Here is a 57,671-nt window from a genome sequence, read left to right as displayed (position 1 = left end):
CCCGCAGGGTGTGGCGTGGGGCGACGGCCAGACGGCGTATGTCGCCATCGGTATTGCCGCGAAATCCGACGAACATCTCGCCTTGCTGCGTCAGCTGACTCATGTACTCAGCGATGACAGCATTGCCGAGCAGCTGAAAACTGCATCGGCAGAAGATCTGCGTGCGCTGCTGATGGGTGAAAAGCAGGCGGCGGAATTCAAATTCGATACTTCCTTGATTGCAGTCGATGTTGCTGCCAGTGACCTGATGACGTTGCAGGCACTGAACGCCGGTCGTTTACAGGCGGCAGGTGCCGTGGATGCGGGTTTCGTTGCCAGCGTGGTATCAAATGCGCCGTTGAGTCTCGGCCAGGGCATCTGGTTGAGCGATAGCGCCATCGGCAACCTGAACAGCGCCGTGGCCGTCAGCCGTGCAGCAACACCGTTTGACCACGCCGGTGAAAACGTGGCGCTGTTGGTGACCGTGGCAGCCAGCGACGACCGTCCGCTGGAAGTGCTGGGCTACCTCAGCAGCTTACTGCATGCCAATAAAGCTGAACGTCTGCTGAAAGCCGATGCTGCCGGGATTCTGGCGTTGCTGACCAGCGAAGTGGACGAACAAGCCGATATGCTGACCGCTGAATACACCATCCGTAACGAACACGGTTTGCATGCCCGTCCGGGCACCGCGTTGGTCAGCGTGATCAAACAATTTAACAGCGACATCACCGTCACCAACCTTGACGGCAGCGGTAAACCCGCCAATGGTCGCAGCCTGATGAAAGTGGTTGCGCTGGGTGTGAAGAAAGGTCATCGCCTGCGCTTTACCGCCAGCGGTGAAGATGCACAGCAGGCACTGAATGCCATTGAAGAGGCCATTAATAGCGGCCTGGGCGAGGGGGTAGCATGAGTCGTCGCGTAGCCACCATCACACTTAACCCGGCTTATGATCTGGTCGGCTATACGCCGGAGATCGAGCGCGGGGAAGTTAACCTGGTCAAAACCACCGGCCTGCATGCCGCAGGTAAAGGCATCAATGTCGCGAAAGTGCTGAAAGACTTAGGCATCGATGTCACCGTGGGTGGTTTTCTTGGTAAAGAGAACCAGGACGGCTTTCAGCAGCTGTTCAGCGAGCTGGGTATCGCCAACCGTTTTCAGGTGGTGCAGGGCCGTACCCGTATCAACGTCAAGCTGACGGAAAAAGACGGTGAAGTGACCGATCTGAACTTTTCCGGTTTTGACGTCACCGCCCAGGACTGGGAGCGCTTCACCGCCGACTCTCTGACCTGGCTTGGTCAGTTCGACATGGTGTGCGTCAGCGGCAGCCTGCCAGCAGGTGTGGCGCCGGAAGCCTTTACCCAGTGGATGAGCGATCTGCGCACTCAATGTCCGTGCATCATTTTCGACAGCAGCCGTGAAGCGCTGGTGGCAGGTCTGAAAGCCGCGCCGTGGTTGGTAAAACCCAATCGCCGCGAACTGGAGATTTGGGCGGGGCGTAAGCTGCCGACGCTGAAAGATGTGATTGACGCCGCGCATGAGCTGCGCGAGCAGGGCATAGCCCATGTAGTGATTTCACTCGGAGCAGAAGGGGCGCTGTGGGTGAATGCTTCAGGCGAATGGATTGCCAAACCGCCTGCGTGTGAAGTGGTCAGCACCGTAGGTGCCGGGGATTCAATGGTTGGTGGACTGATTTATGGCCTGCTGATGCGCGAATCCAGTGAACACACCCTGCGTCTTGCAACGGCAGTGGCGGCTATGGCCGTCAGCCAGAGCAACGTTGGGGTTACCGATCGTACCCAGTTGGCCGCGATGATGGCGCGTGTTGACTTACAACCCGTTAACTAACAGCAGGAGAGGTATAATGAAAACGCTGCTGATTAAAGATTCTTCCCTGGGCCTCGCCTCAGGTCATTTAGCGATGGAAAGTTTGCGTGCGGTTGCGGCGCAGGCTGGTCTTACCCTTACAGAAAATGCTGCTGACGCCGACCTGGTCCTGGTGGCGGGTCACAACGCCCCGAGCGATGCACAGCTGGCAGGCAAATCACTGGCGCTGGTGGATGTTCAGCAGTTGCTGCGCGATCCGCTGGCGACAATCAGCCAGGCGAAAGCCAACGCCCAACCGGTGCAAAGTGCGGTTGCCGCCCCGGCTGCGGTACAGAGCAGCGGGCCGAAACGCATCGTTGCTGTCACCGCTTGCCCGACTGGCGTAGCGCATACCTTTATGGCTGCCGAAGCCATTGAAGCTGAAGCTAAAAAACGTGGCTGGTGGGTGAAAGTGGAAACCCGCGGTTCCGTGGGTGCGGGTAACGCTATCACCCCAGAAGAAGTGGCCGCTGCCGATCTGGTGGTGGTTGCGGCCGATATCGATGTGGATCTGGCGAAATTCGCCGGGAAGCCGATGTACCGTACCTCAACCAGCCTGGCGCTGAAGAAAACCGCGCAGGAACTGGATAAAGCCCAGACCGAAGCCAAAACTTACCAGCCAGGCGGTGCGCGTGCGTCTGGCGGCCAGGAAGATAAGCAGGAAAAAACCGGTGCCTATCGCCACCTGTTGACCGGCGTGTCGTACATGCTGCCGATGGTGGTGGCCGGTGGTCTGAGCATTGCGCTCTCCTTCGCCTTCGGTATCACCGCGTTTAAAGAGCCGGGCACCCTCGCCGCTGCGCTGATGCAGATTGGTGGCGGCAGCGCCTTTGCCCTGATGGTGCCGGTGCTGGCAGGCTTTATCGCCTTCTCCATTGCTGACCGTCCGGGTCTGACGCCAGGTTTGATTGGCGGGATGATCGCGACCAGCATTAACGCTGGTTTCCTCGGGGGTATCATCGCCGGTTTCATTGCCGGTTATGCCGCGAAGATGCTGAGCAGCAAAGTGAAATTGCCGCAAAGTATGGAAGCGCTAAAACCGATTCTGATTATTCCGCTGGTTGCCAGTCTGATCACCGGCCTGCTGATGATTTACGTGGTAGGCAAACCGGTAGCGGGCATCATGAGCGGCCTGACTCACTGGCTGGCGAACATGGGTACGGCGAACGCTGTCCTGCTGGGCGCTATCCTCGGTGGCATGATGTGTACCGATATGGGTGGTCCGGTGAACAAAGTGGCCTACGCATTTGGTGTGGGACTGCTGAGCTCGCAGACTTACGCACCGATGGCCGCGATTATGGCCGCCGGTATGGTGCCGCCGCTGGCGATGGGTCTGGCGACTATCGTTGCGCGTCGTAAATTCAACAAAGGTCAGCAGGAAGGTGGCAAAGCTGCGCTGGTACTGGGCCTGTGCTTTATCTCTGAAGGTGCGATTCCGTTCGCAGCGCGTGATCCGATGCGTGTCCTGCCATGCTGTATCGTTGGTGGGGCGGTGACCGGTGCGATTTCGATGGCAATTGGCGCGAAGCTGATGGCACCACACGGTGGTCTGTTCGTGCTGCTGATTCCAGGGGCGATTACGCCGGTACTGGGTTACCTGCTGTCCATCGTGATTGGTACAGCGGTGGCGGGCCTTGGCTACGCTATCCTGAAACGCCCGGAAGAAGAGCTGGCAACCAAAGCCGCCTGATTTAATGCCAACACCAGGAAAAGCAAAGGGGCGAACCGTAAGGTCGCCCCTTTTTTTATCCCTGCTGTTCCGACTTCAGCCAGGCAATTTCGTCTTTCCAGATGTCCGGGTTGATAGTCTCCAGAATCATCGGGATACCATCAAAGCGTGCATCTTTCATCAGCCAGCTAAACACGGTTTTGCCGATATTGCCTTCGCCAAGGCTGTGATGACGGTCAACCCGGCTGCCGAGGGTGCTCTTGGCATCATTCAAATGCATCCCGCGCAGATACTGAAAACCAACAATGCGTTCAAACTCAGCAAAGGTCGCGACACAGGCCTCTTCCGTACGCAGGTCATAACCCCCGGCAAAGGCATGGCAGGTATCAATGCACACGCCAACGCGTGATTTATCCTCGACGTGTTCAATGATGGTCGCGAGATGTTCAAAGCGGAAACCGAGGTTGCTGCCCTGACCGGCGGTGTTTTCGATCACGGCTGTAACGTTGTGCGTCTGCTCCAGCGCGATATTGATCGACTCCGCGATACGTTTCAGACAGGCCTCTTCTTCAATTTGTTGCAGATGGCTACCCGGATGGAAGTTCAACAACGTCAGGCCAAGTTGTTCAGCGCGTTGCATTTCATCAATAAAGGCATCACGGGACTTTTCCAGGGCGTCCATCACCGGGTGGCCAAGGTTAATCAGATAGCTGTCGTGCGGCAAAATCTGGCCTGGCGTGAATTTATACGTCTCGCAGGCGCTTTTGAACGCATCAATCACCTCGCCGGAGAGGGGGGCGGCGCGCCACTGGCGCTGATTTTTGGTGAACAGCGCGAAAGCTGTGGCTTCCAGTTCGTGGGCACGGATCACTGCCTGGTCTACGCCGCCTGATGCACTGACATGTGCGCCGATATATTTCATGCCGCTCTCCTGAATGGGCTGGGTTTTGCAAAACGCCCATCATAGCGGATGTACCTGGGCCATGAAATGTTGCACCAGCACATTCAGTGCGCCGCCACCGATAATCAGCCAGATAAACACCATCGATCCCAGCAACAGAGGTTTAACGCCAGCCTGCTTCAGCGCACTAAAGCGGGTGGTCAAGCCAAGCGCGGCCATCGCCATCGCCAGCATCAGGTTTGTCAGTTGGTTGATGCCACCCACAACGCTGGCAGGCAACAGATGCAATGAGTTAAACAACGCCACGCCAATAAACAGCAGGGCAAACCACGGGAAGGCCACCGGTTGAGAACGCGCACTGCTGTGGCTGCGCTGACGGCGTAACCAACTGCCCAGCACCAGCAGAAAAGGGGCCAGCATCATCACGCGCAGCATCTTGGCGATCACCGCGTTGTTTTCCGCATCCGCGCCGATAGCATGACCGGCAGCGACTACCTGAGCCACTTCATGCAGCGTCGAACCGGTGTAGATGCCAAAATGCGCTTCGCTGACCGGCGGTATCAGCGTCCAGATCACCGGATATAACAGGATGCCAAGGGTGCCAAACAGCACCACGGTGGCGACCGCGACGGCCACTTTTGACGGCTCGGCTTTGATGATTGGTTCGCTGGCGAGTACTGCCGCTGCCCCACAGATGCTGCTGCCCGCACCAATCAGCCACACGGTTTCGCGATCCATTTTCAGCAGGCGAATGCCGAGAAAACAGGTCAACATGAAAGTCGAGCTGAGTACCAGCACATCAATCAACACGCCACTCAGGCCAACATCACCAATTTGCTGTAGGGTAATGCGAAAGCCATACAGAATAATGCCGAGGCGCAACAGACGCTGTTTCGCCAGCAGCACGCCGCTATCACATTGGCTGGCCAGACGGGGATAGAGGCTGTTCCCGAGCAGGATGCCCAAAATAATCGCCAGCGTTAATGCACCAAACCCTGCGCCAGCCAGCCAGGGCTGCTGAGCCAGTAACGCGGCACAGCCCGCAATCGCGGCAGTCAGCAGCAAGCCGGGTAGCCAGTGATGAAAGGGAAACGGGGTTTTGCTTACGCTTATGTCAGCCATACACTTCTCCTTAGTAGGTCTTTAGCGTGCGCCTGGCTGGCTTAAAAGTGAAATTGATAATATATTTATAATTAACCATTATAAGTGGTAAGCAATGTGAGGAGGACGCGTGCACATTACGCTGCGTCAGATCGAGGTTTTTACTGAAGTACTGAAAAGTGGCTCAACGACGCAGGCGTCGCAGGTTTTGGCGCTGTCGCAGTCGGCGGTAAGCGCCGCGCTGGCGGATTTGGAAAGCCAGCTTGCCGTGCAACTGTTTGACCGGGTCGGCAAACGTCTGGTGTTAAACGAGCATGGCCGTTTGCTTTATCCGCGCGCCGTTGGGTTACTGGAGCAGGCTGGCGAAATCGAGCAGCTGTTTAAAGAGGACAACGGGGCGATCCGTCTGTTCGCCAGCAGCACCATCGGCAACTACCTGTTGCCGGGCATGATTGCGGCGTATCGGCGCGATTTTCCCACGTTGCCGCTGGAACTGAGCGTGGGTAACAGCCAGGATGCCATCAATGCGGTGGCCGATTTCCGTGTGGATATTGGTCTGATTGAAGGGCCATGCCATATGCCGGAATTGATTAGCGAACCCTGGCTGGAAGATGAGTTGGTGGTGTTTGCCGCGCCAGATGCTGCCATCCTGCAACAACCGATCACCCTGGCAAGTCTGGCGGCTGCCCCTTGGATCCTGCGTGAGCGCGGTTCCGGTACGCGTGAAATCGTCGATTATCTGCTGCTGTCGCATTTGCCGCAGTTCCAACTGGGTATGGAATTGGGTAATTCCGAGGCGATCAAACACGCGGTACGCCACGGGATGGGCATCAGTTGCCTGTCACGGCGGGTGATTGCTGATCTGCTGGAAGCCGGCACGTTGGTTGAGGTAGCGGTGCCGCTGCCGCGTCTGACACGCACCCTGTATCGCATCCATCATCGGCAGAAACATCTGTCAAAAGCACTCAACCGTTTCCTGACGTATTGCCGCGAGTAAACGCAACTGGCTAATAATTTTGTAACGATTATGAACGTAACTAATAACCCGACGTGAATGCTATACAGAGCAGGCTTAGCTGCTACAATCGCGCCTTATTTTTATTCAGCATAGCGTTTACACATGCATAATGACTCAAAAACAACACAACAACCTGGGCTGCGCCGTGAATTAAAAGCGCGCCATCTCACTATGATCGCCATTGGCGGATCGATCGGCACCGGTCTATTTGTCGCCTCGGGTGCCACCATTTCTCAGGCTGGTCCGGGCGGTGCGCTGCTCTCCTATGCGCTGATCGGGCTGATGGTTTACTTCCTGATGACCAGCCTCGGCGAACTGGCCGCCTTTATGCCAGTGTCCGGCTCCTTTGCCACCTACGGTGCCAAATACGTGGAAGAGGGCTTCGGCTTCGCGCTGGGCTGGAACTACTGGTACAACTGGGCAGTGACCATCGCGGTCGATCTCGTCGCTTCTCAGCTGGTAATGAACTACTGGTTCCCGGATACCCCTGGCTGGATCTGGAGCGCGCTGTTCCTCGGCCTGATGTTCCTGCTCAACTACATCTCGGTTAAAGGTTTTGGTGAAGCGGAATATTGGTTCTCGCTGATTAAAGTCACCACCGTGATTATCTTTATTGTGGTCGGCGTGTTGATGATCGTCGGCATTATGCGCGGCGCGGAAAATGCGGGCTGGCATAACTGGACGGTAGGGGATGCGCCGTTTGCCGGTGGTTTTGCCGCGATGATTGGCGTGGCAATGATTGTCGGTTTCTCCTTCCAGGGTACCGAGCTGATTGGTATCGCTGCGGGTGAGTCTGAAGATCCGGCGAAGAATATTCCGCGTGCGGTACGTCAGGTGTTCTGGCGTATCCTGCTGTTTTACGTGTTCGCCATTCTGATCATCAGCCTGATTCTGCCGTATACCGATCCTAAGCTGCTGCATAACGACATCACCGATATCAGCATCAGCCCGTTCACCCTGGTGTTCCAGAATGCCGGTTTGCTGTCTGCGGCGGCAGTGATGAATGCGGTGATCCTGACGGCGGTGTTGTCAGCGGGGAACTCTGGCATGTATGCCTCGACCCGTATGCTGTTCAATCTGGCGCGTGAAGGTAAAGCCCCGCGTATTTTTGGCAAACTGTCGAAAGGCGGTGTGCCGCGTAACGCGCTGTATGCCACCACCGTGGTTGCCGGGCTGTGCTTCCTGACCTCGAAATTTGGTAACCAGGAAGTTTATCTGTGGTTGCTGAACACCTCGGGTATGACCGGCTTTATCGCCTGGTTGGGCATTGCCATCAGCCACTATCGTTTCCGTCGCGGCTATGTGGCGCAGGGCAGGGATCTGGCGGATTTACCCTATCGCTCAGGCTTCTTCCCGCTTGGACCGATCTTCGCGTTTGTGCTGTGTCTGATTATTACACTGGGCCAGAACTATCAGGCGTTCCTGGCAGACCGTATTGACTGGTACGGCGTGGCGGCAACCTATATCGGTATTCCGCTGTTCCTGGTGATTTGGTTGGGTTACAAGCTGGTGCGTGGCACCCGTTTTGTGAAATACAGCGAAATGGATTTCCCGACGTTTAAAGAGTAATCGGCGCAAGCTGAGATAGACCGTAACTATTGAATACCAGTCAGCTAAACCTGACTGGTATTTTTTTCATTCAGGCTTGTGATTTTGCTCAATGAGATGCTCAGGAAACAGCCTGCCAGAAAGGTGATTGCTATGGCTGATGACATCATCAAAAAGACGGTCATGGTTGAGCCATTGGAAAGAAACAATAGCAATCCAATAAAAGGCAAAATCATTTGATTTAACAAGACGATGACAGATGATGTGCTGGCAAAAATGTTAGCAGGTATTATCTCAATCCTGATTATCCGACAAATGTTACCTGAGAAGACTTTTCCTATTATTGATATGCCATAGCAACTAACAAAAACCCATAGGGAGTTCTGGAAAATAATAAGTGTAATAGAAGAAAAAACAATTAAAACTACCGAAAAGGATAGCTGGATACTTCTATTAGTGTGTTTCTTTGTGATTCCATAGATGAAGGTGCCTGCTACACCACATAGTCCGGCAACTATATCGATTAAGCCAAAATATTTCACAGGCAATCCCATAACCTGATCTATTAATCCCGAACCAGCAGATTCAACCAGGCCGTCGAACATATTGTTTCCAATAGCGATTAATACTGAAAAGACAAGAAGCGGTGCCGAAAAGATGAATAAAAAGGTTTTCTTCATCGTAGGCGAACCTTCATTTTTGAGGTCGTTATACGAATTATTTACTTTGCGGCCATGTCTGCTGTAAAAGAAAATAGCATTTCCTAAATAAAGGATGCAGGGTAAAAATAATAAGTAATGGTATCCGTAGTCAATCAGGAAAATGCCAATTAGTGGACCGATTACCATGCCCAGGAAATCCATTCTTGACATAAGGTTGGCATGATGTTCTTTATCCTGGCTGATTAGAGAAATTATCTTCTCATAAGAAATTAATGTTTGTGAATTACCGATCGAGATCAAACTACCTGTGATTCCAAATGATATTGCAATCAGTAAGTCTGATGAGAATTCGTGTATTGCAAGGAATAAACACCCTGTAATTTTTATACTGTCTGATAGAATAGACAAGAGTCTGACCCCTAAACGGTCAATATAACGACCAATCAAAGGGACTAAAAAAATTCGGGGTAACCACCATAGCGCATAGCTCAGGCCAGCATATTCAATACTGCTCGTAAGTTGATAGACTACAACTGGAGTTAAGAAAACCATTAAGCCATCTGCAAGCAATACTGAAAACAGCATGTAAAAATACGTGATACCCATTATTAAATTCAGACCTTCTCTTTCAATAGCACTTTGACGTATTTTCCGTTGTTTTTATCGAAAATAACGACCGATTTTGGTGTCCGATGCGTTGGTGCATCTCTGGTAATTTCTCTCTGTTTTGAAACAAGAAACTGGTAATGCTCTGTCCCAGCTTTTATTCGATTTGTTTTGTAACTCAGGTAATTTTTATTACCAATCGGCCAGTCGATGACATCGTGATCGGGGACGTATTTTTATTTTTTCATTCAGTGTAGTAACTTCATTTTTCATTTTGATGCCCTCATCAAGGCAGCCACTCGGCTGCCTTCTGATGTTAAATATTCACGACTTCTATGTCGTAACCCAGGCCCTCAGCGCTTTTCAATAGCGCACTCAGATTGGTAGTATCTAATTGTGCATATTTATCATCTGCGGGAGCGTTTTTAATGCCTGCAAGGTATGCGAGTTTGTCAAATGCAGCTGAGGCTACAGATTTGGTTTGAAGGATCATATCTGTGAAACTATTACCCTCCAGATCTTTATTAATTTCTTTAGGTGGGTTTTGGTAAAGGCTAGAAATGTTATCAATATTTTTCATAATAAACCTCATTATTTAAAGTTCCGATTAATTAGGTATATACAAACAAAATCATGATTTTCAGGAAATATAATAAAATATTTCGAAATTGTTATAGCATCGATTTTTTATGGCTGACAATGATGTGATTTATAATGAATTAAGATGTCGATATCTGCTCATTTTCGCATGGATAAAATAAAAACAGCCAGTTAGCATACCGTTTATCAGATTGCTTCTCAGACGCTCTCTATCAAAAATGAGGTTTTTATCATAAATAAATCTGATGAATTTACTAACTATAGGAGCCTGAGCTGATGCGCTGGCAGTTTTGTGTCCTGTAAGTGGCTTTATTCAACCAATGATTTGTAAGCGATATGCAACATATGCCTTCATCTGTAAAACACATAAGATTGATAATTATTATCACCTGCTCTATTGTGGCAGCCGTTATGATTGCAACGGGGAACAGGTAGATCAATGCGTACCACGGAAGCCGCGCTGGTGGCGGAAAACAGCAACGATATCGATACCATGACGCGCTATCACCAGGTGCTGCGTCAGAGGATGTTGCTGATTGGCGTTCTGGTGCTGGCGATTCTGGCATCATTAATTCTCGATTTCACTCTTGGCCCGGCCGGTCTTTCATTAGATACCCTGTGGCAAACCCTGACGCACCCCGATAGCGTCGATGCGGGTACACGGGTGATTGTCTGGGATATCCGCCTGCCTTATGCGCTGATGGCGATTGTGGTCGGATTCTCGCTCGGGCTTGCCGGTGCGGAGATGCAAACCATCCTTAATAACCCGCTGGCCAGCCCTTTCACCCTTGGTGTCTCTTCTGCGGCGGCTTTTGGTGCGGCGCTGGCGATTATTCTCGGCATTGGTATTCCCGGCGTACCGGACCAGTGGTTTATCTCGGCTAACGCCTTTATCTTCGCGCTGTTTGCCGCGTTGATGCTGGACGGCATTACACGCTGGACGCGAGTCTCTACCTCAGGCGTGGTGCTGTTTGGTATCGCGCTGGTGTTTACCTTTAATGCGCTGGTGTCGATGATGCAGTTTATCGCCAGCGAAGATACGCTTCAGGGATTGGTGTTCTGGACCATGGGTAGTCTGGCGCGCGCATCCTGGGAGAAACTCGGCGTGCTAACCGCTGCGTTTGCCATTCTGCTGCCTTTCTCGATGCTTAGTAGCTGGAAGCTGACCGCGCTGCGTCTTGGTGAAGATCGTGCCATCAGCTTCGGTATTGACGTGCGCCGTCTGCGCCTCGCCACCCTGCTGCGTATCAGCATCCTTTCCGCGTTGGCAGTGGCGTTTGTTGGGCCGATTGGCTTTATTGGCCTGGTGGCGCCGCATATCGCCCGTATGATGTTCGGTGAAGACCACCGTTATTATCTGCCTGCCAGTGCGCTGATCGGTGCGCTGGTGCTGTCGCTGGCTTCTGTGGCATCGAAAAACCTGATCCCCGGCGTCATCATTCCGGTCGGTATCGTGACCTCACTGGTTGGCGTGCCGTTCTTCCTGAGTATTATTTTGCGTCATCGGGGGAATGTGTGATGGAGCAAGGATTACGTCTCAGCCACTTTTACGCGGGCTACCCCAAACGCAAAGTCATTGAAGACCTCAATGTGCCACAACTGCCTCGCGGTAAAATCACCGTGCTGCTGGGGCCCAATGGCTGTGGTAAGTCGACGCTGTTACGTGCGCTGGCGGGGTTAAGCAAGGGGGAGGGCGAGTTGTGGTTGAATGGTGAAGAGTTGATGACTCAGCCGTTTGCCCGTCGTGCCCAGCGTGTGGTTTATTTGCCACAGACCCTACCCGCCGGGGTGCATCTGCATGTGCTGGAATCGATCATTGTCGCGCAGCGCGCTTCCGGTGGTCTGCACAGCGCAGCCAGCGAAGCAGAAATTTTGCATCTGCTGGATCAGTTGGGCATTGCACATCTGGCCATGCGCTATCTGGACCAACTCTCGGGTGGGCAGAAACAGTTAGTCGGTTTGGCACAATCCTTAATTCGTCGCCCGGAGCTGTTGCTGCTCGATGAGCCGCTCAGTGCGTTGGACCTTAACTATCAGTTCCACGTTATGGATCTGGTACGCCGTGAAACGCAATTGCGCAATATCGTCACGGTGGTGGTGGTACATGATATCAACATTGCGTTGCGCCACGCCGATCATGCGTTGATGTTGAAAAACGGGACGCTGCTGGCTGACGGCGAGCCGGTTCAGGTGATCACGCCGGAGACGCTGGCTCAGGTTTATGGGGTGCGCGGCCGCATTGAATGCTGCTCGCGTGGTATGCCGCAGGTGATGATTGATGGGCTGGTAGCCGAATCTATCATTTAAGGAGTTCGTAGCGGCACGATTTATCGCGCGTTTTTTTCGAGCTGCGTGCTCAAGACTCGCGCGTTAAATCGCGCCGCTACGTGTAGGTTTTGTCAGTTACACCAGTAAATGCTTCGCGTGAAAACGCAGATGGTCTTCAACAAAGCTGGCGATAAAGAAGTAGCTGTGGTCGTAGCCCGGCTGGATACGTAACTCCAGCGGGAAACCCTGTTCACGCGCCACTTCTTCCAGACGTTCCGGACGCAGTTGATCCGCCAGGAACTGATCGTTGTCACCCTGATCGATCAGGATTGGCAGGCGATTTTCCACCTCACTCATCAACAGGCAGCTATCGTACTCACGCCAGGCGGCACGATCCTCGCCCAGATAGGCGCTGAACGCCTTCTGTCCCCACGGCACTTCCGTCGGATTTACGATGGGTGCAAAAGCAGACACCGAAGAGAAACGTCCGCCCAGGCGCAGCGCCAGCAGCAATGCGCCGTGGCCGCCCATCGAATGCCCCATAATCGACTGTCGTTCGCTCAACTTGAAGTTATCGGCGACCAGTGCCGGTAACTCCTTGCTGAGATAATCGAACATGCGGTAATGCGCGGCCCACGGTTGCTGGGTGGCGTTGAGATAGAACCCCGCGCCCTGGCCCAGATCGTAAGCACTGTCATTCGCCACATCGTCACCGCGTGGGCTGGTATCCGGCATAATCAGCACCAGACCCAACTGCGCCGCCACGCGCTGCGCACCCGCTTTGGTGGTGAAGTTCTCGTCGGTACAGGTCAGTCCGGCGAGGAACCACACCACCGGCGGCGGTGTGTCGTCATGTGGCGGCGGCAAAAAAATGCTGAAGATCATCGGGCAGTTCAGCACCGCTGAATGATGCCGCCAGCGCTGTTGCCAGCCACCAAACATGCGATGTTCTTCCAGCAATTCCAGAGTGGATGCCATAACGCCTCCTGCTTATTTGTTGAAATGCACCACCGAGCGGATGGATTTTCCTTCATGCATCAACTCAAAGGCGTCGTTAATCTCTTCCAGCGGCATGGTGTGGGTGATGAAATCGTTGAGCGCGAATTTCCCGTCGAGGTAATCCTGCACGATACCCGGCAGCTGGGTACGACCTTTCACGCCGCCAAATGCGGAACCACGCCATACGCGACCGGTCACCAGCTGGAACGGACGGGTGGAGATCTCTTCCCCGGCACCGGCCACACCGATGATCACGGACTCGCCCCAACCCTTGTGGCAGCATTCCAGCGCGGAGCGCATCACGTTGACGTTACCGATACATTCGAATGAGAAATCCACGCCGCCATCCGTCAACTCGACGATGACATCCTGAATCGGCTTGTCATAATCTTTCGGGTTAATCAGATCGGTGGCGCCCAGTTTGCGTGCCAGATCGAATTTACTGGTGTTGAGATCGATACCGATAATGCGGCCAGCTTTCGCCATTTTCGCGCCGATAATCGCCGACAGACCGATACCGCCCAGGCCGAAGATCGCCACGGTATCGCCTTCTTTCACCTTGGCGGTGTTCATCACCGCACCCATACCGGTGGTGACGCCACAGCCCAGCAGGCACACTTCTTCCAGCGGCGCTTCTTTGCTGATTTTCGCCAGCGAAATTTCCGGCACGACGGTGTACTCAGAGAAGGTCGAGGTACCCATATAATGGAAAATCGGCTGACCGTCTTTAAAGAAACGGGTGGTGCCATCTGGCATCAAGCCTTTGCCCTGGGTGGCGCGAATCGCCTGGCACAGGTTGGTTTTGCCCGACAGGCAGAACTTACATTTGCCACACTCCGGGGTGTACAGCGGGATCACATGATCGCCGACGGCCACGCTGGTCACACCCTCACCAACCGCTTCCACGATGCCGCCGCCTTCATGGCCAAGGATCGCCGGGAACACGCCTTCCGGATCTTTACCCGACAGGGTATAAGCATCGGTATGGCACACACCGGTTGCCACGATGCGCACCAGCACTTCGCCTTTCTGTGGTGGCATCAGATCCACTTCTTCGATTTTCAGCGGTTCACCAGCTGCCCAGGCAACGGCGGCACGGGTTTTAATCATGTTCATGCAATTCCTCTTCCTGTAGATGCGGGCCAAACAGCCCGTTGGTCGTGATAAGGGTTAAAATTACTCAGCAGCATGCAAAGGATGCATTAACTCATCATTGAGCGGCCGGTCGTCAAATTGTTCAATAATCAAATACTTCAACGCTTCCACGTTGGGAGTGAAGGCATCACGCCGCCACATCAGCCAGGTGGCGGTGTCGCGATACTCCGGTGGCAACGCGTGTTCCTGTACCCGAACTTTACCCGGCATCTGGTTCAGCACCGAGGCCGGGATCATCGCGACGCCGGCCCCTCCCGCCACACAGGCCATCATGGCGTGGTAGGACTGGATTTCCATCACGCTGTCCGGTGCGGTTTGGCTGTCGCGATACCAGGACTCAAGTTTGACGCGATACGAGCAGCTGTTGCGGAAGGCAAACAGCGTGTCGCCCTGGGTATCCCGCGCGTTTTTAATCGGTTTATGTTCAAGGCTGGTGATCAGCACCATCTCTTCCCGAAAAGCGATACAACCGTTTAAGTCATCGTGGGTGACCGGGCCATCCACCAGCGCTGCCGCCAGTGTGCCTTCGCGCACTTTATCGATGATCTCCCCGGAGGTGCCGGTGATCAGCGAAAGCGCCACCGCAGGAAAACGCTGATGATAAGCCGCCAGCAGGCCAGGCAGACGGGTTGCCGCGGTGCTTTCCATCGAGCCGAGGGCAAAATTGCCGCCGGGTTCGCCCGCGCGTGTCATACTCAGCGCCTCATCGCTCAACGCCAGAATACGCTGGGCGTAATTCAGAAAGTTATGGCCCATCGGCGACAAACGGATACGTTGTTTCTCGCGGATAAACAGATCCACTCCTAACTCTTCCTCCAGCTGACGCAGGCGGGTAGTGAGGTTGGAGGGGACTCGGTGCAGTTGTTCCGCCGCGCGAACCAGCGAGCCGGTTTCGGCTACAGAACAGAACATACGTAACTGGACTAAATCCATATTCTCTTCTCGTAAACAACTTAGTTAGTATTATTCACTTTTCGTGAGTTTAAACATCGCGCATGCTTGAGGCAAGTGATAAAACAAGATCAGGGGTTGGTTATGCCGTTTCGCGTCGCGCTCAGCGCATTCTTAAGTTTAGTGGTTGCTATGGGGATTGGGCGATTTGCTTTCACGCCGCAGGTGCCGTTGATGATTCAGGACCATCAGCTGACCTTAACCAGCGCCAGCCTGGTGGCGGCGCTCAACTACCTCGGTTATCTGTGCGGTTCTTTTGATGCCATGCGCGCACGTAAACGCGTTGAGTGGCGTTTACAGATGGGGGTCTGGGGCGCGGTGGTGCTGACGTTGATCTCCGCCTGCGTCAGTGGCCCGTGGTTGCATGGGCTGATCCGTTTCCTGATCGGTTGTGCCAGTGGTTGGGCGATGGTATTGGTGGCGGCGTGGAGTAATGAGCAGCTGCTGCACCACGGTCGTCCGGGCCTGTCGGCGGCGGTGTTTGCCGGGCCGGGTACCGGCATCTTCCTCAGCGGCATGCTGGCGGTACTGCTGCACGCCATCGGTGCCAGCGCGGCGCTGGCATGGGGCGCTTATGGCCTGTTGGCGCTGGTGTTGATTGCCGCCATCGCGCGATTTCTGCCGCGCAAGGGCCAGCTCCATCGTCCCGATCAGGCACCTGCACCGTTGGTGCTGAATGGCAACCTGAAGCGACTGGTGCTGAGCTACAGCCTGGCCGGATTCGGTTATATTCTGCCCGCCACCTTTCTGTCGCAAATGGCAGCTGCGCGTTTCCCGCACAGCGCGTTTGCGCAGTTTGTCTGGCCGGTATTCGGCGGTGCGGCGGTGTTGGGGATTGTGCTGGGCATCCTGACCCGACATTGGGGCAGCAGCCATCTTCGCCTGGCGCTGGTGTTATGGGCGCAGGCGTTGGGGGTGATTGCGGCCAGTGTTATGCCGGGGTTGAATGGCCTGATGCTCGGGGCTGCGTTAATTGGTGGCGGCTTCCTGTGCGTGGTGCAGCTGGCGTTGCAGTATGGCCGCGAACTGGCTCCGCAGCATACACGTTATCTGGCCGGGCTGTTGACCACCGGTTATGCCGTCGGGCAACTGGGTGGGCCATTATTATCGTGGATCTCCTCGCTGCTGTGGCATCAGCTGGAGCCGGCGTTGTGGGTAGCCGGAGCCGGTTTGTTGCTGGCCGGAGCTCTGGTGTTGCGTCGCGCGGCACCATGAAAAGCTTTCATCTCCAATCAGATTGATTGCTGGATTAAGGGCGCGGAGTGTTTCACAATACGCGCTCAGAATTTCCCCCGCAGGCAAAAATCTGCGGGCGCATCACCTGCCGGAGAAGAGTACGATGAGCACCTTAAGTCAGGAAGCCGCCCTGGTTCATGAAGCGCTGCTGGCGCGTGGCCTGGAAACGCCGTTACGCGCCCCGGTGCGCGAGATGGACGACGAAACCCGTAAGCGTCAGATCGCCGGTCATATGACCGAAATTATGCAGCTGCTGAATCTCGACCTGGAAGATGACAGCCTGATGGAAACACCGCATCGCATCGCCAAGATGTATGTTGATGAAATTTTCTCAGGTCTTGACTACGCCAACTTCCCGAAAATCACCGTTATCGAAAACAAGATGAAAGTGGATGAGATGGTGACGGTACGTGATATCACGCTGACCAGCACCTGCGAACATCACTTTGTGATTATCGATGGGAAAGCCACGGTCGCTTATATCCCAAAAGACAAGGTCATTGGCCTGTCGAAAATCAACCGCATCGTGCAGTTCTTTGCCCAGCGCCCCCAGGTGCAGGAGCGTCTGACCCAGCAGGTGCTGGTGGCGCTGCAAACGTTGCTGGGCACCAACAACGTGGCGGTGTCGATCGATGCGGTGCATTACTGCGTGAAAGCGCGCGGCGTCAAGGATGCCACCAGTGCGACCACCACCACCTCGTTAGGTGGTTTGTTCAAATCCAGCCAGAATACCCGTCAGGAGTTTCTGCGCGCAGTGCGTCACAACTAATTAATTTGGGCGGCGTTTGCCGCCCGTTTTCATTTTTCTCTCAGGACACCCGATGCAACGCTATCTCGCGCTGGATTTCATTCGTGGTTGCGCCATCCTCGGCATTTTACTGCTCAACATTGTCGGCTTTGGTTTACCTTCGGCGGCCTACCTCAACCCGGCCTGGCAGGGTGACATATCGTTGTCCGATGCCTGGACCTGGGCGATCATGGATGGCCTGGCCCAACTCAAATTCCTCACAATGTTTGCGTTATTGTTCGGGGCCGGTCTGCATATGCAGATCCCGCGCGGCAGCCGCTGGATAACATCGCGCTTATCGCTGCTGGTGCTGCTTGGTTTTATCCACGCGGTGTTTTTCTGGGAAGGGGATATCCTGCTGGATTATGGCCTGGTTGGGCTGATTATCTGGCGCATGCTGCGTGAAGTGCCCTCCGAACGAGCCTTGCTGCAAACTGGCGTGCTGCTGTATCTGGTGGGGTGTGGGGTGCTGGTGGTGTTTGGGGCGATTTCCACGCCGCAGCCCAGCCGTTCCTGGTTGCCGGGAGCGGCCGATCTGCAATATGAACGTTACTGGAAGCTGCTGGGCGGTTGGGAGACGGTGCAAAACCGGCTCGATCACCTTGCATCCAGCCTGATGGCGCTGGCATCACAATACGGCTGGCAACTGGCAGGATTGATGCTGATCGGTGCGGCACTGATGCGCAGCGGCTGGCTGAGCGGCCAGTTCAGCGTGCAGCATTATCGACGTGCGGCAGTGATGTTGCTGGGTGTGGGTTGGTTGATTGCCATCCCCGGCATCGTCGCCCAGTGGCACCTTGGTTGGGAATTCCTGTGGAGTGGCTTTTACTTACAGGTGCCGCGCGATGTGGCCAGCCCGTTTATCAGCCTCGGCTATGCCGCGCTTTGCCTGGGATTCTGGCCGCAAATCGCCCGCACGCGCATCAGCTTTGCCATTCAATGTGTCGGACGCATGGCGCTCAGTAACTACCTGCTTCAGACCTTAATCTGCACCACGCTGTTCTACCGTTTTGGCCTGTTTATGAAGTTTGACCGGCTGCACCTGCTGGCTTTCGTTCCGGCTATCTGGCTGGTTAATATCCTGTTTTCCGTATTGTGGTTGCGCGCGTTCCGCCAGGGGCCGATGGAGTGGCTATGGCGCAAACTGACCGCCCTTGCTGCCGGTAAATCAAGTAACGCGATCCCGTAAAGATAATGACGGCCATCACAAAGGTTGCAGAATTGTATGTAACCGTTTTCATCCGTGTGACGTAATTCACGCTGTGCCCACAAATGCCCTGACAGAATAGCGCCGTTACGCGCGCCAGGCGCATTTTCTCCTCTGTGGAACAGCTGCATGATAACGATTCGTGATGTCGCCCGTCAGGCCGGTGTGTCGGTAGCCACCGTCTCGCGAGTGCTCAATAACAGCAGTGCCGTTACGCCAGATACCCGCGACGCCGTGCTACAGGCGGTGGAAACCTTGGGATATCGCCCCAACGCCAATGCTCAGGCGCTGGCAACCCAGGTCAGCGATACCATTGGTGTCGTGGTGATGGACGTGTCTGACCCCTTTTTTGGTGCGTTGGTGAAATCGGTTGATACCGTCGCTCAGCGTATGCATAAACATGTGCTGATCAGCAATTCCTGGCATCAGGAAGAGAAAGAACGCCACGCGATTGAGGTATTGATCCGTCAGCGTTGCAACGCGCTGGTGGTGCACGCGAAAACGCTTTCAGACGCCGAGCTGGCGCAATTCCTCGAACAGGTTCCGGGTATGGTACTGATTAATCGTACTATTCCAGGCTATGAGGACCGTTGCGTCTGTCTGGATAATGTCACCGGTGCGCTGGTTGCCACGCGCATGTTGTTACAGCAGGGTCATCAACGCATTGGTTTTCTCAGCTCCAGCCATCCGATTGAGGACGTCGCGCAGCGCCGTGAGGGGTGGTTGCAGGCGCTGGCAGAGCAGGGAATACGCCCGCCAGAGAGTTGGATCGCCCAGGCTGAACCCGATATGCAAGGCGGTGAAGCGGCGATGGTGGAGTTACTGGGACGTAACCAACATTTAACCGCCGTCTTTTCCTATAACGACGGCATGGCCGCAGGCGCGCTCACCGCGCTGAAGGATAACGGCATTCAGGTGCCACAACATTTCTCCGTCATCGGTTTCGATGACATTCCTATCTCGCGTTATACCGATCCGCAACTGACCACGGTGCGCTATCCCATTGTTTCAATGGCAAAACTGGCTACCGAACTGGCGCTGAAAGGGGCGGCTGGCGAACTTGATCACAATGCCACGCATTGCTTTATGCCAACGCTGGTGCGTCGCCACTCCGTGGCCCAGCGGCAAAATGTGGAGTCCGTCACTAATTCAGGCGATGGGGCAGTGTAACCGTTTTCAATCTGTGATTGTATTCACAGTTAATTAACATGGCGCTCACTATGATGGCAGCGTCTTACCGGACTGAAACATTATGTAACGCCGGGTTTTCCTTCCCCGGTATGGTTTCAGCAGCCGATTGAAATGGTTCACAACATTCTTCAGGAAGCGGTTACGCACAGGGAAGTCAGGAAAACGATGGGGTTCGGCTTAAGCGTTATGCAACCACCCATCAGAGAGTTTCAACCGACTGCGTTGTCTGCCGCAGAGCAGCACGGCGCGATGAAATACCCTGCATAAAAAAACCGGAGATACCATGAATAAGAAGGTTTTCACGCTCACAGCACTGGTTGCCAGCATGATGTTTGGTGCAACTGCTCACGCCGCCGATACCCGTATTGGCGTGACCATTTACAAATATGACGACAACTTTATGTCCATGGTGCGTAAGGACATTGAGAGTGAAGCGAAGAAAGTGGGCGGCGTGCAGCTGCTGATGAATGACTCGCAGAATGACCAGTCAAAACAGAACGACCAGATTGACGTGCTGATGGCCAAAGGCGTGAAAGCTCTGGCGATCAACCTGGTAGACCCGGCGGCAGCGGCGGTGGTGATTGATAAAGCCAAAGCGAATGATGTGCCGGTGGTGTTCTTCAACAAAGAACCGAACGCGAAAGTGCTGGCCAGCTATGACAAAGCCTACTACGTGGGTACTGACTCCAAAGAGTCTGGCGTTATCCAGGGCAAACTGATTGAGAAACACTGGAAAGCGACTCCGGCGTGGGATCTGAACAAAGATGGCGAAATCCAGTTTGTGCTGCTGAAAGGCGAACCGGGCCACCCGGATGCGGAAGCCCGTACCAAATACGTTATTGATACTCTGAACAAAGACGGTATCAAAACCCAGCAGTTAGCGATGGATACCGCGATGTGGGACACCGCACAGGCGAAAGATAAGATGGACGCCTGGTTGTCTGGCCCTAACTCTAAGAAAATCGAAGTGGTAATCGCCAACAACGATGCGATGGCAATGGGTGCGGTTGAAGCACTGAAAGCACACAACATGACCTCTATCCCGGTGTTCGGTGTTGACGCCCTGCCGGAAGCCCTGGCGCTGATCAAATCTGGCGCGCTGGCTGGTACGGTGCTGAACGATGCGGAAAACCAGGCCAAAGCTACGCTGGATATGGCGAAAAACCTGGCTGACGGCAAGCCAGCGACTGAAGGTACCAACTTCAAGATGGTTGATAAGATCGTCCGCGTTCCTTATGTACCGGTAGATAAAGAAAATCTGTCCCAGTTTGTGAAGTAATCCGTCCTGGGCGCGGCGTTTCGCCGCGCCTTATTGCATCTGACCAACGCTTTTTTTAGCCAGGTAAATTATGGCCAGTGATAATCCGACCACACAGCGTGAATATCTGCTGGAGATGACGAATGTCTCAAAATCATTTCCAGGGGTTAAAGCCTTAGATAATGTGAATTTAAAAGTGCGCCCTCACTCAGTTCACGCATTAATGGGTGAAAACGGTGCCGGGAAATCCACATTATTAAAATGTCTGTTTGGGATTTATAAAAAGGATACGGGGAGCATCCTGTTTCAGGGTGAGGAAATTGATTACAAAAGCTCCAAAGAGGCGCTGGAAAATGGCGTGTCGATGGTGCATCAGGAATTAAACCTGGTTCTGCAACGCAGCGTAATGGATAACATGTGGCTGGGCCGCTATCCGCGCAAAGGCGTGTTTGTTGATCAGGATAAAATGTATCGCGATACCAAGGCGATCTTTGAAGAACTGGATATTGATATCGACCCACGCGATAAAGTGGCCAATCTTTCTGTTTCACAAATGCAGATGATTGAAATTGCCAAGGCTTTCTCCTATGACGCCAAAATCGTCATTATGGATGAGCCCACTTCATCGCTGACGGAAAAAGAAGTTAATCATCTTTTTACTATTATCCGTAAGTTAAAAGATCGTGGCTGCGGCATCGTATATATCTCGCATAAGATGGAAGAAATTTTCCAGTTATGCGATGAGATTACCATTCTGCGTGATGGACAATGGATTGCCACCCAGCCGCTGGAAGGGCTGGATATGGATAAGATCATCGCCATGATGGTGGGGCGTTCGCTTAACCAGCGCTTCCCGGACAAAATCAACGTGCCGGGTGAAGTGATTCTGGAAGTGCGTCATTTGACGTCGCTGCGCCAACCGTCGATCCGCGATATCTCGTTTGATCTGCATAAAGGTGAAATCCTGGGTATTGCCGGGCTGGTGGGGGCCAAACGTACCGATATCGTCGAAACGCTGTTTGGTATTCGCGAAAAATCGGGCGGCACCATCAAATTGCACGGTAAAGCGATTAATAATCACAGCGCCAACGAAGCCATTAACCACGGTTTTGCTCTGGTCACGGAAGAACGTCGTTCTACCGGTATTTATGCTTACCTCGATATTGGATTTAACTCGCTTATTTCTAATATCAGAAAGTATAAAAATAATATGGGGCTGTTGGACAATAAACGCATGAAAAGCGACACCCAATGGGTGATTGATGCGATGCGGGTGAAAACGCCCGGGCACCATACACAAATTGGATCGCTTTCTGGCGGTAACCAGCAAAAGGTAATTATTGGCCGCTGGTTGCTCACTCAGCCGGAAATTCTGATGCTGGATGAACCCACTCGTGGTATTGATGTGGGGGCAAAATTCGAAATTTACCAGTTGATTGCTGAGCTGGCGAAGAAAGAAAAGGGCATCATTATTATCTCTTCTGAAATGCCAGAACTGTTGGGCATTACCGATCGCATTCTGGTGATGAGTAATGGACAGGTAGCGGGCATTGTTGATACTAAAACGACCTCGCAGAATGAAATCCTGCGTTTAGCGTCATTACACCTTTAATGAAGCAAGGGCTTTAACATGAAAGCGACTACTAAAAAGAATGCGCTAACCTGGTTAAAAGAGGGCGGCATTTACGTTGTCCTGTTGGTACTGCTGGCTATTATTATTTTCCAGGATCCGACATTTTTAAGTTTAATGAACCTGAGTAATATTCTGACCCAGTCATCAGTGCGTATTATTATCGCACTCGGTGTCGCCGGGTTGATTGTCACCCAGGGTACTGACTTGTCGGCAGGTCGTCAGGTTGGCCTGGCGGCGGTGGTGGCAGCAACGCTGTTGCAGGCGATGGATAACGCTAACAAAGTGTTCCCGCATCTTGATACCGTGCCGATTCCGCTGGTGATCCTCACCGTGTGCGTGATTGGCGGTATCATCGGCCTGGTGAACGGTGTCATCATTGCTTACCTGAAAGTGACCCCGTTCATCACCACCCTTGGCACCATGATCATCGTTTACGGTATTAACTCGCTGTATTACGACTTTGTCGGTGCATCGCCGATTGCTGGTTTTGATGCGGGCTTCTCGAAGTTTGCTCAGGGCTTCTTCCGCTTTGGCGATTTCAAACTGTCATACATCACCTTCTACGCCATCATCGCTATCGTTTTCGTGTGGATTCTATGGAACAAAACGCGTTTCGGTAAAAACATCTTCGCTATCGGTGGGAACCCTGAAGCGGCGAAAGTCTCTGGCGTAAACGTCCCGTTGAACCTGATTCTGGTGTATGCGTTGTCGGGTGTGTTCTATGCCTTCGGTGGGATGCTGGAAGCGGGGCGTATCGGTAGTGCTACCAACAACCTCGGCTTTATGTATGAACTGGATGCGATCGCGGCCTGTGTGGTCGGCGGCGTCTCCTTCGCCGGTGGTGTTGGTACGGTAGCGGGTGTGGTGACCGGTGTGATCATCTTCACCGTTATTAACTACGGTCTGACCTATATCGGTGTTAACCCTTACTGGCAGTACATCATCAAGGGCGGCATCATCATCTTCGCCGTGGCGTTGGATTCACTGAAATACGCACGCAAGAAATAACCATACCGTTAACAACAAGGGCCGCTATAAGCGGCCCTTTTGTTATGCCCGTAGCGGCGCGATTTATCGCGCGGGTTATACGGCCACCGGCACGACATTGCGCGATAAATCGCACCGCTACGCAGCATCGGGTTATTTCTTCAGCTTCTGTTCCAGTTCCAGCAACTGTTCCGGTGTGACTGCCGGATAACTCTGTGCATCCTCCGGCACTTCATGCAGTGCCGGGATTGGCACCAGCGGCCCTAAAAATCGCGGTTCACGTTTCATCAGATAAAGATCCGCCAGCGCACCCAGGCGAGCACCTACCTCGCGGAAACGCACTGTCAGCATATTTTTTGGCGAAGGCACGGCAAAGCACTGCGCCTGAATCCCTAAATGTAGGGCGATAAACAATGCACGCTCGCAGTGGAAACGCTGGGTAATGATGATGAAATCGTTGGTGTCGAAAACTTTGCGGGTGCGCACTATCGAGTCCAGCGTACGAAATCCAGCATAATCGAGCACGATATCCGCCGGATCGACACCTGCTTTGATTAAATCGCGCCGCATGGTCATCGGCTCGTTGTAGCTTTGCAGCGCATTGTCACCACTCAGCAGCAGGTAATTCACTTTGCCACTGTTGTAGGCGTTGAGTGCGCCCTGAATGCGATACAGGTAATACTGGTTGATAACGCCGGTACGATAATACTTGGCAGTGCCTAACACCACGCCGACCTGCCGATGCGGCAGCGAGGCAACGTTTTCATAGATGTAAGGAGCCGTTTTCCAGCTAATCCAGCGATCGAGGCCAAGCGCGGTCGCCATCATCAGTAAGATGATGAAAAGCAGACCAATGAAAATGCGTTTAATCATGCACGCAGGCACTCGGTTGGCGGAAAAAGTAATGGTTAAAGGCTACTTTAGGCATCTGCGGGAAGCAAGTTAACGCTAGTTGGCTGGCGTTTTTTTAAGCACTGCCGGGCCTGTGTCACAGCCCGGCATGGGAACAGCATCAGATTGAAGTACGACGATAGTGACGGTACTGCGGCAGCCAGAAGTTATTATTGACGGCTTGTGACAGGACATCTTCTGAGGTCACCACCGCGACACCTGCCAGTTGCGCGGCTTTGCCCACTTCCATCGCAATCACTTTCGATACGCCCTGGATATCCTTGATCTCCGGCAGCACCGGACCTTCACCATCATTCACCAGCGGTGAACAATCAGCCAAAGCGCGGCTGGCGGTCATCAGCATCGAATCGGTGACGCGCGAAGCACCAGCGGCAATCACACCCAGACCGATACCGGGGAAGATATAGGAGTTGTTGCACTGGGCAATCGGATAAGTTTTACCTTTCCAGTTCACCGGTGCAAACGGACTGCCAGTTGCCACCAGTGCGGCTCCGTCGGTCCAGGCGATAATATCTGCCGGAGTTGCTTCAACGCGCGAGGTCGGATTGGACAACGGCATCACAATCGGGCGTTTGCAGTGTTTGTTCATCTCACGAATGATCTCTTCGGTGAACAGACCTGGTTGTCCGGAAACACCAATCAGGATATCCGGTTTGGCGTTGCGTACCACATCCAGCAGAGAGATCGAATCACTGGTGATATCCCAGCTCTTCAGATTGTCGCTCTTCTGCACCAGACGGCTCTGGAAATCGAGCAGATTTGGCAATTTGTCGGTCAGCAGACCAAAGCGATCCACCATCAGGACACGAGAGCGTGCTTCATCATCGCTCAGACCTTCCGACTTCATTTGCGCGATAATTTGTTCGGCGATACCACAGCCAGCAGAACCGGCACCCAGGAACACCACTTTTTGTTCGCACAGGCGGCTGCCTGCGGCACGGCTGGCGGCGATCAACGTACCCACGGTCACCGCGGCGGTGCCCTGAATATCATCGTTGAAGCAGCAGATTTCATCACGATAACGTTCCAGCAGCGGCATGGCGTTTTTCTGGGCGAAGTCTTCAAATTGCAGCAGCACTTTCGGCCAGCGGCGTTTAACGGCCTGGATAAAATCATTAACGAAGGCTTCGTACTCTTCGCCAGAAATACGCGGATGACGCCAGCCCATGTACAGCGGGTCATTCAACAATTGCTGGTTATTGGTACCCACATCCAGCACTACCGGCAGGGTATACGCCGGGCTGATGCCACCACAGGCGGTATACAGCGAAAGTTTACCAATCGGGATCCCCATGCCGCCGATGCCGAGGTCACCGAGGCCGAGAATACGTTCACCATCCGTGACCACAATCACCTTCACGTTCTGTTTGGTGGCGTTTTGCAGCATGTCTTCGATGCGGTCGCGATTGTTATAGGAAATAAACACACCGCGTGCGCGACGATAAATCTCGGAGAAGTGTTCACAGGCGGCACCGACCGTCGGGGTGTAGATGATCGGCATCATCTCTTCCAGATGATTGTCCAGCAGTCGGTAGAAGAGGGTTTCGTTGGTGTCCTGGATATTACGCAGATAGACGTGCTTGTCGTTATTGTTCTTAAAATCCTGGAATTGACGCCAGGCACGCTCTGCCTGTTCTTCAATGGTTTCAACCGCTTCGGGCAGCAGGCCATTAAGATTGAATTCATTACGTTCTTCGAGAGAGAAGGCGCTGCCTTTGTTCAACAGCGGAAATTCCAGCAGGATCGGACCCGCGTAAGGAATATACAGCGGACGTTTACTTTCGTACTCGAGTTCCATGCAATGTTTGCTCCGGTTGCAGTGTTTTCTGGCGTGTCGCCGGGAAAGGTAACGCCAGCCTTTCTTATTGTGAAGTGATTTCTGGCGCCCGATCCTATGAAATTTCCTGCGGATGTACAGCTTTTGTTAATAAAAGGTCACAAAAGCGGTAAAAGGATCACTTAACTGCGATGGCTGACAAGGTTTCTGTTGCAAACGCATGACAACCCAGCGCCGCAAGTGTCGCGCGCGTGGCATCTCGCTGGCTGAGGGTTGCGGTCTGACACTCCGCCAGTACCGCCTGCTGAATGCCATCCAGGGCTTCGTTATGCATATTCATCAGAATCAATGCTGCCTGTAGCGGTGGCAGGCTGGGATTAAACGCGGCATTTTCGGCGTAGCGTCCGGTAAAAATCTGCCCGCTGCGGCTGCGAAGCGCCACGCCGCTGTAGCTCTGACTGTAGGGTGCATGGCTTTGATTGGCGGCTTCGATGGCGGCCTGTTGCAGTGTATCGCCCTGCAAAGCAAAACCATGATCAACCGGGGTGAGCAAACGTTCGGCAATATTCAAATCTGCCGGGCCAAAGGCATCGGGCAGATAATCGCCAAGGGTGCGGATTGCCCGTCCCGGCAGGCTGACGCGAATTGCGGTGCCACTGTTCAGTTCATTCATAAACTGGCGGCAGTGTCCGCAAGGTGTGTAGTTGACGGTGATGGTTTCCAGCCGGGCTTCACCACGCAGCCAGGCATGGGTGATAGCGCTTTGCTCAGCATGTACTGTCTGCTGCAATGGGGCGTTGCGGAACTCCATATTGGCACCAAAATACCAGTTGCCACTGATGCCGCGCGCGATCGCGCCCACGTTAAAGTTCGACACCGGGGCAATCGCGCAGGATGCCGCCAATGGCAACAGCGCGAGAGCGAGGGCATCTGCATCCAGACCGGTAGCCTGCTGTAGCTGTGTCACTTCATTGGCATGCAGCACGCCATGAAAATCGGCCGCGTCCAGCAAGGGTTGCAACGCCTGTTGCAGACTGAGCGGCAGGGCAGAGAAAGCGGAAGTGAATCTTGGATGCATGATGGCCTCGTTACCTCGTCAGCGGCGGCACGCCGCCAGAAGGTTTATATGTGATCTATATCTCTCTGACAATGTAAGACGATTTGCGCGTTTCAACTTTGAGAGATCTCTCGCAAGTTTCATCCCAGCCAGTGCATCAGGACCGGGTAGAGAAACGGTGCCAGTAACGACGTAATAATGCCGCAAATCACCAACGCCAGAGAGCTGAATGCCCCTTCCTGATAATCAATTTCCGCCGCTCGCGCAGTACCCAACGCATGCGAAGCATTGCCAATGGCTAGTCCCCGCGATGCTTTGCTTTTTACCTGTAACAGATTCAGCAGCATATGACCGAACACGGCACCCAGCACCCCAGCAATCAGCACGCAGATGGCGCTGATGGCGGGAATACCATGCAGCGAGCCGGACACGGCCATCGCGATCGGCGTGGTGACGGATTTCGGCATAATGGTGGCGGCGATCTCCGGGGTCGCTCCCAGCCATAACGCAATGGCGGTGCCGGAAATCATGGCGGTCAGGCTGCCAATAAAACAGACGCTGATAATGGTTTTCCAGCGCGCGCGGATTTGATGCATCTGCTCATACAACGGCAGGGCCAGTGCAACCACGGCAGGTTGTAATAATTGATTCAGCAGCGCACTGCCCGCGAAGTAACGCGCATAAGGCATATGGGTGATCAACAAAATTGGAATCACAATCGCCATCGCCACCAGCAGCGGATTAATGATGGAGATATTGATTTTCGCGGCCAGCTTGCGTGCCAGGAAATAAGCGGCGAGGGTGAGGGGTAATGACCACCAGATGTCACTCATCGTTCGATTCCTTCATCACTTTTGGCCGTTGCATCCGTTCAGCGCTCAGGCTCACCACCACCAACACCAGAAAGGTACTGACCAGGCAGGAAACCACAATCGGACCGAATTGGGCGGTAAGGATGTCGGTATAGCCCATCACGCCAACACTGATCGGCACAAACAGCAACGCCATGTAGCGGATCATCAAATGGCAGCCAGGCTTGACCCAATCAACCGGCAGAATTTGCAGTGCCAGCAAGGCAAACAACAGCAACATACCGATGATGCTACCGGGAATAGTGATCGGGAGAAGGGCGGCAATGCCGATTCCGGCATAAAGAGCAGCGTAAATAATGACAAAGGCACGTAAATAGCGCCAGCAGACAGACAGCACGGTGGGCATGACAGGCTCCTGTTTTCTCAGGACTTCATCATACGCATTAAGCGCATAGCGTGCCAGAGATCACATTGCGAGACAGATTCCGGGTTTGGCGGCATTTCCAGACAGGCCCGGTAAAAAAGCATAGTCTGGCGGCGTTCATAAGGAGGTGAGAATGAAAAGAGCGATTCTGCTGCGACGTGAGCTTCGCAAGAATATGACTGAGGCGGAACTTCGGTTATGGCGTTTTTTGCGTGACCGGAATTTATGCGGGGTAAAATTCCGTCGGCAATACGCAATCGGACGTTACATTGTCGACTTTGCCTGTATCGAGCGTTTACTGGTTATCGAGCTTGATGGTGGTCAGCACGCTGAACAATCGACGTTGCACTACGATGAAGTCAGGACAGCCTATTTGCATCGTTGCGGATGGCGGGTGATTCGCTTCTGGAATAATCAGGTGTTTTGCGAATTAGATGCGGTGGTGGAGGAGATTTATCGGCAACTTAATTGGTCACCCTCACCCTAACCCTCTCCCGCAAGCGGGAGAGGGGACGGATCGAGCAAGAACACCCATCTGCCTCCTCCCGCAAGCAGGAGAGGGCCGCACACACATCTCCCTCTCCCGCAAGCAGGAAAGGGCCGCACACACATCTCCCTCTCCCGCTTGCGGGAGAGGGCCGGGGTGAGGGTAACAGCAGCGTATTATTTTACCGGCATCCCAGGTTGCGCGCCGCTATCCACCGACAACACAAACAGGTCTTTTCCACCCGGTCCGGCTGACAGCACCATGCCTTCCGAGATACCAAAACGCATCTTACGCGGTGCCAGGTTGGCAACGATGATGGTCATCTTGCCGACCAATACAGACGGATCCGGATAGGCAGCACGGATACCCGAGAAGATCTGACGTTTTTCGCCGCCGAGATCCAGCTCCAGACGCAGCAATTTATCCGAACCCTCCACCAGCTCAGCTTTCTCGATCAGCGCCACGCGCATATCGACTTTAGCGAAATCATCAATGGTGATGGCATCGCCAATCGGCGCGTCAGCTAAAGGTCCGGTAACAGCCGGTTTGTTGGCCGCGGCAGCATCTTCTTTTGATGCTTCAACCAGGGCGTCCACTTTAGCCATCTCAATGCGGCCATACAGCGCTTTGAACGGTGCCACGTTGTGATCCAACAGCGGTTGCTGAATGGCATCCCAGCTCAATTCGCTTTGCAGGAAGGCTTCTGCACGCGCGCTGAGCGACGGCAGTACCGGCTTCAGCCAGGTCATCAGTACGCGGAACAGGTTGATACCCATTGAACAGATGGCTTGCAGGTCAGCGTCACGGCCTTCCTGTTTCGCCACCACCCACGGTGCCTGCTCATCTACATAACGGTTGGCGAGATCCGCCAGCGCCATGATTTCACGGATTGCGCGGTTGTATTCACGGCTGGCCCAGGCTTCGCCGATCTTCTCTGAAGCATCGATAAAGGTCTGATACAACGCAGGGTCCGCCAGCTCAGCCGACAGTTTGCCGCCAAAGCGTTTGGTCAGGAAGCCCGCGTTACGTGACGCCAGGTTCACCACTTTGTTGACGATGTCTGCGTTGACGCGCTGGACGAAGTCTTCCAGATTCAGATCGATATCATCAATGCGTGAAGAGAGCTTCGCCGCGTAGTAGTAACGCAGGCTGTCGGCATCCAGGTGCTGCAACCAGGTGCTGGCCTTGATGAAGGTGCCGCGTGATTTCGACATCTTCGCGCCGTTTACCGTCACATAGCCGTGTACAAACAGGTTAGTCGGCTTACGGTATTGGCTGCCTTCCAGCATCGCTGGCCAGAACAGGCTGTGGAAATAAACGATATCTTTGCCGATAAAGTGATACAGCTCGGTAGTGGAATCTTGTTTCCAGAATTCGTCAAAATCGATATTGCCGCGTTTGTCGCACAGGTTCTTAAAGGAACCCATATAGCCGATAGGCGCATCAAGCCATACGTAGAAATATTTGCCCGGAGCATCAGGGATTTCGAAGCCGAAATACGGGGCATCACGCGAGATGTCCCACTGTTGCAGGCCAGACTCGAACCACTCCTGCATCTTGTTCGCCACTTGCTCCTGCAACGCGCCAGAACGGGTCCATGCCTGAAGCATTTCACTGAAAGACGGCAGGTCGAAGAAGAAGTGTTCGGAATCACGCATCACCGGTGTCGCACCAGAGACGACGGATTTTGGCTCGATCAATTCCGTCGGGCTGTAGGTCGCGCCACAGACTTCACAGTTGTCACCATACTGATCCGGCGATTTACATTTCGGGCAGGTACCTTTGACGAAACGGTCAGGCAGGAACATGCCTTTTTCCGGGTCGAACAGTTGAGAGATGGTGCGATTTTTAATAAAGCCGTTCTCTTTCAGACGGCGATAAATCAGCTCCGACAGCTGGCGGTTCTCATCGCCGTGCGTCGAGTGATAGTTGTCATAGCTGATGTCGAAGCCGGCGAAATCTGTCTCGTGTTCCTGCTTCATCTCAGCAATCATCTGCTCAGGCGCGATACCGAGCTGCTGGGCTTTCAGCATGATCGGTGTGCCGTGCGCATCATCAGCGCAGATGAAGTAAACCTGATTGCCACGCATTCGCTGGTAACGCACCCAAATGTCTGCCTGGATATGCTCGAGCATGTGGCCGAGATGGATTGAACCGTTCGCGTATGGCAGCGCGCACGTTACCAGAATTTTTTTAGCGACTTGAGTCATAGTTTGCGTAGCTTTCTGTAAATGAAAAATCGGGCTTAAGATGTTAACCGAAGCACTCTCTGGGGACAACCACGGTCACATTTAGCGCCTATCTGATATTATTGAAAACACATCGCTGAAATTCAGCGTCAGAATAAAGAGTAAGGAGCGGGGATGACTTCACTATCCCGGGAACAATATTCACCCGAGGCCCTACGTGCCGTGGTGATGGGCGTGCTGAGTGGCTTTGAACACCCGACACTGCAACACAATCTGACCACCCTGAAAGCGTTGCGCCATGTGGCGTTACTGGATGGCAAACTGCATCTTGAACTGGTGATGCCTTTCGCCTGGGCCAGTGCGTTTGAAGAGTTGAAAGCACAGACCAGTGGCGAGCTGCTGCGACTGACGCAGAGCGATGCCATTGACTGGCGGCTACGGCACGATATCGCCACGCTGAAGCGGGTGAAAAATCATCCCGGAGCCACCGGAGTGAAAAATATCATCGCCGTGAGTTCAGGCAAGGGCGGCGTCGGTAAATCGAGTACCGCGGTGAATATGGCGCTGGCATTGGCGGCGGAAGGCGCGCGCGTCGGCATCCTTGATGCGGATATTTACGGTCCGTCGATCCCGAATATGCTCGGCACCGAAAACCAACGACCGACCTCGCCAGATGGCACCCATATGGCACCGATTATGGCGCACGGGCTGGCGACTAACTCGATTGGTTATCTGGTGACGGATGACAACGCGATGGTGTGGCGTGGCCCTATGGCCAGCAAGGCACTGATGCAGTTGCTGAATGAAACCCTGTGGCCGGATCTTGATTATCTGGTGCTGGATATGCCGCCCGGCACTGGCGATATCCAGCTGACGCTGGCGCAGAATGTGCCCGTCACGGGTGCGCTGGTGGTCACTACGCCCCAGGACATTGCGTTAATTGATGCACGCAAAGGGATTGTGATGTTCGAGAAGGTCAACGTGCCGGTACTTGGCGTGGTGGAGAACATGAGCATTCATATTTGTAGCGAATGCGGTCATCATGAGCCGATCTTTGGCACTGGCGGGGCACAAAAGCTGGCGCAGGATTACAACACCCGTCTGCTGGCCCAATTGCCTTTGCATATTAATCTGCGTGAGGATCTGGATGATGGCGAGCCGACGGTGATCCGCCGTCCCGATAGCGAGTTTACCGCGTTGTATCGCCAACTGGCGGGCCGTGTCGCCGCGCAGCTTTACTGGCAGGGGGAAGTAATCCCTGGTGATATCGCCTTCCGCGCGGTTTAAGGGTTCAGGTTCCGCTGGTGCGTGTCGCCAGCGGATAGTGCATCAACAGATATTTCCCCTGATCGCTTTCACCTTGCGCCACCTTTTGCCAGCCATGTTGCAGATAAAAGCGTTGCGCCGGCACATTCAGCAGCAAACATTTTAACGCGCCGGTGCCGGTAAAACGTGCCTGCACGGCTTTCAGCAATGCACTGCCAACGCCCTGGCCCTGAAAAGCCGGGTCAACATACAGGCTGTGCAGGAAATTATCATTATCCAGCACCCCGGCAAACCCGGCGCGATGTCCGTCCATCTCGGCCACCAGCACCGTCTCACCGAGGATCACCCGGTCAAAATCTTCCAACTGCCAGTCATCCCCCTTGAGCCAGGTCCAGTTGCAACGGCGTGCGGCGAGGAACAACGTGCGCAGAAAAGGGCGATCAGCTTCCTGAAAAAATCGGATTTGCACAGATAAACTCCAGCAGGCGGTTAACTCAAAAGTAGCAGCGATGCGGCAAAAAGATAAACCACGTTAAATCAGGGTGATTTCTGTGTAGAATGCCGCGGCAGGCCGCACCCCTCGGGCCTTACCGCGTTTGATAGCTTTTGTTTATCCAATTGATAACGGCTGCATATTAGATGTTGGCCCGAAAATTATGTAACCTGCATCACATCTTTTAACGGAGGTCACCCGATGTCTATCATTAACACCAAAATTAAACCGTTCAAAAACGCAGCATTCAAAAACGGCGAATTTATCGACGTAACCGAGAAAGACGTTGAGGGTAAATGGAGTGTTTTCTTCTTCTACCCAGCTGACTTTACCTTCGTTTGCCCGACCGAACTGGGCGACGTGGCTGATCATCACGAAGAATTCCAGAAACTGGGCGTAGATATCTACTCTGTTTCTACCGACACCCACTTTACCCACAAAGCCTGGCACGGTTCTTCTGAAACCATCGCGAAAATCAAATACGCGATGATCGGTGACCCGACTGGTGCGCTGACCCGTAACTTCGAAATCATGCGTGAAGCAGAAGGTCTGGCAGATCGTGGTACCTTCATCGTTGACCCGGAAGGCATCATCCAGGCTATCGAAATCACCGCAGAAGGCATTGGCCGTGACGCATCTGACCTGCTGCGTAAAGTGAAAGCGGCTCAGTATGTTGCTTCTCACCCAGGTGAAGTTTGCCCGGCTAAATGGCAGGAAGGTGACGCAACTCTGGCTCCATCACTGGACCTGGTTGGCAAAATCTAAGCAACCTCCCAGCTCTTCGATTTTTCTCCAATCGGGTGCTACGGCACCCGATTTTTCGACCAGCAACAGGAACTTATTATGCTCGACACCAATTTAAAAACCCAACTCAAGGCTTACCTTGAGAAATTAACGAAACCGGTTGAGTTAATTGCCACACTGGATGATGGCGCCAAATCCTCAGAGATTCGGACCCTGCTGGCAGATATCGCGAGCCTGTCTGACAAAGTCAGCTTCCGCGAAGAGAACGATCGCCCGGTACGTAAACCTTCGTTCCTGATTACTAACCCTGGCAGCCAGAGCGGCCCGCGTTTTGCTGGTTCGCCGATGGGCCACGAATTTACTTCACTGGTGCTGGCACTGCTGCAAACCGGTGGACATCCTTCTAAAGAAGCACAAAGCCTGCTGGATCAGGCCGCTGCGTTGGAAGGCGAGTTCCATTTCGAAACCTATTATTCCCTGTCTTGCCACAACTGCCCGGATGTGGTGCAGGCGCTGAACCTGATGGCGATCCTGAACCCGAACGTCAGCCACACCGCGATTGACGGTGGCATGTTCCAGAATGAAATCACCGACCGTAACGTGATGGGCGTACCGGCGGTGTTCCTGAACGGTAAAGAGTTCGGCCAGGGCCGCATGAGCCTGGCAGAGATCGTCGGCAAAGTGGATACCAACGCTGAAAAACGCGCGGCGGAAGAGCTGAACAAACGTGATGCCTATGAAGTGCTGATCGTAGGCAGCGGCCCGGCGGGTGCAGCGGCAGCCATTTACTCCGCACGTAAAGGTATCCGCACTGGCCTGATGGGCGAGCGTTTTGGTGGTCAGGTACTGGATACCGTCGACATCGAGAACTACATTTCAGTGCCGAAAACCGAAGGCGCGAAGCTGGCCGGTTCACTGCGCGCACACGTTGATGATTACGATGTGGATGTTATTGACACCCAGAGCGCGATCAAACTGATCCCTGCCGCCAAAGAGGGTGGCCTGCATGCGATTGAAACGGCATCTGGCGCAGTGCTGAAATCACGCAGCATTATCCTGGCGACCGGGGCTCGCTGGCGTAACATGGGCGTGCCGGGTGAAGAAGAGTATCGCACCAAAGGCGTGACCTATTGCCCGCACTGTGACGGCCCACTGTTCAAAGGCAAACGTACGGCAGTCATCGGCGGAGGTAACTCTGGCGTTGAAGCGGCGATTGACCTCGCAGGTATCGTTGAACATGTGACGCTGCTGGAATTCGCCAGTGAAATGCGTGCCGACAAGGTGTTGCAGGATAAACTGCGCAGCCTGAAAAACGTGGATGTGATCCTGAACGCGCAAACCACTGAAGTGAAAGGTGACGGCAGCAAAGTGACCGGTCTGTCTTATATTGACCGCAACGCCCAGACCAGCCATGAAATTGCACTCAGCGGTATTTTTGTCCAGATCGGCCTGCTGCCAAATACCACCTGGCTGGAAGGTGCGGTGGAGCGCAACCGCATGGGTGAAATTATTATTGATGCCAAATGCGAAACCAGCCTGAAAGGCGTATTCGCTGCGGGCGACTGCACCACGGTGCCGTACAAACAGATCATCATTGCCAGCGGTGAAGGGGCGAAAGCGTCACTGAGCGCCTTTGACTATCTGATCCGTACCAAACCGGCTGAATAAGTTTTCTTGCGATAGCCACGCAACCGCCCTGCAACCTGTGTTGCGGGGCTTTTTTTTGTGAAAATTTCCCCGATATATCGCGCTGTTACGCAGCATTACGCGAGGTGGCAACTTAATAACCGGCCAGCGTCATCAGCATCATCCACACTGGGGTCGTCACTGCGGCAAATAGCGTTGAAAACAACATACTGGCTGCTGCCGGACCGGTCAGTACCTGAAACTTCTGTGACATCAGATAAACATTGACCCCGACCGCCATCGAACCGAGTAAAACCACCACTTTACTTTCCAACGCCGGGAGATCGGTCAGCCATGCGATCGCCCAGATACACATCGGCTGCACAATCAGTTTCAACAGGCAGATGCTGTAACTCTCCTTCAGGCCATCACGTACCCGGTAATGGGCCAGACTCATGCCAAGTGTCACCAGCGACAGCGGTGCTGCGATGGTGCCGAGCATGTCAATTGGTTGGGCGGCAATCAGAGGCAGCGGTCGTTGCAGGAAACTCCATGCCGTGCCGCTCAGGATGCCGATAATTAACGGATTCTTCAGCACGCTGATCACCGTTCGGCCAAGACCCTGAAGTGAGAAGCTGCCGTGTTTTGACCACTCCACCGAAACCGTGAGTAATGTCCAGAGGATCAGGCTGTTGAATACCAGCACTAGCGCCACCGAGGGCAACGCCTGCTCCCCGAGTAGCACGGTGGCAATCGGAATACCCAGCATCACGTTATTGGAAAAAATACCGCCCAGAGCAAACACCGACCCGGCGATGCTTTCCAACTGAAACACTTTTGCTGCGATGATGCGCCCGACAATAAACACCAGCAAACAGCTACCAAAAAATGCCAGCAGCAGACGGAAATCCACGGGTGGGCTTTTGTAAAAGTCACTCATTACATCAAACAGCATGCAGGGCAGGGCAACGTTGAAAACAAACCGATTCATCCCTTCGCTGATGCTGGCCGGCCATTTGCCAATACGGGTCAGACAGTAGCCAAGAAAAATAAGGATAAATAATGGGGCCGAGAGGTAGATCTGATGACTCAATGTTGTAAGCAAATCAGGCATAGCTGCAATATTGGCAAGAGGTCAATGCTTGCAGGGTAACATGCCAGCCAAGGGCTGCAACATACAATCCGCTGATATTAAGACGATTATCCTAACCAACGACGCGCTTCGGCATCGCTGATATCACGATAATAAACGCGATGAATGCGTTCGCCACACCTTTTGCAATGAGCCTGAACATGCGTGGAGTGATAGTGGCGGCCGCCTGGTGAAACTGCGCCTTTACGTGAAATCGTGATGTTGCGCCATTTGTGTGCGTGCGGAATAAAACTGAATAATTTTAATTTCATTGTGTTTACCGGAATTATGAGCTTTTAGTCCGGAATGAAATTAGGCCGTTTTTTTCCTGGTGGCGGCTTGATATTAATCAAGTTGCAGTGATGTCGGTCTCATTTTGATATTATTTCTTATTTGCAGATAAAAATACCCCGCTGGGGATGATGGTTTTATTTTAATTATTTTGATCTTTGTTATTTATTTAATTTCATTCACGTAACTCTTATTGGTTATTTAATGCGTCGCCTCTATTTTGATTGATTTAGCGTTGGCAGGAAAATTTGCGCTGGATCAGTCAGACCGGTGTGGTTGATTACCTGCCTGAATTGATCCAGCGCAATTTCGCGATTTACAGTGCTTCTGCGCGGCTTATCCGTGTACCATCCGGGCTTTGGCTGCGCACCATCACCTTGTCGTTTACGCCAATCTCAGGACGGTCTTGCGGGTTATAATCCAGCCAGCTGTTGCCGTTATCGAGGCTATATTGCAGCGGCAAACCAGGTAGGGCGACATTCATTTCCAGCTTACCCTCGACAATGCGTGCGCCAGGCACCGGCAGACGGTAGTGGATACCGGCTTTATCCATTTTACCCAGTTCGCGTTGCCCCAGCAGATTGGCAAAACGTTGCCAGTCGCGCTTGAGCTGCTTCTGGTTTACATGCTGGGTTTCTCCCCCTTTGAAGTTGCGACCTTGCTGATAATCCAGTTCCCAGCTGGCGCGATGCCAGCTACGTTCGGCCACGGATAACAAACGCGGGAAGATCATATATTCCATCTGCTGATCGGTACGTACGGTTTCGCTCCACAACTGGGCAGAAAGACCATATGCGCCACCCCAGGGTTTCTCCGAGGTAGTGGCAAACGCATTGCCATCACGGTCAACCGAGGTTTCAGCATTTTGCGGCAGGTTATCAGGTGCGAAGCTGAACATCTTGCGTTCATCACTAAAACGGGTGCCCCAGTAATAACCGCGTTCCAGAGGATTGACCTCATACGGGAAATCCATATAGACGTAATCCGGGTTAGAGATGATCACATCGTAGTTTTTCTGCGTCCAGTCGTTGGCGCTGTCAAACCCACCCCAATAAAGCGTATCCCAGAAATTAACGCGGGTGCGGGACGTGGCGAAGGCCTGCGCATTGGCCGCATCTTTCAGACCATCCTGCCACGCCTGCATCACCGGAATGCCGTGCGCTTTGACCAGCTGGCTGACCTCCAACGCGAAGTGGCTGGGGAGGTGTTCCAGATCCTGTACCTTGCCGGATTTCACCAACGCCTGGCAGACCTGAGATTTCGCCCAGGGTTTATCCTCTTTACTTTGGTCCAGGACCCCCTTGCCAGCTTCCGGGTTAGAGATGTCGGTGTAACCGGCACCAAGGCGAATGTTTTTCGCCTCATCACCGCCAAAATGCCAGGTGTTCAGCGGCTGACCGGCTTCACGATGCATTCGCTGGATCTCTCCAATCACCTTATCAACAAAACGTTGCGACGAGTCGAGGCAGGGATTGAGATAGCTGGTGCGATCGTACAGCTGTACTGACGTGGTGTTAGACGTATCGGTGGGATCGACCAGGCGGAACTCGCTCGCTTCACGGGTTTTACCGGCCTTCATCAGGGTGTTATAACGCGCTTCCATCGCTATAACCGCAGCACGGGCATGCGCGGGCATATCAATTTCCGGGATCACTTCAATGTTGCGTGCCTGAGCGTATTTCACGATGTCGATATAATCGGCGCGGCTGAAGTAGCCGCTGCCGTTGTTATCGCTAAACGGACCAGAACCCAGTTGTGGCACCAGACAGCGTTGCTCATCCATGTCGTGACAGCGTTTGCTGCCAACCTCAGTCAGTTCCGGCAGTCCGGGGATTTCAATGCGCCAACCTTCATCGTCGCTCAGATGGAAATGGAATTTATTCATCTTCCATGCCGCCATCTGGTCGAGCATGCTGAGTACCGCCTGTTTGCTGTGGAAGTTACGCGCCACATCGAGGAATGCACCACGGTAAGCGAAGCGGGGGGCATCCTGGGCCTCGAGGGTGGCGATCAGCGGTTTACCCTCTGCCGGTACCAGTGACAGCAGCGACATCAGTCCATAGAAAACGCCCGCAGAGTCATAGCCGACGATGTCAGTGCCGCGTGGGGTGATGGTTAAATGATACGCCCCGGACACGGCCTCTTCTCCCTTGAAGCGTGCGGCATCGATTTGCGTTGCGATGCCATAACCGGTTGGGTTCGTCTTGATATTCAGCAGGGCAAAGCGTTGCTGCACGGCCGCCGCCTGGTCAGCCGTCAGGGTATTCAACTGGAGTGCGACGCCCTGACTCAGATCGACATCTGCCGTATGAATTTTCACCGATCGCGGCGTGGGGGTGATCTGTCCACGCAGCGAAACAGCAGGCAGCAGCTTGATATCGGCATTTTTCTCAAAGCGGCTGACCGGTTGCATCAGCACGTTTTTGTCATCTGCGGTACGTTTCCACTGTTCGCCAAACGGCATGACAAAATCGGTTAAATTTTCCGTGTCGGTGCTGGTGATAATCTTGGGCGATGCTCCTGCCGCAGTGACGTACCAGCGCGGCATTACATCGGTAATAAATAGTTGCCAGTATTCGTTGACGATGGGGATCTCCACCGTGGCCCCGGCAGCAAATCCGGTGAACTTATCCGTAGGCTCCAGTCGGGTTAAATCACCGACGATATGCGTCATTTTAAACTGGTCATTATCAACGCGCAGGGTTTCATGCACGTTGCTCATATAAATCGCCCAGTTTTTGCTGGTGATGGCCGGACCGTGGTTGGTCAATCTGATGGTTGCCCGGTTGCAGGATGCCCAGTCAGCACCAAGCTGGGCGCAATCCACGCCGTGGCTGGCAGCCTGGTTATCCGTGACCTGGTACTGCACACCAAACTGACTGATTTGATCGACGACCTGTTGCTGATTTTGCGGTACGGCACTACAGGCGGTGATGCCCATCATGCTGAGTGCCAGAAAGCTTAACTGTAACTTTTTCATGCGGTTATCCTTGTGCATGGATGACAATAGCGGGGTCCAGCCCGCTTAGCGTCAGAAAATAGTAAAGGGAGCAATGACCATAAATTTGATGTCTTTTTCATCCTGGAAGATGTTGCCGTAGCCACCGCTGTAGCTCGGCAGGTTGCTATGGTTGTCATATTGGGTGTAATGCAATTTGAACTGCGTCCCTTTGGCGCGTGTTTCCTGCAAGGTGTACACCAGATCAAGGCTCCAGGCGGATTCTGTCAGGCGCTGCTGTTGGTTGTATATGGGATTGGTGGAAGGCTTCGCATCCCAGCCATAGGCATAGGAGCCACCAACCTGCCAACCCGGCAATTTCCAGTGTGCGAGATCGGCCATCACGCCAGCAAACACGGCTTTCTCACCATTAGCGTTCCAGTCTGAACGCGAGTCCCACCAGACGTCCATGCGACCATTGGAACTGGCGTACGAGGGCGTCATGCGTTGTAAAAAGAAGCCCTGATTACCTTCTGCTTTTACCCAGGTGCCTTCCAGGCGGAAATCAAATGCGCCAAGGGTGTAGCCGAGTGTCATCGCCTGAAGCCAGGCTAAACCGTCATAGACATTGTTGACGTTGCTGGCGCCGCCTCCCTCGCGATCCTGTGCACCATAAAATTGATAACTGGTACGCAACGGCGAACCGGCCAACGGCAGTTGATACGACGCTTTGGCGAAGTATTGATCCATGTAGTTTGCGGCCTGGCCGTAAGCCCCTTCCACGACCAGGCTATTCTTAAAATCGTACTTCGCGCCGAAAGATTGCAGCCACGGTACATCCGTAGTGCCGTCTGCTTTGCGGAAGTTGTACATATGCTGGTACCAGGGCGCTTTGTATTGATCGGTCCACATCCATGAGAAGGAAAGGGCTCCCGTATCACCAAAGTCATAGGTGGTTCCCGCTTCGACACCACGGTAAGTTCCTGGCAGGAAACTCCAGTGCGGTGCCAGTAACGTTTGGCCGGTGGGTTGTAGGTATCCGGCACGCAGCCAGTAATCCTGCCATCGGGTTTTTAGCGCAGCTTTGTACAGGCTGGCACCGCTTTTATCACCGGTCCATTTTTCATCCCAGCGGTTACTGGCATCACTGAACCCGATTTCGTTGGGTGCAGCCGGACCACCATGCGTCAGCTCCAGCGCGCCATACGCAGCAAGGTCAAGGCCGATGACGTCCGCCAGATAGCCTGAGGAGAAATCGAGGCTGGCATTGCCTGTTGCATGATGCAGGTTGGCATCATACTGGCCGTATTTACCCTGTTGCGGATCCATCTCTTTGCGATCGCGCTGCCGCTGCCAGTAGTAGAGGCCACCGGTCAGGGATGAGTCATCAATGAAACCGGCTGCTAAAGCAGGGGCAGGGATAAATGATGTAATGAGAAGTGCAGTGGCGATGGCTGTGGATAGCGACGTGCGAACTGTCCTGTGCATGGTAAATCCTCCGTGATAATTCCTTGTGTGATGATGTTTTCCATTTACTGTTACTTCATGTAACCAGTGCGCAGATGCTATTTTTCGTGGCGCGAATTATCAATGATGATGAGTACGATTTATGACGCAGGACGCAAAAATAAGCATTTAATTCACTAAAATCATAATGTTACTGTTTTGTTGTTTTTGTGAGTCAATTGTTTCTCAGTACTTGATCCTGTTGATTAGCAGAAAACCGGGAACAACATTCAGCCTTTAGAAGCCGCAAAAAAGTTTTGCTCTGTTGTTCTTTGGTATAGTCACTATACCTTGATATCGTCAGCCATATTGTCTAGGATTTTTTTCGGAAGCCAGCGCTGTGCTGGCTCCTGGCCTTAAGTGGGGCTGTATGGCAATCACCGGACGGCTAACATCCTTCGGTTAAGCTAACGAGTTACTCTTCTTAAGAAGCGATAGTCATGTTTTCAGGATTAACCTCAGGAGCTGCAAAATGGCTGATGATTTAAAGAGAAAACAACCGGAAGACAAACGCTTTATTAGTCTTACTGAAACCTGGGAGGTTGAGTATTGGACGAACACCCTGGATGTGAGTGCGACACAATTGCGTACCGCTGTTGCTAACGTAGGTAATGGTACTGAGAAAGTTAAGCAGTACTTGAATCAATATCAGCGAAAGTGATTTTCAGGAAGAAAATAACTGACTAACCCCGTTCTGCGGGGTTTTTTCTTGCTGCTGAATAATTGGTTCAAAGCACAGAACAACTCTCTGGTATATTTTGCAATCCACTTATTTGGATATCTTCATTTTTACACCGTTTTTAGGATGGACACTTAGGCAACCAGGAGGATAGAATAAGCTGGTGTGTTGTTACTGGCATCCGCAGAGGAGCAGGAAACCAGGCTAGATAAATATCACGAGAATAGCTAGCCGAAGATGCAATCCGGTAGTGGCTCGTGATATGCCCTCATGAGTATATGCTGTCTTGCTGTCAGTTATAACCGCAGTATTGTTTCCCTATTTTATTGCTGTAAGGTAAAAACTCTGGTGCAAAATATACCAATGACATATCGTTATGTGCGCCCGATTTAATTACGGCAGTTTTTCCTGAGTCTCCAGCTGTATTGCTGCAAGAAAAGTCACCTTCATTTAAATATCCAACCTTAACTTCCCATATCCATACTGTATCTCCTCGTGAATTCTTTCCCTTTTGGTAAGCCCCAGACGCATCACCTAATACGTACCTAATAGTCATGTAATTACCAGCTTTAGGTAAATGCCCCTTGGGTCGATTGGTCTCAAGTGCCATTTTTAATTCAAGTTCTCTTCCCTGTCCATTTGTTGGTATTAAATCTGGATATGCATGAGGTCTGTTTCGAATATATTTCCCATTGGAGTTTGCAGCTAGTCCAGCTCCCAGGATATTACCAACCATTGAAGATAGATTGGCGAGTTCCACGAGGTTAGCTATTCTAGGGATACCTTGAGCCATCATTTGATGATCAATGTTATCCAATGTTCGATAACAATCGTTAATTGCTTGGGCTATGGTTTCAGGTGCTAATCCTGTAAATTTAAATAAATCATCGGCATTCCTTAAATGCTCTGGCTTAGCAAGTCTCATTAATTAACTCCTTTAAATGTTTTCGTTTTCAATTTTCTCAATAACCTCGCTTAATCGGACCCCTAATGCGTCTGTTATTTGCTTTGCCATTTGTAGAGATGGTGAGCGTTCATTGCGAATAATTAAGCCAATTGTTGTACGGTGAACTGATGCCATATCGGCAAGTTGCTCAATTGTGAGTTTTTTCTCAATTCTCAATTCATTGATTTTTCTTGAGAAATTCTCAATAAACTTCCGATTGTTGCACATGGCTCACTCCAAATGTCTAGATGGGAGAATTGTAAATAGATTGACTTCCATGATCTACGAGACTATAGTCTCCACCGGATATTGTTTTTTTGGGTTAACTATATGAAAGTTTTCGATTTGTTTTGTGGTACAGGTGGATTTTCCAAGGGGTTTGAAAATTTAGAAAAGGCAAACTTTGAAGTGTCCTTCGGAATTGACTTACTTCAATCATCTGTTTCTACATTCCAGCTTAATCATCCTAAAGCTCATGCTATTGCAGGTGACATCAGGAAGGTATCCAAAAAGGAAGTATCCGAAATAACCGGAGTAAAAAAAGGTGAGTTGGATGTGTTAGTAGGAGGCCCGCCTTGCCAGGGGTTTTCTTCTATTCGACCATTTCGTTCTTCAGAGGATGATGATCCCAGAAATACTTTGTTCGAAGAGTATGCATCTTATGTGAATTTTTTCCGACCTAAGTATTTTGTTTTGGAAAATGTTGTAGGTTTGGCGACTCATAAATCCGGCGATACAATTGAGCAGATGCAAGAATGTTTTCATTCTCTGGGTTATGATACCGAATGGAAAATATTGAATTCGGCTCATTATGGTGTCCCTCAAAAAAGAGAAAGGCTGATTATGCTTGGTGCTCCCAGGGGGAGTAAATTGGAGTTACCTGCTCCAAAATTTTATTACTCTGGAGCGACCATTGGTCACAAAAATAAAGAAAAAACAATGTTTTCACTTCGCTCTGATAATCTACCTCTGGCGATAACTGCTATGGAGGCGATTGGTGATTTACCCCCAATAGAATCAGGTGAATCAAGTTTGATTTATACCAATGACCCCATGAATGAGTATCAACGTGACAGAAGGAAGGGTACTAAAGAATTAGAGCTTCATAGTGCGACAAAACATTCGCCAAAAATGATGGAGATAATAAAACACTCTGGGAAAAATATCAGTTGCATCCCCAAGGAACTGATAACCAGTGGTTTTAGTAGTTGTTACAGTAGACTTGACCCGGATGAGCCTGCGGTAACTATTACTGTAAATTTTGTGCATCCAGCTTCAAATCGCTGTATTCACCCTATTCTTAATCGAGCCTTAACTCCTCGTGAAGGAGCAAGGTTACAATCATTTGATGATGACTTTAAATTCTTCGGAAACCGTTCTGAAATTACAAAGCAAATAGGTAATGCTGTTCCGCCACTACTTGGTAAAGCGCTTGCCGAAAAAATAAAAGATTACTTTTGATATTAAGTTTCCAGGCTCCATAGCGTTTAGTTCAGATTGTTATGCGGCTATTAGGCTTTCTCATTTTCCGGTTACAGTCAGCATCAAACCGAGACATATAACGCAGCAGGGTCTCTTTTCTCATTTACAAGATTTCCTGCTGACAGTACTATTTCTCATTAGAGATCGATGAGAAGAATTTATCGTAATTAGTTGATTTCTATTTAAATGACTCGGGGTGCCCTTCCTTGTGAAGGCTGAGAAATACCCGTACCACCTGATCTGGATAATGCCAGCGTAGGGAAGTCAGATGCCTGACCGCATTCGCCTTCTTGATCGCCGGTTGGGAGCTTTATGAAACAACCTGACCTTCTTTCCTCCGCGCAACTCGCGCACTCGCTTCAGTTACTGCATCAACATGCTTCGCTGGTACATTGCATGACCAATGATGTGGTTCAGACCTTTACCGCTAATGTCCTTTTGGCACTGCGCGCCTCACCTGCCATGGTGATCGACGCTGATGAGGCCGCACAGTTCAGCGGTTATGCCGATGCTCTGCTCATCAACGTGGGCACGCTGACGCGCGATCGCAGCGTCGCCATGCAGGCTGCGGTAGAGGCGGCAAACCGTGCCGGCACGCCCTGGACGCTCGACCCGGTCGCGGTGGGCGCGTTAACCTTTCGCACCGAATTTTGTCAGCAGCTATTGACCCTGCAACCGGCAGCCATCCGTGGCAACGCCTCGGAAATCCTTGCCCTGGCGAACCAGGCGGCGGGCGGGCGTGGCGTGGACAGTTTGCATCAGGCTGACGCCGCACTCAGCGCTGCTCAACAGTTGGCGCACGATTACCGCAGCATCGTGGCGGTAACCGGCGAAGTGGATTACGTCACCGATGGTCAGCATACCTTTGCCATCCCGGGCGGCAGCCCACTGATGACACGCGTAGTGGGGACAGGTTGTGCGCTGTCGGCAGTGGTGGCGGCTTTTGCCAGCCTGCCGGGTGAACGTCTGCAACATGTGGCGGCAGCTTGTCGGGTCATGTCACTGGCCGGTGAACGGGCGGCACGCCAGGTCCAGGGGCCGGGCAGCTTTGTTGCTGCCTTTTTGGATGCGCTGTGGACGCTGGAGGTGACGCCATGAAACGTATTAATGCATTGACTATTGCCGGTACTGACCCCAGCGGTGGTGCGGGAATTCAGGCCGATCTCAAAGCCTTCTCCGCGCTGGGTGCCTATGGCACCAGCGTCATTACCGCGCTGGTGGCCCAGAATACCCGTGGTGTGCAGTCGGTCTATCGTATCGAACCAGATTTTGTCGGAGCGCAGCTGGATTCGGTGCTCGATGATGTGCGTATCGACACGGCAAAAATTGGCATGCTGGCGGAAACGGCGGTGGTGGAAATTGTTGCTGACAAGCTGAAGCGTGCCAGCCTGCCGTTCGTGGTGCTGGACACCGTTATGATTGCCAAAAGTGGCGATGCGTTGTTATCACCGGATGCCATCGCCAGCCTGCGTGAGTTGTTGTTACCACAGGTATCGTTGATTACGCCGAATTTGCCAGAAGCCGCGGCGCTGCTTGGCCGCAGTGTGGCGCAGGATGAGAAGACGATGCTGATGCAGGGGGATGCATTGCTGGATCTCGGATGTGAAGCGGTACTGATGAAGGGAGGACATCTGAGTGATGCGGAGAGCCCGGATTGGCTTATCACCCGCAACGGACGTCAGCGTTTTACCGCGCCACGCGTCAATACTCGCCACACCCACGGCACCGGTTGTTCGCTGTCAGCTGCGTTGGCGGCGCTACGTCCACGCCATGATGACTGGGCTGCGACGCTCTCCGAGGCTAAAGCCTGGTTGCAACAAGCGTTACTGCATGCCGATTCTCTGGAAGTCGGAAAAGGCATTGGACCGGTGCACCATTTTCATCGTTGGTGGTAGGGCGTAACGCCGAATTGCCATTTTTTGCCTGCGTATCTGTCTGAAAAATGGAGTCAGCAATTTGCCAGCCTGGCGGATCCCGGTCCAGGCTGTTGGGGGCGAATCGGCAGGTGCCGGTTCCAATCCAGCCATTAATCAGGAGTGAGTATGACGGACATCGTTCAGTTATTGGGCCAAGAAGCGGATAGCCTTCTTCAACATCGCTGCATGACCATTCCAGCGGAAAGCCTTTATTTACCGGGCGCGGATTATGTGGATCGCGTAATGACCGATAACAATCGTTCTCCTGTGGTATTACGCAACATGCAAACGCTGTACAACACCGGTCGCCTGGCGGGGACGGGTTACCTGTCGATTTTGCCAGTTGATCAGGGGGTTGAGCACTCCGCCGGCGCTTCATTTGCCGCCAATCCTCACTACTTCGACCCGAAAAATATTGTTGAGCTGGCGATTGAAGCGGGCTGCAACTGTGTCGCTTCCACCTACGGTGTGCTGGCCTCGGTGGCGCGGCGTTATGCGCACAAGATCCCGTTTATGGTGAAGCTGAACCACAACGAGACGCTGAGCTATCCGACGCAATATGATCAGACGCTGTACGCCAGCGTCGAGCAGGCGTTCAATATGGGAGCCATTGCGGTCGGGGCCACCATCTACTTCGGTTCTGAGCAATCACGTCGCCAGATTGAAGAGATCTCCGCCGCGTTTGAACGTGCGCATGAGCTGGGTATGGTGACGGTGCTGTGGGCCTACCTGCGCAATAATGGCTTCAAGAAAGATGGCGTGGATTACCATGCCAGCGCCGATTTAACCGGTCAGGCTAACCATCTGGCCGCGACCATTGGCGCGGATATCGTGAAGCAAAAAATGGCAGAGAATAACGGGGGTTATACCGCGGTGAATTTCGGCCATACCGATGATCGCGTTTACAGCAAGTTGACCACCGAAAACCCTATCGACCTGGTACGCTACCAGTTGGCGAACTGTTATATGGGGCGCGCCGGGTTAATTAACTCTGGCGGTGCGGCTGCGGGGGCAACCGATGTGGCCGAATCAGTGCGCACGGCGGTGATTAACAAACGCGCCGGCGGTATGGGACTGATTTTGGGACGCAAAGCGTTTAAGAAGTCGCTGAAAGAGGGCGTGGAGCTGATTAACGCGGTGCAGGATGTGTATTTGTCCAAAGATGTGACGATCGCATAATTAAACCGTAGCGGCGCAATTCTGCGCATGATGCCGCAAAAAAACAGCGCGATAAATCGCGCCGCTACGGCATGTCACACTGCTTAAGGCGCTTCAAACCACTCGCTATTACGTTCTGCAATCGGCGTTATTGTCATAATCATCTCCTGCAAATGGCGGCGCATTGCCGACTCCGCAGCCTCAACGTCGTGCGCTTTCAGCGCCGCATAAATCTCTTCATGCTGCTGGATCAAGTTCTCCGGCGGTGAGACTTCGCTTAATGTCAGAAAACGCACCCGGTCCATGGTCGCTTTGATATTTTCCACCGTTTCCCAGGCCAGCAGACAGTTGATACTTTCCGCAATCAGGCGATGAAACTCATCGTCGAGGGCGAGAAACGCCTGGCTGTCGTGGCGTTCGGCCGCTAAACGTTGCAGTTGCAGGTTATGCTCCAGCGCCATCAGGGCGACAGGCGTAATTTCCTGCGCGGCCCGGCGGACCACGGCAATTTCCACCGCTTCACGAATAAAACGACCATCAGCAACGCGCTGGGCAGAGATTTTTCGCACAAAGGTGCCACGCTGCGGCAATACCTGCACCAGGCCGGCTTCAGCCAGCTTGATAAAAGCTTCGCGCACCGGCTGACGAGAGACGTTAAAGCGCGCAGAAACTTCTTTTTCCGACAACAGCGAGCCAGGGTGAATGGCGCAGGTGACAATGTCCCGGCGCAAATAGCGATAGATCTGCTGATTCACCGGTTCGCTGGTGGTGATGGTATAGGCAATTGACATGCAGCAATATCCGTATTTATGGCTGGTATTGACCAGCCTTTATGGGAAAGATTCAGTCTAATCAGCACGCTGCATCTGCGCTACCAGTTTGTTGCGGCGTTACTCCTGACTGAGGGCATGCACCGTGGCACGCGCCCCTTCGGCACACAGCTGCTGATAAAGTTCCGTCACCCGGCTCACGAAGCCTGGGTGTTGCAGCAAATCGTCACCGAACACCGCTTTCAACCCCAGCAACGCCCGGACACGCGGCGCGCCTTCTTCGCTGGTCGCTACAATGCGCGCCAGTTCCTCTTTCAGCGGGTCGCGAATTTCAATGGCTTGACCGTGTTCATCAACGCCGCTGACATAACGCATCCAGCCTGCCACACCCAACAGCAAAAAGTCACAGTCAGAGCCATTGCGCAGATGCCAGCGCACACTGTCCAGCATTCGCTGTGGCAGCTTTTGCGTGCCGTCGGTGGCGATTTGCCAGGTGCGATGTTTAATGGCGCGATTCTCGTATCGGGCGATCAGCGAATCGGCATACGCGGCCAGATCCACCCCGGTGGTACGCAGTGTCGGAGCCTGATCCTGCATCATCAGCGCACGGGCGGCATGGCGATAATGCGCATCCGCCATACAATCGCTGATATGTTCATAACCCGCCAGATAGCCAAGATACGCGAGGAAAGAGTGGCTGCCATTCAGCATTCGCAGCTTCATCTCTTCGAACGGCAGCACATCGCTGACCAGTTCTGCTCCGGCGTTTTCCCACGCCGGACGCCCGCTCACAAAGTTATCCTCGATCACCCACTGAAAAAAGGGTTCCGCTTCCACTGCCACCGGGTCTTCGCACCCGAGACGCGCAGTGAGGTTGGCAAAAGCGGCATCGGTCATCGCCGGGACGATGCGGTCCACCATGGTGGAAGGGAAGGTGATATGGTTTTTGATCCAGTCGGCCAGTTCTGAGCTGTGTCGCTCCGCCAGTTGCACAATCACGTTGCGCGTCACATGACCATTCTCTGGCATGTTGTCGCAGGACATCACGCTAAAGGGCGGCAGATTGCCTGCGCGTCGACGGATAATCGCTGCCAGAATCAGGCCGGGTAACGAATGTGGCTCCTGCGGATGCGCTAAATCGTGCACGATATCGGGATGATCAGGGTTGAGATTGCCGCTGGCGGGTAGGTGGCAGTACCCTTTTTCGGTGACGGTCATCGAAACAATCGCCACATCCGGCTGACACATTGCCTCAATAACCGCATCGATACCGTCCCCTTTACCGTGCAGCGCGCCAGTCACCACGCCTATCACCCGGGTATGCAGGCTGTCATCAGCCATTTCAGTCAGGGTGTAGAGCAAATCCTGCTGGCGCAACGCCTGAATCAACGCGCCGCTGTTGAGGTTCACCTCACAATAACCCCAGTCGCTGCCCTGTTCCGCCAGCTTGTCCGTTGCCAGTGCCTGGTGGGCACGATGAAAGGCACCAAACCCGATGTGGACCATGCGGGTTTTCAGGCGGCTGCGATCATAACCTGGACGCTGAACATCGGCGGGAAGGCTGCCAATCTCTAACATAATCATTCCTTTTAGCAGGCGGGGCGTAAAGCCGCCCCGCAATGGTCAATTTTTTAGGCTGAGACCGGTTTGTTACTGGTTTTTGGGCTGCGGATAACAAACAGCACCAGCAGCGCGCCCAGTCCCGCAACCACACCCGCCAGGATAAAGGCGCTATCGAACTTGCCGGTGTGCTGGACAATAAAACCGGTGACGATGGGACCGATAATGCCTGACAGGCTACCCACCAGGTGAATAAAGCCGCTGATACTGCCGACACGGCTTTTGTGCACCACGTCCTGAATAATCGCCCAGTAAATCGCGCCGGTGATGTAGAGGAAAAAGATGGAGATCGACATCATGATCACCGCCGAATTCACCTCTTTTATCGTACCGGCCAGCGCGACACAAATTGCGGCGGCCAGCAGTGAGACCACCAGCACAATTTTACGTGACAACAGTAACTTACCGGTAATGTTGAAGATTTTATCGGAGATCCAGCCGCCCAATGCCAGGCCGACGAAACCGACAATCCACGGGATCATGGTGGTGATGCTCATGGCTTTGATATCCAGGCCATGTGCCTGCACCAGATAGGCCGGGAACCAGCTCAGGAAGAAGAACAGGATGTAGTTGTAGCAGAAGAAGGCGAAAGCGGTGACCAGGATGATCGGCTGGCGCAGGTAGTAACCCATACCATGTACAGCACCGGACAGATCGGTTTCTTCACCGGGCTGCTCCGCTTTCAGTTTTTCCACCAGCGCACGTTCTTCCGCGGAGACGCGCTTGCTTTTCGCCGGATTATCAGCGGCAAAGAAGAACCAGAACGCCATCCATACCAGACCAATCAGGCAGATTGCCACGAAAGCGGGACGCCAGCCGAATGACAGCGCCAGATAGCCAACAATTGGTCCGGCGACGGCACCACCCAGCGGTGAACCGGCACTGAGCAGGCCCATCGCGGTAGCCGCTTGTTTTTTCGGGAACCAGCCATTAATGGCTTTGTTAGCCGAGGCGCAGATTGGGCCTTCTGCCATACCAAACAGCACGCGCAGAATCATCATTGACCAGAAGCCGGTCGCCAGTGCGGTCATACCGCAGAACAGCGACCACATACCCACAGCGGTGCCCAGCACAATGGTCGGGCCGAATTTATCGGTCGCAAGGCCACCAATAAAGTTAAACAGCGCATAGCCGAAGAAGAAGCTGCCGAAAATCATGCCGAACTGTTCAGCGTTGATCATCAGATCTTTTTCTACCAGCGGTACGGTCAGGGACAGGGCAATACGATCGAGGTAATTGATCATATAAACCAGAAATAACAGCAGTACGAGGGTCCAGCGCAGGTTCTTTAACATAGAAACTCCGACATCTTGCTTTATTGTATTGTTGCCGGCGGGTACGCACCGGCAAGAGGACACCTGGTGTGAAGGTTAACTCAACCCATGTGTAGAATCACTTTGCAGCAGGTGCGTGGGTCTTTTTCAAACAGCGTCATGGCACGTTCAATGTCCGCCAGCGGGAAGTAGTGCGTCACCAGCTTCTCTGGCTGGATCTGGCCTTTTTCCATCCACTCAATCACTTGCGGGAAACGGTTGCTGTTCAGACGTGAAGTGAACAGCGACAGTTCTTTACTGGTCAGGCTTTGTTGCGTAATGCTGCACGGTTCGCCGGAGAAGCCCAGCAAGCCGATGCGTGCGGCCGGAGAGGCGAGGGCGGCCGCTTCCGCCAGAATGCTGGGGTGACAGGCGGCATCGATGATCAGTGTCGGCTGTAGCCCTTCCAGTTGCGCCGCCAGCGGGATCTCGCTGTTGTTGAATACCTGGTCGGCACCGTTTTGTTGCGCCAATGCGAGGCGTTCTGGCAGACGATCCACCACCAGTACCTGTTCAACGCCATAGACGCCTTTTAGTACCTGAATGGCGGTTAGTCCCATTGGGCCTGCGCCGTAAATCAGCGCCACATCCTGTGATTGTGGTTTCAGGAACGCGGTGATGTTGGCGGCGATGGTGAAGGGTTCAACCATGCTGGCGAGCTTATCGGGAATCGCATCAGGCAGACGGAAGGCGTTTTTGGCTGGGGCGACCGCGAATTCACTGAAACCACCGTCGCGATGCACGCCGATCACCTGAAGTTCCTTGCAAACGTTGGGGCGACCAATCGAGCAGGGATAGCAGTGACCGCAACTGACAACCGGATCGACTGCCACGCGTTCGCCAACACGCTGTGCATCGACGCCCTCGCCGACGGCGTCGATCAGCCCAAAGAATTCATGCCCGATAACGCGAGGATATTTAGCAAAAGGGTTGTGGCCGTGCCAGATATGCACATCCGAACCACAGATGCTGGCAAACTGGACTTTCACGCGAACTTCACCGGCAGCAGGTTGCGGTAAGGGACGCTCTGCCAGTACCAGTTCACCCGGTTGTTCAATCACCACACTTTTCATCATCAGCTCCTTTGCCCTGGCCGTCATTCGCGGTCGAGGGGCTTTAACGGGAAATCAATGATGAAAAAATACGCTTGCAAATACTACCATACAAGTCGACTTAACAGAGTTGTGAAGAGGGTCACAGCTCGGGAAAGGAGGGATCGGAACGTCGCGGCGCGATTTATCGCGCGGTTCTGTGCATGCTGGCAGAAAACCTCGCGCGATAAATCGCGCCGCTACGCGGAAGAGACAAATTACGCCAGTAGCGGACACTGCGGCGGCAGACGGCAGCTCAATGCGCCCGGCAGCACCTCTATCTGGAATTCGCTACCGCTCAGGGGTTCGCCGTCCAGGTTAAATGTCATCTCGTGGGGAGAGCGGATACTCAGCGACTGCAACTTCGCTGAGACAATGTTGGGGTTTTCATCATCGCGCGTCAGCGAATGCAACAGGGTCGGCAACAGTTCCTGGGCGGTGACGATGCTCAGATTGAGCTGGCCATCATTAATCAGCGCGTCAGGACACAATTTTTGGCCGCCACCAGCCTGACGCCCGTTGCCAATACCAATGACCAGCGCATCGCCCTGCCAGTCAAAACCAGGTGCTACGATTTCACAGCGGTCCGGTTTGAGGGCATCGACACGCATCAGGCCATGAATGAAATAGGAAACACCACCCAGCGCGGATTTGAGTTTTTCCGGTGTTTCGGTAGTGATGCGAGTGCCAAAACCGCCGGTCGCCATATTGATAAAGTAGCGATCGCCATTGACGCGCGCCAGGTCGATGGCGGTAGCCTTGCCGAGCACCGCGAGACGCAGTGCCGGTTCCATCTCCAGCGGAATACCGACGCTGGTGGCAAAATCATTCGCGGTACCCAACGGCAGAATGCCCAGCGCAGGACGGTGGTCTGCGGGTAGCGCTGCCAGTGCGGTGGCAATTTCGTTGATGGTGCCATCGCCGCCGCCAGCTACCACCGTTTCCGCCTGCAAACTGACGGCTTCCTGCACGTAGCGGTCGCCATCGCCTTTTTCCCAGGTGACACGCACGGCCAGATTAAAGCCTTCATCACGCAATTTATTTACCGCGGTGCGGAGTTCTTCATTTCCGGCACCTTTGCCATTCAAAATCAATAAGGTAAGTGGTTGGTTTTGCATCGTCCATTCCCTGAGGCATTACAGATAAAAGTGGTTATAGCATAGCCGGGACAGGAACTTTATCGGTGCGGGGATGAAAAAAAGAAAACCCGCACGGGGGAGCCGGGCGGGTGAATGAGGTGGTTCCTGGTACTACCTGCTGATTATTGTTACTCGTTAGCAGCGAAAGCGAGTTTACGCCAGGGCGAAACGGCGGTCTGTGATCCTGTTCTAATTTCACCCATTTCTTTTCATTAAGTGCGGTTGCTGGCGTGTGGATCGCGCGTGCTGTCGCCAGCGGAAAAGTTACGCAGCAACAATGCGAAAGCGAGATCGACGTGCTCGGGTACCGGCAGCCAGACACGATGACCATCCCCCGGTGCCACATCAACGGCGCTTCCCTTGTCATTCTGCATCGCTTCCAGCCGACAATTCAGATTGCCATTGGGGGTCATGATTTCCAGCTCATCACCCAGCAAGAATTTATTCTTCACGGCCACCTGCGCCCACTCGCCACGGCGTTCACCGGTAAATTCACCGACAAACTGCTGGCGTTCCGACACCGAATAGCCTTGTTGGTAGTTTTGGTAGCTGTCATGGGTATGACGACGCAGGAAACCTTCGGTGTAGCCACGATGTGCCAGACCCTCCAGGGTTTCCAGCAGCGAAGGATCGAAGGGTTTACCTGCGGCGGCATCATCGATGGCCCGGCGATACACCTGGGCGGTACGGGCGCAGTAATAAAACGATTTGGTACGGCCCTCGATCTTCAGCGAATGCACGCCCATCTGGCTCAAACGTTCAACATGTGCCACGGCGCGTAGATCTTTCGAATTCATGATATAGGTGCCGTGCTCATCCTCGAATGCGCTCATGGTTTCGCCCGGTTTCATTTTCTCTTCCAGCAGAAAAACGCGATCCGTTGGCGTACCCAGTCCCAACGTCGGTGTGGCTGCTTGAACCTCAACCGGTTGGTGGAAACCGACAATATTGCCGACCTCGTCCTGCTGGCCTTCCGCCACCTTATATTCCCAGCGGCAGGCGTTGGTACAGGTCCCCTGGTTGGGATCGCGTTTATTCAGATAACCGGACAGTAAACAACGGCCGGAATAGGCCATGCACAGCGCGCCGTGTACGAAGATCTCGATCTCCATTGCCGGCACCTGCTGACGAATTTCACCGATCTCCTCCAGTGACAATTCGCGCGAAAGAATCACGCGGGTTAACCCCATCTGCTGCCAGAATTTCACCGTCGCCCAGTTGACGGCGTTAGCCTGTACCGAGAGATGGATCGCCATCGCTGGGAAGGCTTCGCGTACCAGCATGATCAGGCCGGGATCGGACATGATCAACGCGTCCGGCTGCATTGCCACCACCGGAGTCAGATCGCGGATAAAGGTCTTCAGTTTGGCGTTATGCGGTGCGATGTTCACCACCACATAGAATTTTTTGCCAAGTCGGTGGGCTTCATCGATGCCTTTGGCGAGGTTTTCATGGGTGAATTCGTTATTGCGCACGCGCAGGCTGTAGCGCGGTTGCCCGGCATACACCGCGTCAGCGCCATAGGCAAAGGCATAGCGCATATTCTTCAGCGTTCCCGCTGGAGAAAGCAGTTCAGGTTTAAACATGGGATCTCACTGATGTCAGGTCAGCATGCCATCGACGATGGCAGGTGCAGTGGCCGTATCAGACGGCCCTGCAAAAGGTGGGGAATTTTAGGCAGGGCCACTCACGAAGTAAATTGACCTGGATCAAGCTAAGGCGCTGATTGCTACAGGATGCGGCAGACATCGGCCTCCCAGCGATAACCCATGCCGTATACCGCGCGGATGAAGGGTTGTTCCGCGTCGAGACTTTCCAGCTTACGGCGCAGATTTTTGATGTGGCTGTCGATGGTGCGATCGGTCACCACGCGATAATCGTCGTACAGATGGTTGAGCAACTGTTCACGCGAAAACACTTTACCTGGCTCCAGCGCCAGCGTTTTCAACAGCCGAAACTCGGCTGGGGTCAGCTCCAGTTGTTGTTCACGCCAGGTGGCCTGGAAACGCCCCTCATCGATCACCAGATGTGACGCCTGCTGCGCCTCTTCCGGCGTCCGTTTGACGCGGCGCAAAATGGTTTTCACCCGCGCCACCACTTCACGCGGACTGAAGGGTTTGCAGATATAGTCGTCGGCCCCGATTTCCAGGCCAAGCAGGCGATCAATTTCTTCGGTGCGCGCCGTCACCATGATGATCGGTAATTCGGAGAAACGGCGAATTTCGCGACACAAGGTTAAGCCATCGCGGCCTGGCAACATTAAATCCAGCAGCATCAAATCCGGCGGCGTCTGCTGCACATAGCTCAGTACTTCGCTGCCGTTGCCAATATGGTGGGTGCGATAGTTGGACGCTTGCAGATAATCAATCATCAGCTGCGCCAGTTTCGGTTCGTCTTCAACAACAAGGATTAAAGGGTCGTGCTTTTCCGTGCTCATAGGCTGTGCTTAATGGGGAACATAAGGCAAGTTTAGCGTGATTTGCAGACCACCTAAATCAGAGAGATCTGCACTAATGCTGCCACCATGCGCTTCCGCAATATTTTTGCAGATCGCCAGACCAAGACCCGAGCCGCCGCTGGCACGGTTGCGTGAACTCTCCGCGCGGAAGAAACGCTCAAACAACCGGGCCTGATGGGCCGGGTCCACACCAGGCGCGCTGTCGGCAAAGCAGAGCTGCCAACTGTCGCCGAGGTTTTTCATGGTCAGGCGCACCTGACCACCGGCATCGGTATAGCGCAGGCTGTTTTCCAGCAGGTTGGTGAACAGCTGCATCAGCCGATCGGGATCGCCGAAACTCGGCGCTTCTGCTGGCAATGTCAGCTGCAAGGTCAGCTGGCGGCTGCGATAGCGTTCGCCGAAGCTACCCGCCGCCACCTCCAGCAGATGGACCAAATCCACCGCCTGCTTGCGATAGGCAAGGGCACCGGCATCAGAGAGGGATAACTGATGTAAATCATCCACCAGCTTGGTCAACACCACCACTTCGCTTTGTAGCGAAGAGATGGCTTCCGGCGTCAGTTTGCGCACACCATCCTGCATGGCCTCCAGCTCGCCACGCAGGATCGCCAGCGGCGTGCGCAGTTCATGGGAGATATCCGCCATAAAGGCGCGGCGGTTGCTCTCGTTTTTTTCCAGCGAGCTGGCGAGCTGGTTAAAGTCGCGCGCCAACTGGCCGAGTTCGTCGCTGCTGCCCACTTCGACCCGCGTGGCGAAATCGCCTGCGGCCAGATGGTGGGTGCCATCCACCAGCCTTTTTACCGGGGCCAGCAAGCCGCGCGCCATCAGCCAGGTCGCCAGCGCTGCCATCAGGGCCGTAAAGCCTACGATGATCCAACTGGTGCGGCGCTGTTGTTGGTCAAAATTGATGTCAGTGCTGCGGGTGAGGCGTTCAGCAGGTGAGCCGATCACCCAGCCAACCACTTTGCCATTGCTGGTGGTGATATTGCGTCTTGTCCCTTCAGGGGGGACCGGGGATCGCGGGCCAGAAAGTACCTTGTATTGCTGATCGATAATCCAGAACTGGGTGCGCCAGCCGTGTGGGGGCAGCAGGTTACCGCTGCCGGGGTTCTGCTCCAGCGAACGCAGGATAGAAAAAATCAGCCGGTCATTGTTGCGCAGGAAATCCCAGTTACCGTGCTGTTCATATTGGTCAGCAAGCGCATCGCTCAGCAGCGTCAGACGTTGTTCATTCCCTTTACGAATGTAATCGACAAAGCCGTGTTCAAAGCTGAGCCGCACCCCCCAGTGCATGATGATAATCACCAGCATGCAGGTGGAAAAAATCGCCATAAACAGCTTGGGACCAATGCCGAGTTTCAGCGCGCGCTTCATCCTTCACTCCTTTTGCGTCGCAGATCGACGTTTTTGCTCACATCTTTCGGCACACGCCAGAACACCAGCGCAGGCAGAATAATCACCAGCGCCATGCTGAGGTAAGCGTAGATAAAGGTCTGGTGGGCTGCTGCGCTGTTGGCGATGGCGCCATGACCGAAAGCACCCAGCAGCAGGCCAGCGATGGTGACACCAATGCTGGTGGAGAGCTGCATGATCATCGACAGCAAACTGTTGCCGCTGGACGCCAGTTCATCTGGCAGCTCTTTCAGCGTCAGGGTGTTCATGGATGAGAAGCGAATGGCGTTGACCATCCCCTGAAGCAGTAACACCACCGGCAGCAGCCAGGTCCAGCCCAGCAACGCGACCGCCGGGAACAGCAGCACCACCAGCGCGAGCGCGCAGGTGCCACCCACCAACGCATTGCGGTAACCGAACAGATTCACGATCCT

52 protein-coding genes and 1 riboswitch (2 of these 53 running past the window's edge) are annotated in these 57,671 nt (G+C 53.4%); of the genes, 23 read left to right on the top strand and 29 right to left on the bottom strand.

What is annotated here, in order from left to right; all coding sequences use genetic code 11:
* The 3 genes in view from fruB to fruA are tightly spaced (at most 16 nt apart) and all read left to right on the top strand, a layout consistent with a single transcriptional unit that may run on beyond the window.
* A protein-coding gene (gene fruB, locus AC6I8R_RS13980; RefSeq protein WP_021185011.1) for a fused PTS fructose transporter subunit IIA/HPr protein crosses the window boundary here: on the top strand, positions 1–889 show its 3' portion. It extends 242 nt beyond the left edge of the window; only the last 889 of its 1,131 coding nucleotides appear in the window; its start codon lies off the left edge, out of view; the stop codon is at positions 887–889.
* Positions 886–1,824, top strand: coding sequence for a 1-phosphofructokinase (gene fruK / locus AC6I8R_RS13975; protein WP_021185010.1), 939 nt, complete (start codon positions 886–888; stop codon positions 1,822–1,824). Before fruB ends, fruK begins: the two co-directional genes overlap by 4 nt.
* A 16-nt stretch (positions 1,825–1,840) precedes the next feature.
* Complete coding sequence (fruA, locus tag AC6I8R_RS13970; RefSeq protein ID WP_415174045.1) at positions 1,841–3,532, top strand: PTS fructose transporter subunit IIBC; 1,692 nt, start codon at positions 1,841–1,843, stop codon at positions 3,530–3,532.
* A 55-nt stretch (positions 3,533–3,587) separates the two neighbouring features.
* Here the strand turns inward: fruA and nfo are convergent, their stop codons facing one another.
* Together nfo and AC6I8R_RS13960 are read right to left on the bottom strand one after the other, a co-directional pair.
* On the bottom strand, positions 3,588–4,433 hold the full coding sequence (gene nfo / locus AC6I8R_RS13965; RefSeq protein ID WP_021185008.1) for a deoxyribonuclease IV: 846 nt from the start codon (positions 4,431–4,433) through the stop codon (positions 3,588–3,590).
* Positions 4,434–4,472: 39 nt separating this feature from the next.
* Positions 4,473–5,534: a YeiH family putative sulfate export transporter gene (locus tag AC6I8R_RS13960; RefSeq protein ID WP_415174043.1), complete on the bottom strand. Its 1,062-nt coding sequence runs from the start codon at positions 5,532–5,534 to the stop codon at positions 4,473–4,475.
* A gap of 109 nt (positions 5,535–5,643) precedes the next feature.
* On the opposite strand from AC6I8R_RS13960, the gene yieE reads away from it, so the two are divergent.
* Both yieE and AC6I8R_RS13950 read left to right on the top strand, forming a co-directional pair.
* Entirely contained in the window at positions 5,644–6,510 is an 867-nt protein-coding gene (yieE, locus tag AC6I8R_RS13955) for a DNA-binding transcriptional regulator YeiE (protein ID WP_021185006.1), read from the top strand.
* 123 nt (positions 6,511–6,633) lie between these two features.
* The gene (locus AC6I8R_RS13950) at positions 6,634–8,100 is read left to right on the top strand and encodes an amino acid permease (protein WP_497832485.1); all 1,467 of its coding nucleotides are present in this window, start codon (positions 6,634–6,636) and stop codon (positions 8,098–8,100) included.
* Between the two features lie 44 nt (positions 8,101–8,144).
* Here AC6I8R_RS13950 and AC6I8R_RS13945 read toward each other — a convergent pair whose 3' ends face one another.
* Both AC6I8R_RS13945 and AC6I8R_RS13940 read right to left on the bottom strand, forming a co-directional pair.
* Complete coding sequence (locus tag AC6I8R_RS13945; protein WP_497832484.1) at positions 8,145–9,326, bottom strand: MFS transporter; 1,182 nt, start codon at positions 9,324–9,326, stop codon at positions 8,145–8,147.
* A gap of 337 nt (positions 9,327–9,663) precedes the next feature.
* Positions 9,664–9,927, bottom strand: a complete 264-nt coding sequence (locus tag AC6I8R_RS13940; RefSeq protein ID WP_497832483.1) for an XRE family transcriptional regulator — start codon at positions 9,925–9,927, stop codon at positions 9,664–9,666.
* 459 nt (positions 9,928–10,386) lie between these two features.
* On the opposite strand from AC6I8R_RS13940, the gene AC6I8R_RS13935 reads away from it, so the two are divergent.
* Together AC6I8R_RS13935 and AC6I8R_RS13930 are read left to right on the top strand one after the other, a co-directional pair.
* Entirely contained in the window at positions 10,387–11,466 is a 1,080-nt protein-coding gene (locus tag AC6I8R_RS13935; RefSeq protein ID WP_021185001.1) for a FecCD family ABC transporter permease, read from the top strand.
* Positions 11,466–12,254, top strand: a complete 789-nt coding sequence (locus AC6I8R_RS13930) for an ABC transporter ATP-binding protein (RefSeq protein WP_497832482.1) — start codon at positions 11,466–11,468, stop codon at positions 12,252–12,254. The genes AC6I8R_RS13935 and AC6I8R_RS13930 overlap by 1 nt, the downstream gene beginning before the upstream one ends.
* Positions 12,255–12,350: 96 nt before the next feature.
* Here AC6I8R_RS13930 and fghA read toward each other — a convergent pair whose 3' ends face one another.
* From fghA to ptrR, 3 genes are read right to left on the bottom strand one after another with little or no spacing between them, the layout of a single operon-like run.
* Positions 12,351–13,193: an S-formylglutathione hydrolase gene (fghA, locus tag AC6I8R_RS13925; protein WP_497832481.1), complete on the bottom strand. Its 843-nt coding sequence runs from the start codon at positions 13,191–13,193 to the stop codon at positions 12,351–12,353.
* A gap of 12 nt (positions 13,194–13,205) precedes the next feature.
* Positions 13,206–14,330: an S-(hydroxymethyl)glutathione dehydrogenase/class III alcohol dehydrogenase gene (locus tag AC6I8R_RS13920; RefSeq protein WP_021184998.1), complete on the bottom strand. Its 1,125-nt coding sequence runs from the start codon at positions 14,328–14,330 to the stop codon at positions 13,206–13,208.
* Between the two features lie 60 nt (positions 14,331–14,390).
* Positions 14,391–15,302: a putrescine utilization regulator PtrR gene (gene ptrR / locus AC6I8R_RS13915; RefSeq protein WP_021184997.1), complete on the bottom strand. Its 912-nt coding sequence runs from the start codon at positions 15,300–15,302 to the stop codon at positions 14,391–14,393.
* A gap of 102 nt (positions 15,303–15,404) precedes the next feature.
* On the opposite strand from ptrR, the gene AC6I8R_RS13910 reads away from it, so the two are divergent.
* From AC6I8R_RS13910 to mglC, 7 genes are all read left to right on the top strand, one after another.
* Positions 15,405–16,535: a YbfB/YjiJ family MFS transporter gene (locus AC6I8R_RS13910; protein ID WP_497832480.1), complete on the top strand. Its 1,131-nt coding sequence runs from the start codon at positions 15,405–15,407 to the stop codon at positions 16,533–16,535.
* Between the two features lie 124 nt (positions 16,536–16,659).
* A complete protein-coding gene (gene folE / locus AC6I8R_RS13905) occupies positions 16,660–17,325 on the top strand; it encodes a GTP cyclohydrolase I FolE (RefSeq protein WP_013509796.1) in 666 nt (221 codons plus the stop codon).
* Between the two features lie 52 nt (positions 17,326–17,377).
* Positions 17,378–18,532 (top strand): DUF418 domain-containing protein YeiB, encoded by a 1,155-nt coding sequence (gene yeiB, locus AC6I8R_RS13900; protein WP_415174036.1) that lies wholly within the window; start codon positions 17,378–17,380, stop codon positions 18,530–18,532.
* A 147-nt stretch (positions 18,533–18,679) separates the two neighbouring features.
* Positions 18,680–19,720, top strand: a complete 1,041-nt coding sequence (gene galS, locus AC6I8R_RS13895) for an HTH-type transcriptional regulator GalS (RefSeq protein WP_021184994.1) — start codon at positions 18,680–18,682, stop codon at positions 19,718–19,720.
* A 304-nt stretch (positions 19,721–20,024) separates the two neighbouring features.
* Entirely contained in the window at positions 20,025–21,020 is a 996-nt protein-coding gene (mglB, locus tag AC6I8R_RS13890; protein WP_021184993.1) for a galactose/glucose ABC transporter substrate-binding protein MglB, read from the top strand.
* A 70-nt stretch (positions 21,021–21,090) separates the two neighbouring features.
* Positions 21,091–22,611 (top strand): galactose/methyl galactoside ABC transporter ATP-binding protein MglA, encoded by a 1,521-nt coding sequence (mglA, locus tag AC6I8R_RS13885; RefSeq protein ID WP_021184992.1) that lies wholly within the window; start codon positions 21,091–21,093, stop codon positions 22,609–22,611.
* Positions 22,612–22,629: 18 nt separating this feature from the next.
* Positions 22,630–23,640, top strand: coding sequence for a galactose/methyl galactoside ABC transporter permease MglC (mglC, locus tag AC6I8R_RS13880; RefSeq protein WP_013509791.1), 1,011 nt, complete (start codon positions 22,630–22,632; stop codon positions 23,638–23,640).
* A 132-nt stretch (positions 23,641–23,772) separates the two neighbouring features.
* Here the strand turns inward: mglC and sanA are convergent, their stop codons facing one another.
* The 5 genes from sanA to AC6I8R_RS13855 all read right to left on the bottom strand — a co-directional run bounded on the left by sanA (position 23,773) and on the right by AC6I8R_RS13855 (position 28,583).
* Positions 23,773–24,492, bottom strand: a complete 720-nt coding sequence (gene sanA, locus AC6I8R_RS13875; RefSeq protein WP_497832479.1) for an outer membrane permeability protein SanA — start codon at positions 24,490–24,492, stop codon at positions 23,773–23,775.
* Positions 24,493–24,631: 139 nt separating this feature from the next.
* A complete protein-coding gene (locus tag AC6I8R_RS13870) occupies positions 24,632–26,329 on the bottom strand; it encodes an NAD-dependent malic enzyme (protein ID WP_415174035.1) in 1,698 nt (565 codons plus the stop codon).
* A gap of 157 nt (positions 26,330–26,486) precedes the next feature.
* Positions 26,487–27,386, bottom strand: coding sequence for a cytidine deaminase (cdd, locus tag AC6I8R_RS13865; protein ID WP_415174034.1), 900 nt, complete (start codon positions 27,384–27,386; stop codon positions 26,487–26,489).
* A gap of 119 nt (positions 27,387–27,505) precedes the next feature.
* Positions 27,506–28,198 carry a CidB/LrgB family autolysis modulator gene (locus tag AC6I8R_RS13860; protein ID WP_415174033.1) on the bottom strand — a complete coding sequence of 231 codons (693 nt, stop codon included), beginning with the start codon at positions 28,196–28,198 and terminating at the stop codon, positions 27,506–27,508.
* Positions 28,191–28,583, bottom strand: a complete 393-nt coding sequence (locus AC6I8R_RS13855) for a CidA/LrgA family protein (protein WP_021184987.1) — start codon at positions 28,581–28,583, stop codon at positions 28,191–28,193. The genes AC6I8R_RS13860 and AC6I8R_RS13855 overlap by 8 nt, the downstream gene beginning before the upstream one ends.
* A 151-nt stretch (positions 28,584–28,734) precedes the next feature.
* On the opposite strand from AC6I8R_RS13855, the gene AC6I8R_RS13850 reads away from it, so the two are divergent.
* Positions 28,735–29,088 carry an endonuclease domain-containing protein gene (locus tag AC6I8R_RS13850; protein ID WP_021184986.1) on the top strand — a complete coding sequence of 118 codons (354 nt, stop codon included), beginning with the start codon at positions 28,735–28,737 and terminating at the stop codon, positions 29,086–29,088.
* 176 nt (positions 29,089–29,264) lie between these two features.
* On the opposite strand, the gene metG is transcribed toward AC6I8R_RS13850, so the two are convergent.
* Complete coding sequence (gene metG, locus AC6I8R_RS13845; RefSeq protein WP_036627651.1) at positions 29,265–31,298, bottom strand: methionine--tRNA ligase; 2,034 nt, start codon at positions 31,296–31,298, stop codon at positions 29,265–29,267.
* A gap of 153 nt (positions 31,299–31,451) precedes the next feature.
* On the opposite strand from metG, the gene apbC reads away from it, so the two are divergent.
* A complete protein-coding gene (gene apbC / locus AC6I8R_RS13840) occupies positions 31,452–32,564 on the top strand; it encodes an iron-sulfur cluster carrier protein ApbC (RefSeq protein ID WP_021186012.1) in 1,113 nt (370 codons plus the stop codon).
* Between the two features lie 4 nt (positions 32,565–32,568).
* Here apbC and AC6I8R_RS13835 read toward each other — a convergent pair whose 3' ends face one another.
* The gene (locus tag AC6I8R_RS13835) at positions 32,569–33,012 is read right to left on the bottom strand and encodes a GNAT family N-acetyltransferase (protein ID WP_497832478.1); all 444 of its coding nucleotides are present in this window, start codon (positions 33,010–33,012) and stop codon (positions 32,569–32,571) included.
* Positions 33,013–33,237: 225 nt separating this feature from the next.
* Between AC6I8R_RS13835 and ahpC the strand changes: the two genes are divergently transcribed.
* Entirely contained in the window at positions 33,238–33,801 is a 564-nt protein-coding gene (ahpC, locus tag AC6I8R_RS13830) for an alkyl hydroperoxide reductase subunit C (protein WP_013509781.1), read from the top strand.
* A gap of 78 nt (positions 33,802–33,879) precedes the next feature.
* Positions 33,880–35,448, top strand: coding sequence for an alkyl hydroperoxide reductase subunit F (ahpF, locus tag AC6I8R_RS13825; RefSeq protein ID WP_497832477.1), 1,569 nt, complete (start codon positions 33,880–33,882; stop codon positions 35,446–35,448).
* Between the two features lie 112 nt (positions 35,449–35,560).
* Here the strand turns inward: ahpF and AC6I8R_RS13820 are convergent, their stop codons facing one another.
* The 4 genes from AC6I8R_RS13820 to chiP form a co-directional block, all read right to left on the bottom strand.
* On the bottom strand, positions 35,561–36,520 hold the full coding sequence (locus AC6I8R_RS13820) for an AEC family transporter (RefSeq protein WP_021186009.1): 960 nt from the start codon (positions 36,518–36,520) through the stop codon (positions 35,561–35,563).
* An 86-nt stretch (positions 36,521–36,606) separates the two neighbouring features.
* Positions 36,607–36,810, bottom strand: a complete 204-nt coding sequence (locus AC6I8R_RS13815) for a hypothetical protein (RefSeq protein ID WP_021186008.1) — start codon at positions 36,808–36,810, stop codon at positions 36,607–36,609.
* 335 nt (positions 36,811–37,145) lie between these two features.
* Positions 37,146–39,809 (bottom strand): beta-N-acetylhexosaminidase, encoded by a 2,664-nt coding sequence (locus tag AC6I8R_RS13810; protein ID WP_497832476.1) that lies wholly within the window; start codon positions 39,807–39,809, stop codon positions 37,146–37,148.
* Positions 39,810–39,860: 51 nt separating this feature from the next.
* Complete coding sequence (chiP, locus tag AC6I8R_RS13805; RefSeq protein WP_415174029.1) at positions 39,861–41,255, bottom strand: chitoporin ChiP; 1,395 nt, start codon at positions 41,253–41,255, stop codon at positions 39,861–39,863.
* Between the two features lie 490 nt (positions 41,256–41,745).
* Here chiP and AC6I8R_RS13800 point away from each other — a divergent pair, with 490 nt between their 5' ends.
* Positions 41,746–41,934 (top strand): DUF3606 domain-containing protein, encoded by a 189-nt coding sequence (locus AC6I8R_RS13800; protein WP_415174028.1) that lies wholly within the window; start codon positions 41,746–41,748, stop codon positions 41,932–41,934.
* Positions 41,935–42,244: 310 nt separating this feature from the next.
* Here the strand turns inward: AC6I8R_RS13800 and AC6I8R_RS13795 are convergent, their stop codons facing one another.
* Positions 42,245–42,877 carry a hypothetical protein gene (locus AC6I8R_RS13795; protein WP_497832475.1) on the bottom strand — a complete coding sequence of 211 codons (633 nt, stop codon included), beginning with the start codon at positions 42,875–42,877 and terminating at the stop codon, positions 42,245–42,247.
* A gap of 12 nt (positions 42,878–42,889) precedes the next feature.
* Positions 42,890–43,126: a helix-turn-helix domain-containing protein gene (locus AC6I8R_RS13790; protein ID WP_497832474.1), complete on the bottom strand. Its 237-nt coding sequence runs from the start codon at positions 43,124–43,126 to the stop codon at positions 42,890–42,892.
* Between the two features lie 102 nt (positions 43,127–43,228).
* Here AC6I8R_RS13790 and AC6I8R_RS13785 point away from each other — a divergent pair, with 102 nt between their 5' ends.
* The 4 genes from AC6I8R_RS13785 (at position 43,229) to fbaB (ending at position 47,475) form a co-directional block, all read left to right on the top strand.
* Positions 43,229–44,359, top strand: coding sequence for a DNA cytosine methyltransferase (locus AC6I8R_RS13785; RefSeq protein ID WP_497832473.1), 1,131 nt, complete (start codon positions 43,229–43,231; stop codon positions 44,357–44,359).
* A 203-nt stretch (positions 44,360–44,562) separates the two neighbouring features.
* Positions 44,563–44,659: riboswitch (TPP riboswitch) on the top strand.
* A 33-nt stretch (positions 44,660–44,692) separates the two neighbouring features.
* Positions 44,693–45,478 (top strand): hydroxyethylthiazole kinase, encoded by a 786-nt coding sequence (thiM, locus tag AC6I8R_RS13780; RefSeq protein WP_415174023.1) that lies wholly within the window; start codon positions 44,693–44,695, stop codon positions 45,476–45,478.
* Entirely contained in the window at positions 45,475–46,275 is an 801-nt protein-coding gene (thiD, locus tag AC6I8R_RS13775; RefSeq protein ID WP_021186003.1) for a bifunctional hydroxymethylpyrimidine kinase/phosphomethylpyrimidine kinase, read from the top strand. The genes thiM and thiD overlap by 4 nt, the downstream gene beginning before the upstream one ends.
* Before the next feature lie 147 nt (positions 46,276–46,422).
* Positions 46,423–47,475: a class I fructose-bisphosphate aldolase gene (gene fbaB, locus AC6I8R_RS13770; protein WP_021186002.1), complete on the top strand. Its 1,053-nt coding sequence runs from the start codon at positions 46,423–46,425 to the stop codon at positions 47,473–47,475.
* A gap of 83 nt (positions 47,476–47,558) precedes the next feature.
* Here the strand turns inward: fbaB and AC6I8R_RS13765 are convergent, their stop codons facing one another.
* From AC6I8R_RS13765 to mdtD, 9 genes are all read right to left on the bottom strand, one after another.
* On the bottom strand, positions 47,559–48,245 hold the full coding sequence (locus tag AC6I8R_RS13765) for a GntR family transcriptional regulator (RefSeq protein WP_021186001.1): 687 nt from the start codon (positions 48,243–48,245) through the stop codon (positions 47,559–47,561).
* A gap of 99 nt (positions 48,246–48,344) precedes the next feature.
* Positions 48,345–49,802 (bottom strand): mannitol dehydrogenase family protein, encoded by a 1,458-nt coding sequence (locus AC6I8R_RS13760; RefSeq protein ID WP_497832472.1) that lies wholly within the window; start codon positions 49,800–49,802, stop codon positions 48,345–48,347.
* 53 nt (positions 49,803–49,855) lie between these two features.
* Entirely contained in the window at positions 49,856–51,139 is a 1,284-nt protein-coding gene (locus AC6I8R_RS13755; protein WP_021185999.1) for an MFS transporter, read from the bottom strand.
* Between the two features lie 80 nt (positions 51,140–51,219).
* Complete coding sequence (locus AC6I8R_RS13750) at positions 51,220–52,230, bottom strand: Zn-dependent oxidoreductase (protein WP_021185998.1); 1,011 nt, start codon at positions 52,228–52,230, stop codon at positions 51,220–51,222.
* 236 nt (positions 52,231–52,466) lie between these two features.
* Entirely contained in the window at positions 52,467–53,366 is a 900-nt protein-coding gene (gene yegS, locus AC6I8R_RS13745) for a lipid kinase YegS (RefSeq protein WP_208723972.1), read from the bottom strand.
* A gap of 233 nt (positions 53,367–53,599) precedes the next feature.
* Positions 53,600–54,973 (bottom strand): prephenate-dependent tRNA uridine(34) hydroxylase TrhP, encoded by a 1,374-nt coding sequence (trhP, locus tag AC6I8R_RS13740; RefSeq protein WP_415174021.1) that lies wholly within the window; start codon positions 54,971–54,973, stop codon positions 53,600–53,602.
* Positions 54,974–55,116: 143 nt separating this feature from the next.
* Positions 55,117–55,824, bottom strand: coding sequence for an envelope stress response regulator BaeR (gene baeR / locus AC6I8R_RS13735; RefSeq protein WP_021185995.1), 708 nt, complete (start codon positions 55,822–55,824; stop codon positions 55,117–55,119).
* 9 nt (positions 55,825–55,833) lie between these two features.
* Positions 55,834–57,219, bottom strand: a complete 1,386-nt coding sequence (gene baeS, locus AC6I8R_RS13730) for an envelope stress sensor histidine kinase BaeS (protein WP_497832471.1) — start codon at positions 57,217–57,219, stop codon at positions 55,834–55,836.
* Positions 57,216–57,671, bottom strand: partial view of a multidrug transporter subunit MdtD gene (gene mdtD / locus AC6I8R_RS13725; protein ID WP_021185993.1) — the final stretch only. Its footprint extends 954 nt past the window's final position; the window shows 456 of its 1,410 coding nt (coding positions 955–1,410); its start codon lies off the right edge, out of view; its stop codon occupies positions 57,216–57,218. Before mdtD ends, baeS begins: the two co-directional genes overlap by 4 nt.

Source organism: Pantoea sp. X-Soil-OKNW-713 (genome assembly GCF_059730685.1).
The sequence above is the reverse complement of the archived record's forward strand: the minus strand, read 5'-3'. Positions and strand labels throughout refer to the sequence as shown.

What these genes read in the sequence shown, in the direction of transcription:
- mglC (WP_013509791.1), top strand. Translation starts at nt 22,630, where the DNA reads ATGAAAGCGACTACTAAAAAGAATGCGCTAACCTGGTTAAAAGAGGGC.
- fruK (WP_021185010.1), top strand. Translation starts at nt 886, where the DNA reads ATGAGTCGTCGCGTAGCCACCATCACACTTAACCCGGCTTATGATCTG.
- AC6I8R_RS13765 (WP_021186001.1), bottom strand. Translation starts at nt 48,245, where the DNA reads ATGTCAATTGCCTATACCATCACCACCAGCGAACCGGTGAATCAGCAG.
- folE (WP_013509796.1), top strand. Translation starts at nt 16,660, where the DNA reads ATGAGCACCTTAAGTCAGGAAGCCGCCCTGGTTCATGAAGCGCTGCTG.
- AC6I8R_RS13750 (WP_021185998.1), bottom strand. Translation starts at nt 52,230, where the DNA reads ATGAAAAGTGTGGTGATTGAACAACCGGGTGAACTGGTACTGGCAGAG.
- yegS (WP_208723972.1), bottom strand. Translation starts at nt 53,366, where the DNA reads ATGCAAAACCAACCACTTACCTTATTGATTTTGAATGGCAAAGGTGCC.
- AC6I8R_RS13940 (WP_497832483.1), bottom strand. Translation starts at nt 9,927, where the DNA reads ATGAAAAATATTGATAACATTTCTAGCCTTTACCAAAACCCACCTAAA.
- AC6I8R_RS13820 (WP_021186009.1), bottom strand. Translation starts at nt 36,520, where the DNA reads ATGCCTGATTTGCTTACAACATTGAGTCATCAGATCTACCTCTCGGCC.
- AC6I8R_RS13800 (WP_415174028.1), top strand. Translation starts at nt 41,746, where the DNA reads ATGGCTGATGATTTAAAGAGAAAACAACCGGAAGACAAACGCTTTATT.
- AC6I8R_RS13815 (WP_021186008.1), bottom strand. Translation starts at nt 36,810, where the DNA reads ATGAAATTAAAATTATTCAGTTTTATTCCGCACGCACACAAATGGCGC.
- AC6I8R_RS13855 (WP_021184987.1), bottom strand. Translation starts at nt 28,583, where the DNA reads ATGCCCACCGTGCTGTCTGTCTGCTGGCGCTATTTACGTGCCTTTGTC.
- AC6I8R_RS13860 (WP_415174033.1), bottom strand. Translation starts at nt 28,198, where the DNA reads ATGAGTGACATCTGGTGGTCATTACCCCTCACCCTCGCCGCTTATTTC.
- AC6I8R_RS13910 (WP_497832480.1), top strand. Translation starts at nt 15,405, where the DNA reads ATGCCGTTTCGCGTCGCGCTCAGCGCATTCTTAAGTTTAGTGGTTGCT.
- chiP (WP_415174029.1), bottom strand. Translation starts at nt 41,255, where the DNA reads ATGCACAGGACAGTTCGCACGTCGCTATCCACAGCCATCGCCACTGCA.
- thiM (WP_415174023.1), top strand. Translation starts at nt 44,693, where the DNA reads ATGAAACAACCTGACCTTCTTTCCTCCGCGCAACTCGCGCACTCGCTT.
- mglA (WP_021184992.1), top strand. Translation starts at nt 21,091, where the DNA reads ATGGCCAGTGATAATCCGACCACACAGCGTGAATATCTGCTGGAGATG.
- AC6I8R_RS13950 (WP_497832485.1), top strand. Translation starts at nt 6,634, where the DNA reads ATGCATAATGACTCAAAAACAACACAACAACCTGGGCTGCGCCGTGAA.
- fruA (WP_415174045.1), top strand. Translation starts at nt 1,841, where the DNA reads ATGAAAACGCTGCTGATTAAAGATTCTTCCCTGGGCCTCGCCTCAGGT.
- AC6I8R_RS13945 (WP_497832484.1), bottom strand. Translation starts at nt 9,326, where the DNA reads ATGCTGTTTTCAGTATTGCTTGCAGATGGCTTAATGGTTTTCTTAACT.
- baeS (WP_497832471.1), bottom strand. Translation starts at nt 57,219, where the DNA reads ATGAAGCGCGCGCTGAAACTCGGCATTGGTCCCAAGCTGTTTATGGCG.
- ahpF (WP_497832477.1), top strand. Translation starts at nt 33,880, where the DNA reads ATGCTCGACACCAATTTAAAAACCCAACTCAAGGCTTACCTTGAGAAA.
- AC6I8R_RS13850 (WP_021184986.1), top strand. Translation starts at nt 28,735, where the DNA reads ATGAAAAGAGCGATTCTGCTGCGACGTGAGCTTCGCAAGAATATGACT.
- apbC (WP_021186012.1), top strand. Translation starts at nt 31,452, where the DNA reads ATGACTTCACTATCCCGGGAACAATATTCACCCGAGGCCCTACGTGCC.
- cdd (WP_415174034.1), bottom strand. Translation starts at nt 27,386, where the DNA reads ATGCATCCAAGATTCACTTCCGCTTTCTCTGCCCTGCCGCTCAGTCTG.
- yeiB (WP_415174036.1), top strand. Translation starts at nt 17,378, where the DNA reads ATGCAACGCTATCTCGCGCTGGATTTCATTCGTGGTTGCGCCATCCTC.
- AC6I8R_RS13960 (WP_415174043.1), bottom strand. Translation starts at nt 5,534, where the DNA reads ATGGCTGACATAAGCGTAAGCAAAACCCCGTTTCCCTTTCATCACTGG.
- metG (WP_036627651.1), bottom strand. Translation starts at nt 31,298, where the DNA reads ATGACTCAAGTCGCTAAAAAAATTCTGGTAACGTGCGCGCTGCCATAC.
- AC6I8R_RS13785 (WP_497832473.1), top strand. Translation starts at nt 43,229, where the DNA reads ATGAAAGTTTTCGATTTGTTTTGTGGTACAGGTGGATTTTCCAAGGGG.
- AC6I8R_RS13790 (WP_497832474.1), bottom strand. Translation starts at nt 43,126, where the DNA reads ATGTGCAACAATCGGAAGTTTATTGAGAATTTCTCAAGAAAAATCAAT.
- AC6I8R_RS13795 (WP_497832475.1), bottom strand. Translation starts at nt 42,877, where the DNA reads ATGAGACTTGCTAAGCCAGAGCATTTAAGGAATGCCGATGATTTATTT.
- AC6I8R_RS13930 (WP_497832482.1), top strand. Translation starts at nt 11,466, where the DNA reads ATGGAGCAAGGATTACGTCTCAGCCACTTTTACGCGGGCTACCCCAAA.
- trhP (WP_415174021.1), bottom strand. Translation starts at nt 54,973, where the DNA reads ATGTTTAAACCTGAACTGCTTTCTCCAGCGGGAACGCTGAAGAATATG.
- nfo (WP_021185008.1), bottom strand. Translation starts at nt 4,433, where the DNA reads ATGAAATATATCGGCGCACATGTCAGTGCATCAGGCGGCGTAGACCAG.
- AC6I8R_RS13755 (WP_021185999.1), bottom strand. Translation starts at nt 51,139, where the DNA reads ATGTTAAAGAACCTGCGCTGGACCCTCGTACTGCTGTTATTTCTGGTT.
- thiD (WP_021186003.1), top strand. Translation starts at nt 45,475, where the DNA reads ATGAAACGTATTAATGCATTGACTATTGCCGGTACTGACCCCAGCGGT.
- AC6I8R_RS13920 (WP_021184998.1), bottom strand. Translation starts at nt 14,330, where the DNA reads ATGAACATGATTAAAACCCGTGCCGCCGTTGCCTGGGCAGCTGGTGAA.
- fbaB (WP_021186002.1), top strand. Translation starts at nt 46,423, where the DNA reads ATGACGGACATCGTTCAGTTATTGGGCCAAGAAGCGGATAGCCTTCTT.
- AC6I8R_RS13810 (WP_497832476.1), bottom strand. Translation starts at nt 39,809, where the DNA reads ATGAAAAAGTTACAGTTAAGCTTTCTGGCACTCAGCATGATGGGCATC.
- AC6I8R_RS13870 (WP_415174035.1), bottom strand. Translation starts at nt 26,329, where the DNA reads ATGGAACTCGAGTACGAAAGTAAACGTCCGCTGTATATTCCTTACGCG.
- ahpC (WP_013509781.1), top strand. Translation starts at nt 33,238, where the DNA reads ATGTCTATCATTAACACCAAAATTAAACCGTTCAAAAACGCAGCATTC.
- AC6I8R_RS13760 (WP_497832472.1), bottom strand. Translation starts at nt 49,802, where the DNA reads ATGTTAGAGATTGGCAGCCTTCCCGCCGATGTTCAGCGTCCAGGTTAT.
- mglB (WP_021184993.1), top strand. Translation starts at nt 20,025, where the DNA reads ATGAATAAGAAGGTTTTCACGCTCACAGCACTGGTTGCCAGCATGATG.
- AC6I8R_RS13935 (WP_021185001.1), top strand. Translation starts at nt 10,387, where the DNA reads ATGCGTACCACGGAAGCCGCGCTGGTGGCGGAAAACAGCAACGATATC.
- ptrR (WP_021184997.1), bottom strand. Translation starts at nt 15,302, where the DNA reads ATGGATTTAGTCCAGTTACGTATGTTCTGTTCTGTAGCCGAAACCGGC.
- sanA (WP_497832479.1), bottom strand. Translation starts at nt 24,492, where the DNA reads ATGATTAAACGCATTTTCATTGGTCTGCTTTTCATCATCTTACTGATG.
- fghA (WP_497832481.1), bottom strand. Translation starts at nt 13,193, where the DNA reads ATGGCATCCACTCTGGAATTGCTGGAAGAACATCGCATGTTTGGTGGC.
- galS (WP_021184994.1), top strand. Translation starts at nt 18,680, where the DNA reads ATGATAACGATTCGTGATGTCGCCCGTCAGGCCGGTGTGTCGGTAGCC.
- baeR (WP_021185995.1), bottom strand. Translation starts at nt 55,824, where the DNA reads ATGAGCACGGAAAAGCACGACCCTTTAATCCTTGTTGTTGAAGACGAA.